The organism is Janthinobacterium sp. CG3 (assembly GCF_000344615.1).
Classification (GTDB): Bacteria; Pseudomonadota; Gammaproteobacteria; order Burkholderiales; family Burkholderiaceae_D; genus Janthinobacterium.
Genome location: NZ_KB467824.1, coordinates 3,254,204 through 3,311,582, shown reverse-complemented (window position 1 = coordinate 3,311,582; position 57,379 = coordinate 3,254,204). Strand labels below are relative to the sequence as shown.

Genomic DNA, 57,379 nt, shown 5'->3' with positions numbered 1-57,379 from the left:
AGCGCTTGGCCGGTGGTGCGCCAGTGCGAGCGTCAACGCCTGGATTGTGACGTTCGCGGTGTGCAGTTCGGCGTTCAGGCGGGCCTTTTTTTTCGCCTCCCTGAGCAGGCGGTCGGCCACCTCCGCAATCCACTTCGGCGGTGTCGGACGGGTGCTCAATCGGGCCAGGTCGTCGCTTAATTCGGTCCCTGATTTTTAACATTTCACCTATGAAGCAGCCAGTAATCACATCGCATTTTCCGATCGTTTCCAGGCTGATCATGCGCGCCATTTCACAGCACCCACGCGCGCGTGTCGGCCATGCGCGTATCCACGGCCTCGACGGCGCACCATACCTGTGTCGGGCTGGGGATCATGACAAGGCCCCAAGCAAGTGCCCCAACCATGCCGCCGACACCTCGCCGGTCATTGACAGCGACCAACCTTGGGGGCCGCGCAACACCAAGTCCGCGCGGGACGCAGACGCCGCCTCGACGCCGGAAGCATTGCGGGCAGCATGGAGCCACGCACGTTACCTGCATGTTACCTGAATGTTACTTACATCAATGGAATTAACTCTATATAACTACAAGCGAGTGCATGAGAACTCACCCTCCCTTTCTTTCATCTGAGGCATAACCGATCTTCGCTGAAAAAGGTATTGCACTTGCAGTGTTAAAACCTCTGGTTTTTCTTAAAACTTCACGTAATGAAAGTAAATCATGACTACAATTAATGTGCTGGTAGCGGTGAACGTCGGTATGGCAATTTCCACCGGAAACTTGAGTCAATACGTCTTTATGGTGGATACCACCGGATATTCAGGAAACGGTAACGAAGGTGGAAACGAGCTGCTAACCACCTGCACCAATGGTGATACCGTCATCTGGAATGTGGTGTCCATCGATCCGAGCGAAAACGTCGCCATCCTCGGTTTCTCTGGCGCCGCCATTCCAAACATGATCAACCCGGGTCAATATCCACAGTATGCAGGTACGGTGTGGGGTGGGCGTGTCAACAGTGCCGGCTCGGAAATTCAGTACAGCCTGGAGCTGCTGTTGGAGGGCAATGTGCAACAGTCGTTTGATCCATTCCTTACCGCCAATAATGCGCTGAATCTACGCTAAAGCGCTGCCTTGACCTTAGCTGCGATAAGGCGAAACCAGCCCCAACGTCTGGTAATGCCGTTCAGTTAAGGTAGTTTATTAATGACGCGGGTGTCATACCGCTTCGCTGTTGTTTTGACGGCCCGATCGTACTTGCGATTGGGCCGTTGGTCCGCGCGAGCGGTTTAGTCCATCGACCCATTCTGGCCATTGCAAATGGAACCAGGCACCCTCGCCGTACACTTGGCTAGTGCCCTTTACTTGCTGGTAATTAGTGTATTAACATGCTCGAAACGGACGATTGCATCATATCGATGATGCTATTCTTTTTCGCTAAACAACTCTCAACCAAATAAGGAAACGGTAATTATGCCTCATGCCAAACCCGCCACGGCCCTGCTATATGGCCAATCTGGCCTACTGACGGCCCAGGCCTTCAACGCACCCACACCGGTGTGACCGAACTGATCGTTGATATAGTCGACATCACGGCGCCTTATAGCCACTGAAATCGTCGACCATGAGGCGCCCTTGCCAGTCTTGCAGATAGTCGCGCGCGAACTGGCCGCCGCGCCCCGGCTGGTAGTCGAACGCGACAATGGGCGGCCCATCCTCCAGCTTGCCGCTGCGGTAGGCCCACAGGTAGGCTTTCTCGGTCTTTCCCTTGCCGGGATCGAGTTGCGCGACCGGCGCTTCATCGGCATACGGCACCCGCGCTGGCGCTGGAAGTGGCTTAGCCGATCGGCCAGCGCTCGGACTGGTTCGAGCGCGGCAGCGGCACATTGTCGCGCGCCGTTAACATTTCACCTATGAAGCGCCAGCAATCACATCGCATTTTCCGATCGTTTCCAGGCTGATCATGCGCGCCATTTCACAGCATCCAGGCGCGCGTGTCGGCCATGCGCGTATCCACGGCCTCGACGGCGCACACATACCTGTGTCGGGCTGGGGATCATGACAACGGCGTGCGGTCTTCGAGTTCGACAAGCTGGTGCGCAGCATCGACACGTTGCGCTACCTGCGCAATCCGCAATTGGAACGACACGCGCATCGCTCGCAGAACCGCATCGAGTCTTACCACCAGTTACGCTCGACCATCGCGCAGGTCGGAGGAAGGAATTGACTGGTCGCACCGACATCGAAATGGAGATCAGCAACCAGTGCGCCAGACTGATCGGCAGTGCGATCATTTATTACAACTCGGCCATTATGTCGAGATTGCTGGCGAAGTATGAAACGGACGGCAACGCCAAGGCCGTGGCGCTGACCACCCAGATACCGCCGGCAGCCCGGCGGCACATTCTGCTCAACGGACACTACACCTTCCAGAACGGCGGCAAGATGATCGACCTGGACACGCTCCTCGCCGAGCTGGAGTTGGGGTGGCGGAATTTTCTGGGGTTGCGGCTTAGAACCCCGCTTAGTCGCGCGGACGCAGGCGCAGCTGGGCGGCGGCGTCGCGCAGCATCGTCGCGGTGGTGTCCCAGTCGATGCAGCCGTCGGTGACCGAGCAGCCGTACTGGAGTTCGGACAGGTTCTGCGGGATCTTTTGGTTGCCGGCGACCAGGTTCGATTCGATCATCACGCCCACCAGCGACTGGTTGCCGTGGCGGATCTGGTTGATCACGTCGGCCATCACCAGCGGTTGCAGCTCCGGCTTCTTGTAGCTGTTGGCGTGCGAGCAGTCGACCACCAGGTTGGCCGGCAGCTTGGCCTTGGCCAGCGCCTGCTCGGCGATGGCGATCGAGACCGAGTCGTAGTTCGGGCGGCCGTCGCCGCCGCGCAGCACCACGTGGCCGTAGGCGTTGCCGCGGGTGCGCACGATGGCGACGTTGCCGGCGCTGTTGATGCCGAGGAAGGAGTGCGGGTGCGCCGACGACAGGATGGCGTTGATGGCGATGCTGATGTCGCCGTCGGTGCCGTTCTTGAAGCCGACCGGGGTCGACAGGCCGGACGACATTTCGCGGTGCGTCTGCGACTCGGTGGTGCGCGCGCCGATCGCGGTCCAGGCGATCAGGTCGCCCAGGTATTGCGGCGAGATCGGGTCGAGCGCCTCGGTGGCGGTCGGCAGGCCCAGCTCGCACACGTCGAGCAGGAACTGGCGCGCCTTTTCCATGCCAACGTCGACGCGGAAGGAATCGTCCATGTCGGGGTCGTTGATGTAGCCCTTCCAGCCGGTGGTGGTGCGCGGCTTCTCGAAATACACCCGCATCACCAGCAGCATGGTGTCGGCCACCTCGGCTTGCAGCGCCTTCAGGCGGCGCGCGTAGTCCAGGCCGGCGACCGGGTCGTGGATCGAGCACGGCCCGACGACGACGAACAGGCGCGGGTCGCGCCGGTCGATGATGGCGCGCAGCGCCTCGCGGCCTTCGCTGACGGTCTGCAGCGCGGCGGCCGACAGCGGCAGCTTGGCGTGCAGGGCTATGGGCGAGGGCATCGGCGCGAAGGAGGTGACGTTGATGTTTTCGATGTCTGGCGTGTTCATGTTTCTAGGCTCGGCTTTCGGTCAGGCGTTCTCGGGAACCATTAGTGTAGCGGAAAAGACGCCTGCGGCAGTGCCTGCGCCGGCGCCGGGCGTGGGGCGGACCCTTGGGGGCTGGGCCCGGGCTTGCGCGGCGGCGTGGAACCTCAGTGCGGCAAGCAGGCGTTGCCGGCGGGCGCCGGCGCCCGTTTAACCAGCTCGACGTTGCGCGCCAGCGCCGGATGGCGGTGCAGGTGCGCGTCGATGTCGCGTTCGAGCTGCCTGACCTGGCCGTCCAGGCAGGCGATGGCCGCGCGCACGTGTTCGGCCAGCGCCTCCTGCCCGGCCAGTTGGTAGTTCTGGCGGCGCCGCGACTCGCCCAGGCGGATCGTGCGCAGCGCGTGCAGCTGCGCCAGCCAGGCGCGCAGCGCGCGGAAGGCCACCGGCGGCGGCACCCACGGCGCCGGCCGGGTTTCGGCGCAAAAGCGCGCCAGCAGCACCGCGTCGATACCGCTCTGGCGCGCCGGCGCCGGGGCGCTGGAGGCGAAGGCCTGCACCCGCTCCGGGTCGACGTCGCTGACCACCATGCCCATCGCCGTCAACGCCAGCGCCGCCGCCTCGCTGTACGGACCGGTCGCTTCCATGCAGACCGGCAGGCCGGCCACGCTGACCTCGTGCCGGGTCAGCCAGTCGCGCAGCCAGCGGAAGCCGGCCAGGTCGTTTTCGACGACCTTGTTCTGGATTTCGCCGCGCGCCAGCAGCGCGACGTCCAGTTTCAATTTGCTGACATGGATGCCGACAGCCGGCTGTGTATTGGTCATGGTGGATGCGTTCTCGTAAGCCTGACCCGGATCTTATTGCAAAGTACCGCAAAGAGCGCGTTCGATTCGACCGGTTCGCTCAAAATGGCAACAGTTTCAATTCCAGCGCGCGTTCGGCCAGCCACAACGCCGCCAGCAGCGCGATCAACGCCGAGCCGGCGCCGAACAGCAGCCGGTACAGCCAGGTGCGGCGCAGCAGGTAGGCCAGCGGCAGGAAGACGGCGACGATGGCGAGTTGGCCGATTTCCACGCCCAGGTTGAAACCCAGCAGGCTGCTCAGCAACGACTCTTGCGGCAGGCCGAGGTCGGCCAGCACGCCGGCGAAGCCGAAGCCGTGGATCAGGCCGAAGCCGAAGGCGGCCAGCGCGCGGCGCCCGCGGAACAGCGGCAGCAGGTTGTTCAGCGCCGCCAGCAGCACCGAGGCGGCGATCGCCGATTCGACCCAGCGCGACGGCAGCGCCACCACGGCCAGGCTGGCCAGGGTCAGCGTCACCGAGTGCGCCGCGGTGAAGGCGGTGACGACCTTGAGCACGTCGAGCGCGCAAGCCTTGAAGCCGCCGGCCCGTCCCGCGCCGTCGAGTTTAGCGCCCGGCAACACCGCCGGCAGCAGCAGCGCCAGCAGGAACAGGATGTGGTCGAAGCCGATCCAGATGTGCCAGACGCCGTGGCGCACGTAGGCGCCGAACTGGCCGAGCCGGTCCGGCGCGGCCAGGGCGAGGTGCTGGCGCGCCTGCTGCGGGCTGAAGATGGCGGTGCTGGTGGCGCCGGCGTGGCTTAGTTTGAGCAGCCCCTTGTGCTGCGGGTCGAGGTCGGCGAACAGGCGGTAGTCGACGTCGAGCGCGGTGATCGGGGCGGCGCAGTCGGCGCGAAAGCGCAGCACGCTGTAGGCGCCGTCGGTGTGGCGCTCGATTCGCTGGTCCAGCACGCGCGCCGGGCAGACGCCGCGCGCGCCGGACAGGTCGAGCCGGCCCAGCGCGTAGGCGGCGATGGCGGGGTGGCGGCCGCGGACCTCGTCCCAGGTCAGTTGGCCGTCGCCGTCGCCGTCCAGGCCAATGGCGAAGTCGAGGTCGCGCAGCGCGATGTCCCACTGGCCGAGCACCGCGCCGCCCTCGACGGCCAGCGCCAGGTAGCTGTCGCTCGGCTTGTGCGCCTGCGCCGGCGCGGCCAGCCCGGCCAGCAAGGCCAGTAGCGCCAGCAAGGGCGCGATCAGCTTCACGCGCCCGCCCGCAGTTGCCGCGCCAGCCGCGCCAGGGCGACGTCCTCGACGCCGTTGGCGGCGATCCATTGCAGCACCGGCGCGGCGGCGGCGGCGTCGCGCGCCCGTAGCGCCGCCTCCAGGTAGACGCGCATGTCGGCCGGCTCCTTTTGCACCGCCCAGTTGCGCCGCGCCAGCGCCAGCGCGGCGGCGCCGTTGCCGCGCAGGTGCAGCTCGAAGCGGGCCTGCTCGCGCTGGTGCACGGTGTCGCCGCGCAGCGCGGCGGCGTCGAAGCGCGCGCCCAGCTCGGCGGCGGCGGCGGCCAGCGCCTGCGGCGTGCCGGCGCCTTGCTGCAGCGCCAGCGCGTGGCGCAGCAGCAGGGCGTCGACGCGGCCCTGGTCCTTGAGCAGCTTGACCACCTCGGCCGGGCGGCGCTGGTCGAGCAGGAAGTCGGCGTAGGCGCCCAGCAGATAGCTGTCGCGCGGGTCGAGCGCCAGCGCGGCGCGGTAGCGCGCCTCGGCGACGGCGGCGTCGCCGCGGCGGGTGGCCATTTCCGCCAGCAGCGTCAGCGCCCAGCTTTGCAACTCGGACGCGGCGCCGGCGCTGCGCTGCAAGGTCAGCGCGAGCAGTTTCTCGCTGTTGAGCAGACGCCCGCTGACGCCGGCGACGCCGGACAGGCAGGTCACGCCGACCAGCGCGTCGGCCAGGCCGGCCGCGCGGGCGCAGCTGGCGGTGGCCGCCGGATAGTCGCCCTGCACCGTCAGCACGGTGGCGCGCGTAAGCCAGGCCTGGGCGTTGGCCGGATCGGCGGCGATGACCGCGTCCAGGTCGGCCAGCGCGGCGCTGAATTGATGGGTACTTTGCAGCACGGTGGCGCGCAGCAGGCGCACCTCGGCCGGCGGCGCCGGCAACTGCCACCACGGCGCCAGCGCGGCCTGGGCGTAGCCCAAGTAGCGCGGATCGGTCTCGCTGCGGGCCGCGCCGATGTAGCGCCGCGCCAGTCCGGTGGCCAGGCCCAGGTCGCGCGGGTGCGCGGCCAGCGCGGCGCGCAGGCTGCGCAGCTCGCGCTGCAGCGGATCCGCGCGGCGCGGCAACACCTCGACCACCTCGGCGCCGCTGGCCGGGGTATAGGGAGCGGCAACGGCGGCCGCGCCCGGCAGCGCCGCCGCCGCGCACACGGCCAGCGCGCCGAAGCGTCGGGAAAAGGTGTTTGTCATGATGTGCAGTAATACATAGCGTTAATGTCCTCAGCGTCGCCGCCGCATAGTGCAAGCCTGCGGCAACGAACCGGGGTCGGACCCTCGGGCGACCGACCCCGGTTCCACGCCGCTGTTTTTACAAAGGCAACGGATCGGTATCGTCCGGCGTCGTCACGGCGACGGCGTCGATCTCGGCCGGATCGGCGTCGTCGGCGCTGCCGGCCACCAGGGCCATGACGCTGGCGACGAACGGGTTCGGCGCGGGCGCGGCGGCGCCGCCGTTGACGCCGTCGTCGACGGCGTCGCCGCCGCCGCTGCCGCAGGCGCTAAGAAGCAGCGCCAATACAATCGATAGTTTTTTCATCTGGCTCTCCTCAATGGTTGTTCGATGGCGCCGCTCATTGCTGCGGCGAGCCGGCGATCGGCGTCTTCAGGTAGGGGAAGCCGGCGCCGAAATAGCTTTCGTCGAGGAAGGCGCCGTCGGTGAAGCGGATCGCGCCGGCCGGCGCGTCGGCCGGCGCGCAGCCGATGTTCAAGGTGCACAGCTTGCCCATCACCACGCGCAGCGCCACGTCGACCACGTCGTCGCCGGGGCGGCGGCCGTTCGGAAAGCCGGCGCCGTCGCCGTCGATCACGCCCAGGCGTTTTTGCGCGCCGATCGGGGTCGGCGCGGTCGAGGTGTTCAGGCGCAGCATTTCGGCGGCCTTGACGTTGGCCGGCTGGTTCACGCCCTTGATGCCGGTCAGGAAGGTGGCGACCAGGTCATTGCGCGGGAAGTTGGTCGGGGCCTTGGCGCCGGCGCTGCCGAACAGCACTTCGACCAGGGCCGGCAGGGTCGGGTTGGTCACATAGTCGGCGAACTGGCCGTCGGCCGACGGCGCGCTGTGGTTGAAGCGGTCCTTGTCCTTCAGGCCGATCACCACCTCGTTGACCAGCGGCATGCCCAGGCGCGACACCTGGACCCAGGCGCCGCCCTCCTTGGAGGTGTCGGCGCCGCCCTTCGGAGACGGGTTGAGCAGGCGGCCCTGGCGCAGGCTGGCCGTGGTCCAGCCGCCGATCACCGGTTCGGCGCCGCCGCTGGCCGTCAGGCAGGCGGTGGCCACTTCCAGCTCGATCGAGGTGACGTTCTTGTCGGCCAGGTCGTCGCGGGCGCCCTTTTCGGCGTTGGCGCTGAACTCGACGGCGGGCGCCTTGATGTTGATCAGGTCGAAGGTTTCGCCCAGGTTGACGGCGAAGGAATCCTTGCGCTGGCCGACGAACAGGCGCGCCGGCGTGGCGCAGCCGGGGATGTTGACGCTGTAGACGTGCTTGGCGGCGTAGGCGGCGTAGTCGGGAATCGCCTTCTTGCCGATGTTGTCGATCGGCTTGTCGAAGACGGCGGCGCCGCCGCTGGCGTTGGTGACGGCGGCGCGGCTGCCGTGGCGGCGGTCGCCGCGCACCACGGTCACGCCGTAGGTTTCGCGCACGTTGATGCCGGCCGGGTTGACGCTGTCGATGGCGCCGCCGTTGATGACCAGGGGAATCGAGACCTTCTTGCCGCCGACGGTGAACTGGGCGTCCTTGATGGTGTTGGCGAAGCGGAACTGGAACGTCAGGTCTTCCTTGGCGTCGCCGTTGTTGTCGATGTGGATTTCGTAGAGCGCGTCCGGGTCCATCGCGAAATAGTTCGGGCCGCCGTAAGCGTCTTGCAGCGGCACGTAGTTGGCCACCAGCGTGACGAACTTGTCGCGGCCGGCCTCGTAGCTGCGGAACATATAGAAATCGGTGGCGTCCACTTTGGGTGTGCGCGTGATGAACGGCGCTTCGCGGTGGCTCGACGCGAACGCGGCCGGGGCGAAGGCGCAGGCGATTAGGTTGCTCAGTATCGCCGCTGCGATGGCGGTTTTTGGTGCTGTGACTGACATGGTGGTCTCCAATGAAGGTACGGAACAGGGACGGGGTGTCGCGCGCTACCGTGGATATACGCGGCCGCCAGACGGTTGGATTCAATTATCGGCGATTGTTTCTACATATATTTTTGCCGCTCCGGGCGGGCGCCTCAGCGCCTATGTGAAAAAAGCCACGGGCCGGCTTCAAGGCAAGGGCAAATCCTGTAAACTGGCGGCATGACTCCTATCGCCCCCCCAGTTTCGCTAGAACCCTTCCCGGCCGCGCGCTTCATCAAAGAGATCGGCCGCGGCAAGCACGGCGCGCGCGGTATGGCGCGCGCCGACGCAGAGGCGCTGTACGGCGCCATGCTGGCCGGCCGGGTCTCCGACTTGGAGCTGGGCGGCATCATGTTGTCGATGCGCATCAAAGGCGAATCGGTCGATGAAATCGCCGGCTTCCTGGCCGCCGCCGAGGCCTCGTTCGCGCCGCTGGCGGCGCCGGCCGGCCGCTACGCGCCGATCGTCATTCCCAGCTACAACGGCGCGCGCAAGATGGCCAACCTGACCGCGCTGCTGGCGCTGTTGCTGGCGCGCGAAGGCGTGCCGGTGCTGGTGCACGGCGTCGACAGCGACCCGGGCCGCGTGACCACGGCCGAAGTGTTCGCGGCGCTGGGCGTGGCGGCCGCCACCGGCCACGGCGAGGCCGAGGCCGCGCTGGCGGCCGGGCGGCCGGCCTTCATCGGCATCGACGCGCTGGCGCCGGCGCTGGCGCGGCTGCTGGCGATGCGGCGCGTTCTGGGCGTGCGCAATTCGACCCATACGCTGGTCAAAATCATGCAGCCGTTCGCCGGGCCGGCGCTGCGGCTGGTGTCCTACACCCACCCGGAATACCTGGAAATGCTGGGCGAATACTTCACCACGGCGGCGCCGCAGGAACGCGGCGACGCCTTCCTGATGCGCGGCACCGAGGGCGAAACCGTGGCCAACGCCAACAAGGCGCAGCAGATCGACTGGTTCCACGGCGGCGCCCGCACCGTGCTGGTGGAAAAGCAGGGCCTGGTGCAAACGCTGCCGGACCTGCCGGCCGAGCGCGACGCCGCCACCACCGCCGCCTGGATCTCGGCCGTGCTGGCCGGCGCGGTGCCGGTGCCGGCGTCGATCGCCGAGCAGGTGGCGCAATGCCTGCGGGTATCGGCCGCGCTGCGCGCCTCATCCCGCGGGCCGGCAACGCTGAAACCAATCTGAGGCAAAGAGCCGGGGTTCAGCCCTTGGTTTTAACTGTCGCAACGCCGAAGCGTCTGGGTTTACAATGGCGCTTTGAAATTAAGCGGGTCCGGAAATCTCTATGGCAAAACAATTTGATGTGGCAGTGATCGGCGCCGGCGCGGCCGGCATGATGTGCGCGGCCGTCGCCGCCCAGGGCGGCAAGCGGGTGGTGTTGATCGACCACGCCGACAAGCTGGCCGAGAAGATTCGCATCTCCGGCGGCGGTCGTTGCAATTTCACCAACATCAACGCCGGGCCGCAGAATTTCCTGTCGGACAATCCGCATTTCTGCAAGAGCGCCTTGTCGCGCTACACGCCGCAGGATTTCCTGGCGCTGGTGAAGAAGCACCGCATCGGCTACCACGAGAAGCACAAGGGCCAGTTGTTCTGCAACGAGTCGGCCGAGCAGATCATCCAGATGCTCAAGGACGAGTGCGCCGCCGCCGACGTGCACTGGCGCATGCCGTGCAAGGTGGAATCCATCGCCCGGGGCGACGACGGCGCCTTCGTGCTGCGCACCGACAGCGGCGACATCGAGGTGGCCAGCGTCGTCGTCGCCAGCGGCGGCTTGTCGATTCCGAAGATCGGCGCCAGCGACTTCGCCTACCGCCTGGCCGAGCAGTTCGCGCTGCGCATGGTCGAGCCGCGCCCGGCGCTGGTGCCGCTGACCTTTGACGACGCCGCCTGGGCGCCGTTCGCGCCGCTGTCGGGCATCGCGCTGGAAGTCGAGGTGACGACCGGCACGCTGAAGGGCAAGAATCCGAGCGGCGCGCGTTTCCGCGAAGACTTGCTGTTCACCCACCGCGGCTTGTCCGGCCCGGCGATCCTGCAAATTTCCAGCTTTTGGCAGCCGGGCACGCCGATTGTCGTCAATTTGCTGCCGGAGATGGATGTCGCGCAAACGCTGATCGAAGGCAAGGGCGGCATCAAGAAGCAACTCGACAACGTGCTGTCGCAATGGTTGCCGGTGCGCCTGGTCGAGGGGCTGCTGGCGGCCACCGGCCTGGCCGCCGACGCCCGCCTGGCCGACTTGACCGACGCGGCGCTGCGCAAGCTGGGCGCGGCCGTCAACCAGTGGTCTATCGTGCCGAGCGGCTCCGAGGGCTACCGCAAGGCCGAGGTGACGCGCGGCGGCATCGACACGCGCGAGCTGTCGCAGCAAACCATGATGGCGGCCAAGGTGCCGGGCCTGTACTTCATCGGCGAGGCGGTCGACGTGACGGGCTGGCTGGGCGGCTATAATTTCCAGTGGGCCTGGGCCTCCGGCGTGGCCGCCGGGCTGGCGCTGCGCTAGTTGACCAGGGGAGGGCGCGCGCTGTTGCGCAAGCGATACGGCGGGCGCCGCCGCGGCGGGTTTTTTAGCAACGGCGCGCGCCGGCGCGTGCATCGCCACTTCCCTTTTCGGACAATCGATGCTACTATCTACCTCTTCCTATAAATCAACGGTTTGAATTTTTACATGACCACTATTCGCCTTAAAGAAAACGAGCCGTTCGAAGTCGCAATGCGTCGCTTCAAGCGCACTATTGAAAAAACTGGTCTGCTGACCGAATTGCGCGCACGCGAATTCTACGAAAAGCCAACAGCTGAGCGCAAGCGCAAGCTGGCAGCTGCTGTTAAGCGCCACTACAAGCGCATTCGCAGCCAGCAATTGCCTAAAAAATTATTCTAAGACTGTTCATTCAAAACTAACCCGGGTTATAGGCGCTTTGGTCGCCAGGGGTTATGTTTTGTTTCATCTGGATGTTAGGTTCAGATGGGTCGCATACCCGCTCCGGTTCGCCGCAGCGGGTTTTCGCATTTATACACCACACGGAGCACAGCATGGGTTTGAGAGAGCAGATTACGGAAGACATGAAAGCCGCGATGCGCGCCAAGGAAACGGTCAAGCTGGGCACCATCCGCCTGCTGCTGGCCGAGATCAAGCGCAAGGAAGTCGACGAGCGCATCGAAGTCAACGACGAGCAGAGCGTGGCCATCGTCGAAAAGATGATCAAGCAGCGCAAGGATTCGATCACCCAGTTCGAGGCCGGCGGGCGCGCCGACCTGGCCGACATTGAAAAGGCGGAACTGGCCTTCCTGGTCGGCTACATGCCGGCCGGCCTGTCGGACCAGGAAATCGCCGCCGAAGTGGCCGCCGCCGTGGCCGCCTCCGGCGCCGCCGGTCCGCAGGACATGGGCAAGGTGATGGCAATCGTCAAGCCGAAGCTGGCCGGCCGCGCCGACATGACGGTGGTGTCGGCGCTGGTCAAGAAAGCCCTGGCGCCCGCCTAAGCGCGCCGCGTGTCGCAGCGCCGCGCGTTGACCTGGATCAATCCGGGCAGCGCGCGGTGGTATAGCCTGATCAATAACAAGACCCCCCGAGCCCCGTGATCCCACAATCCTTCATTTCCGATTTGCTCAACCGCGTCGACATCGTCGACGTGGTCGGCCGTTACGTGCAGCTGAAAAAGGGCGGCGCCAACTTCATGGGCCTGTGCCCGTTCCACAGTGAAAAGTCGCCCAGCTTCACCGTCAGCCCGACCAAGCAGTTCTACCACTGCTTCGGCTGCGGCGCGCACGGCACCTCGATCAACTTCCTGATCGAATACTCCGGCATGGGCTTCGTCGACGCCGTCAAGGACCTGGCGCAAAACGTCGGCATGGTGGTGCCCGAGGCCGACGACAAGATTCCGCCGGCCCAGCGCGCGCAGATGCAGGCCCAGAGCATGGCGCTGTCGGACGCGATGACGCACGCCTGCGACTTCTACCGCGGCCAGTTGCGCGGCGCCGGCGTGGCCATCGCCTACCTGAAGAACCGCGGCCTGACGGGCGAAATCGCGGCGCGCTTCGGCATGGGCTTCGCCCCCGGCGGCTGGGACAACCTGCGCTCGGTGTTCCCCGACTACGACGCCGTCGCGCTGGCCGAGGCCGGCCTGGTGATCGACAAGGTCGACGAGGACGGCGGCAACCGCAAGCGCTATGACCGCTTCCGCGAGCGCATCATGTTCCCGATCCGCAACACCAAGGGCCAGGTGATCGCCTTTGGCGGGCGGGTGCTCGACCATGGCGAGCCGAAATATCTGAATTCCCCCGAAACCCCGCTGTTTTCCAAGGGTTTCGAGCTGTACGGCCTGTTCGAGGCGCGCCAGGCGATCCGCGACGCCGGCTACGTCCTCGTTACCGAGGGCTATATGGACGTGGTGGCGCTGGCGCAGATGGGCTTTCCGCAAGCCGTCGCCACGCTCGGCACCGCCTGCACGCCGACCCACGTGCAAAAGCTGCTGCGCCAGACCGACAACGTCATCTTCAGCTTCGACGGCGACAAGGCCGGCCGCCGCGCCGCCCGCCGCGCGCTCGAGGCCAGCCTGCCGCACGTGTCCGACAACAAAACCATCAAATTCCTGTTCCTGCCGACCGAGCACGACCCGGACAGCTATATCCGCGCCCACGGCGCCGAGGCCTTCGAGCAACAGGTGCACGAGGCCATGCCGTTGTCGCAGTTCCTGCTCAAGGAAGCCTCGGGCGAGCACGACCTGTCCGAGCCGGAGGGGCGCGCGCGCGTCCAGTTCGACGCCAAGCCGATGTTGCAGGCGATGACGCCGTCGGCGCTGCGCCTGCAGATCGTGCGCGGGCTGGCGTCGATGACGCACACCACGCCGGCCGAGATCGAGGCGCTGTTCGAGCTGGCCAAGCCGGTGGCGGTGGCGCAGCGGGCGCCGCCGCGCTCCGGGCGCACCATGCCGGTGGGGCTGGAGTTGCAGATCATCCGCATCCTGGTCGCGCATCCGCCGCTGAGCCTGGAAATCGACGCCGCCGGCCTGGCCGCCTTCGGCTATTTCGGCGCCGGCAACGCCGAGCGCCTGGCGCAGCTGGTGGCGGCCGGGCAGGAGCTGGGCGCGGCTGGCAGCTTCGCCGCGCTGGCGCAGCATTTGAAGGCCCAGGGCGGCGACTACGACGCCATCATCGGCGAGATCGCCGCCAGCCCGGAGTCCGACGCCGACAGCGACCGGGTCTGGATGGTCGGGGCGATCCGCCAGCTCAAACTCGACGCCTTGAAGCTGGAATTGAGCCAATTGTTCGCCGCCGGTTTGTCTTCCGACGAAATTGGTGTACGCTACCGCGAAATTACATCGCAACAGGACCAATTGTTGCGCGAGGGCGAGGCGGAATTGGCCAACCGCTAGCGGGGAAATCCCGGCGCCGCCCCCGGGCGGCGCCGGGCTGGAAAAAGAATTTGGTCGTGCTATAATTAAATGCTAAGTATTCTATGCTTTGGCAGGGTAGTATTGTTTCGAAAATAGTGTTTGTTTTCATTAAGTTAGGCTCTTGATCGGCGCATACGGACGGCGTCGGCGGCCAGGGCCAGCTGGTGGTTTCGGCGGCGCAGCGTGGTCTGCGCCGATGGCAAGCATGCCGTCAGCCGCAGCCATTTTGGCCCTCGCCCCCACACGCAGCCGGATGCAGCCGCATTTCCGCCGAAGACGGCCGGGTATGGCCGTGGTGGAACTGTCTGCGGCATACGCGGATCGCGGCCGACGAGGTGTAAGTAACGTAGGGCAGTGTCGCAGCCGCGTCGTTGGCGGCTGCGAAGATGGTGGCCCCGGCGGGGCCGGCAGCAAACTTTATCCTAATCCACCGTAAAGCAAGTCGTTGTGTAATCGAAAGCGCCTGTGCCAATCAAGAAACCCGAACCCAATGTGGCTGAAAAGCCAAGCAAAGTTACCGCGAAAGCCGAAAAGGCGATCGACAGGCCGGAAGCGCGCGTCACCAGTGCGCCGGTGGTCAGCCAAACCACCGACGCGGCCGCGCTGGCCGCCATCGACACCTCCGGCTACGTGCTGCCGTCGGTCAAGGTGCCGGGCAGGCGCGGCCGCAAGCCGAAGGAATTCCAGCCCGAAAACGACGAGGTGGCCGCGCTGAACGCGGTCGAGCGCGCCGAGCTGAAGGCGGTCGACAAGGCCAAGGCCAAGGACCGCAAGGCCAAGGAGCGGGCGCTGCTGAAGGACGCCTTCTCGTCCGACACCGAGGCCAGCGAAGAGGAACTGGAACGGCGCCGGCAGAAGCTGAAAACGCTGATCAAGTTCGGCAAGGAGCGCGGCTTCCTGACCTACGCCGAGATCAACGACCATCTGCCCGAGAACATCGTCGATCCGGAAGCCATCGAAGGCATCATCGGCACCTTCAACGACATGGGCATCGCGGTCTACGAGCACGCGCCCGACGCCGAGACGCTGCTGCTGTCGGACAATGTCGCCACCGTCACCAGCGACGACGAGGCCGAGGCGGCCGCCGAGGCGGCGCTGTCGACGGTCGACTCCGACTTCGGCCGCACCACCGACCCGGTGCGCATGTACATGCGCGAAATGGGGTCGGTCGAGCTGCTCACCCGCGAGGGCGAGATTGAAATCGCCAAGCGCATCGAGGACGGCCTGAAGGACATGATCCAGGCCATCTCGGCCTGCCCGGTGACGATCGCCGAGATCATCGCCGCGGCCGACCGCATCGCCAACGACGAGAGCAAGATCGACGAAGTCGTCGACGGCCTGGTCGACCAGAACGAGGACGCCGCGCCGGTAGTGGTGGCGCCGGTCGAGGACGATGAGGAGGACGGCGAGGACGAGGAAGAGGCCGAGGGCGAGGAAGAGGAAAGCAACGCCTCCGGCGCGGCCGGCTTCTCCGCCGAACAGCTGGAAACCCTGAAGCGCAACGCGCTGGAAAAATTCGCCATCATCTCTCAGCAGTTCGACAAGATGCGCAAGGCGTTTGAAAAGGACGGCTACAACTCGAAATCCTACGTCAAGGCGCAGGAATCGATCTCGCACGAACTGCTGGGCATCCGCTTCACCGCCAAGGTCGTCGAGAAGCTGTGCGACACGCTGCGCGGCCAGGTCGACGAGGTGCGCCACATTGAAAAGCAGATCCTCGACGTGGCGGTGAACAAGTGCGGCATGCCGCGCGCCCACTTCATCAAGGTGTTCCCGGGCAATGAAACCAATTTGAACTGGGTCGACGGCGAAGTCAACGCCGGCCACGCCTACAGCACCATCCTGGGCCGCAACATTCCCACGGTTAAGGAGCTGCAACAGCGGCTGATCGACCTGCAGGCGCGCGTGGTGCTGCCGCTGCCGGACCTGCGCAACATCAACCGGCAGATGGCGGCCGGCGAAATGAAGGCGCGCAAGGCCAAGCGCGAAATGACCGAGGCCAACTTGCGCCTGGTCATTTCAATCGCCAAGAAATACACCAACCGCGGCCTGCAATTCCTCGACCTGATCCAGGAAGGCAACATCGGTTTGATGAAGGCCGTCGACAAGTTCGAATACCGCCGCGGCTACAAGTTCTCGACCTACGCGACGTGGTGGATACGCCAGGCGATCACCCGTTCGATCGCCGACCAGGCGCGCACCATCCGCATTCCGGTGCACATGATCGAGACGATCAACAAGATGAACCGGATCTCGCGCCAGATCCTGCAGGAAACCGGCGCCGAGCCCGATCCGGCGACCTTGGCGATCAAGATGGAAATGCCCGAGGACAAGATCCGCAAGATCATGAAAATCGCCAAGGAACCGATCTCGATGGAAACGCCGATCGGCGACGACGACGACTCCCACCTGGGCGACTTCATCGAGGACAACAACACGCTGGCGCCGGCCGACGCGGCGCTGCACGCGTCGATGCGCGGCGTCGTCAAGGACGTGCTCGATTCCTTGACGCCGCGCGAGGCGAAGGTGCTGCGCATGCGCTTCGGCATCGAGATGTCGACCGACCATACCTTGGAAGAGGTCGGCAAGCAGTTCGACGTCACGCGCGAGCGCATCCGCCAGATCGAGGCGAAGGCGCTGCGCAAGCTGCGCCACCCGTCGCGCTCCGACAAGCTGAAAAGCTTCTTGGAAGGCAACTAAGACTTGACTAGTGTTGGCGTAACCCCTATCCTCGCCACTTCGTTTCTACACGAAGTGCGCGCGGGCGGGTATCGCCGGCCCCAGCGCTTGTGCAGCAGACTGGGCCTCTAGCTCATGCTTGGTTAGAGCAGCGGACTCATAATCCGTTGGTGCCGTGTTCGACTCACGGGAGGCCCACCAGAATTAGGTAGAAAAAACAAGGGGTTACAGCTTTCGGCTTGTAACCCCTTTTTTCGTTCTGCTTCGGACGCCGCAGCTTGTAACCTACTTGTAAGCCAATTTCATCAACGACACACCGCCGGGCTCCATCAGGCCCACTCCGCGCATAGCGACTCGGCCTGCTCCAGAATCAGTTGCACAGCCGCGTCCTGCTTCACAGGTGGATACTTGTATTTGCGCAGAATCCGTTTGACCAGCAGCCGCAGCTTGGCCCGAACACTGTCGCGCACGGCCCAGTCGATGCTGACGTTTTGCCGCAGGCTCTCGGCCAGCTCATGGGCGATTTTCTTTAGCGTCTCGTCGCCCAGCTCCCGCGCCGACTCCTCGTTGTCAGCCAGCGCGTCGTAGAACGCCAGTTCGTCGGCATTCAGGCCAAGGTCACTGCCCCGGCCGGCCGCCTCCTTGAACTTCTTCGCCATCGCGATCAGCTCTTCCATGACCTGGGCGGTTTCGATGGAGCGATTCTGGTAGCGCTTGATTACGTTGGTCAGCATTTCGCTGAACTTGTTGTTCTGCACCATGTTGGTGGCGAAGCGGGCCTTGATCTCCCCCTCAAGCAGGCGCTCCAGCAATTCGACCGCTAGGTTGCGCTCGGGCAGGTTGCGCACTTCATTAAGAAAGTCGTCATCGAGGATGCCAATATTGGGCTTGTCCAGGCCGGCGGCGTTGAAGATATCGACAACCTCATTCGAAACCAGTGCCGAACCGATGATCTGCCGGACCGCCAAGTCGCGCTCTTCGTCCGTACGCTTTTTGCTGCTGATTTCCTTCTTGGTTAGCAGTACTTTGACGGCCTGGAAGAACGCCACCTCGTCGCGCACCGCCTTGGCTTCATCGAGCGTGCAGCACAGCGTGAACGCCTTCGACATGGCCAAAGCCGTATCGCAGAATCGCTTCTTGCCGTCCTTCAGCCCGAGTACGTGGTTGGCCGTCTTGGCCAGCATGCCGTGCCCGCCCGTCAGGAAGCCGCTGTAGTCGATTCCATGCAGCATGGCGCGCAGCACATCCATCTTCTCATCCAACACGGCATAGGCCTCGTGCGAGTCCACGGTGGGGCGTCCCCGGCCCTTGCTGGCGGTGTACTCCTTTAACGCCTGCTTCAGGTCGCTGGCAATGCCGATGTAGTCGACAACGAGGCCGCCCTGCTTGTCCTTGAATACGCGGTTGACGCGCGCGATTGCCTGCATGAGGTTGTGGCCCTTCATGGGCTTGTCTATGTACATGGTATGCACACAGGGGGCATCGAAACCGGTCAGCCACATGTCCCGGACGATCACCAGGCGCATCGGATCGTCCGGGTCCTTGAACCGCTTCTCCATGCGTTTCTTGATCTGTTTCGTATAAATGTGGGGCCGCAGAAGCGGCTTGTCGCTGGAAGAGCCGGTCATCACCACCTTGATGACGCCTTTTTCGGGATCGTCGTCGTGCCAGTCCGGCCGCAAGGTGATGATGGCCTTGTACAGGTGGGCGCAGATGTCACGACTCATGGCCACGACCATGGCCTTCCCGGATTGGGCCTTGTCTCGCTCCTCGAAATGCTGGACCAGATCGGCGGCGACCTGCTTGATGCGCGGCTCGGCGCCCACCACTTGCTCCAGCGCTGCCCAGCGGCTCTTGAGCAGCGCTTTCTGATCGTCTTCCTCGTCCTCCGCCAGCTCATCCACCTCGTCATCGATGTCGGCGAGCGACTCTTCCTTCAGCCCAAGCTTGGCCAGCCGCGACTCGTAATAGATCGCTACCGTGGCGCCATCGTCGCGCGCCTGCTGCATGTCGTAGATGTGGATGTAGTCACCGAACACGGCGCGTGTATCGCGGTCCTCGCTCGATACAGGGGTGCCGGTGAAGGCCACGAAGGTCGCATTCGGCAGAGCATCCCGGAGGTTTTGCGCGTAACCGACCTGATACCGCTCCAAATACCGCGCTGGCGCCTCCGCGGCGCCGAGTTCAGTCGCGGGCAGCGCTCCGGTCCCGAGCACTCTGGGTGACGCCTTGCGGGTCTTCAGCTTGGCCTCAAAACCGTACTGAGTGCGGTGTGCCTCGTCGGCGATGACCACGATGTTGTGGCGGTCCGACAGCAGCGGATACGTGTCCTCGTCCTCGCCTGGCATGAATTTCTGGATTGTGGCAAAGACAATCCCGCCCGATGGCCGGTTTGCCAGCTTGGCGCGTAAATCCTGCCGCGTTGTGCCCTGTACCGGCTGCTCGCGCAGCAGATCCTGCGACAGCGAGAAAACCCCGAACAACTGTCCGTCGAGATCGTTGCGGTCGGTGATTACGACGATGGTCGGGTTCTCCATTGCCGTCTCGCGCATCACGCGCGCCGCGAAACAGGTCATGGTGATGCTCTTGCCCGATCCTTGGGTGTGCCATACCACACCGCCCTTCTGGCTGCCGCCAGGACGAGATGCAGCGACCACCTGCGCAATCGCCGCACGCACGGCATGGAACTGGTGATAGCCGGCGATTTTCTTGATCAGCGTGCCGTCGTCCTCAAACAGCACGAAGAAGCGGAGGAAGTCCAGCAGGTAGACCGGAGCCAGCACGCCACGGACCAGCGTCTCCAGCTCATTGAACTGGCCCAGCGGGTCGAGCGCTACCCCGTCGATGGTACGCCAGGCCATGTAGCGCTCGGCATTGCTGGACAGGGAGCCCATACGCGCCTCGCTGCCATCGGCGATCACCAGCACCTCGTTGTACTGGAATACGTCGGGTATCTGCTCCTTGTACGTCTCGATCTGGTCGTATGCCTTCCAAATGTCGGCATTTTTGTCGGCCGGGTTCTTCAGTTCCAGCAACACCAGCGGCAAACCGTTGATGAAGAGAATGATGTCCGGGCGCCGCGTGTGCTTGGGACCCTTGATCGAAAACTGGTTAATCGCCAGCCACTCGTTGGCCGCCACGTCGGCGAAGTCGATCAGGCGGACGAAGTCGCCCCGAGTCTCCCCGTCGCGCTGGTACTCGACCGGCACGCCGTTGACCAGCAGGCGGTGGAACAGCCGATTCGCCGACAGTAACACCGGCGTATCGAGGTTCAAGACCTGCTGTAACGCGTCCTCGCGGGCCGCCAGCGGGACCGAAGGATTGAGCCTGGCAATTGCGCTACGAAGGCGCTCGACGAGTACTACCTGCGTGTAGTTGGCACGCTCGGGCGCGTTTCCGTCGACCGCAATGTCAGGCCCGTAGATGTGGCCATAGCCACTATCGACCAGCCAGGTCAGAGTTTCGTGTTCGAGTTGGTCTTCAGTCATCAAGCGGCCCGGATCTGTCGATCTGATCGACACGTTTATCGAATATGTTTAAAAAACTCGAAAAAATCGACATGTTCGTCAGACGTGTCGAGCGAATCAACCTGTTGCTATCGCGCCAACTCCGCGAGTAGTGCATCGTTGATGAAGTATTTCTCGCGTCCGATCTGTTGCGCGCGCAGCACCTCAAGCGCCGCCAGCGTTTGCAGGTAACCCGATGATGTCTGGCGCTTGGCAATATTCGCATCGACCAAAAATTGGATTTTGGTATACGGGTGCCGGAAGATCACCTCAATCAGGTCTTTGCTGTAGATCCCCGGCGCCTCGCGCTGCACCTTCTCGCGGACGTCCTCCATGAGCTTGAGAATCCGTTTCACTTGCTCAAAGGTCTGCTGCGCCGTGCTCTCCACGGCGCGCAGCATGAACAACACCCAGTTCTCCCAGTCCTGCTGCTCCGTCACCTTCTGCAAGCCCAGATAGTAGTCGCGTTTGTTGGCGATAATGTAACGGGATAAGAAAAGCACAGGGATGTCCATCAGCCCCGCCTGCACCAAGTAAAGCAAGTTCAGGATGCGGCCGGTCCGGCCATTGCCGTCTGGGAAAGGGTGAATCGCTTCGAACTGGTAGTGCATCACCGCCATCTTGACAAGCGGATCAACGCCGTCATCGGCATGAATAAAGAGTTCAAGATTGGACAGCTTGTCGCGGATCACCTTGTCGCCGACGGGCGGCGTGTACACGACATCGCCTGTCTCATTTTTCAGCGCCGTGCCAGGTATCGCACGGATTCCGATCTCGGACTGCTTGATCAATTGCGCGATCTCGACAAAGAGATTGGTCGTCAAGGGTCGCTCGTGGAGGGCAGAAAATCCATGCTGCAGCGCCTGCCGGTAGCGCAGCACTTCCTTGGTGTGCGGGTCGGTCTTGCCATCCGCATCGGCGTCAGCACGGTACAGCTCGTCGTTGGTCGTGACGATGTTCTCGATCTCGGACGACAGCCTCGCTTCCTGGAGGGTAATGCTGCTAATCAGCATGCTCTGATTCGGGATCTGGCCGGCCAAACCACGCAGGTTGGCCAGCGCCCGGTTGGCACCAATCGCCTGCTTTAGTACGGCCTTACTTTCCAGGTCGTGAGGCGGCGGCAACAGCGGCAGATCGTTGTAGGGTTGGTTCCGATCAAAGGCCATCAGGCGGCCTCCTGCAAGGCTTCAGCTGTATCTGGGAGGCGCAACCGGCCTGAAATTAGATGAGGTAACAGCGTGTCGCGCAGTTCTACTAGCGTGCGGATATTCGCGTGTCCATGGCTGATACGTTCATCGAGCTTGCGCACGATGTCGTCGAAGGCCTGTAGGACGAAGTCATCGGGGCGCATGATTGAGACTGCGCCCAGGATACCAGTATTCAGGTTTGGCATCGTTGCACCGACGGCATGCCGAAGTAACCACTCTTTGGCGTCGGCACGATCGAGCGCAAGGGACAAGTAAGTTGCGGAAGGCCATGATTGGCCTGGCCTCACTAGCAGGCATCCTGTTCCGCACAACCACCCTGATTCTCGGACGCCGACCAGCGCGTGGCGTCCAACATCGCCACGGCGGCTAAACACAATATCGCCAGTGCGTAGCCAGTGCCGGGACAAGCGACGGACATCATCGTCACCGATCCGCGCAATTTTCTCGACCCGGACACGACGCCCGGCCAAGTCTTGCGGCATCACTACCGGCACGCCGATATCCAGGTAATCAGAAGCGTGAAGCTGGCTGCCGAATGGCCCAGTCTGAATAGTCCCGCCGCTTTCCTTGCAAATTGTACCAAGCGTCGTTACCTGCCACCCCTTCGGTTGCACACCCATCTCCGACTCATCAAATGTATCAGGGAACAGCGCCGCCGTTGCCTCATCCATGCCCTCGGGCATGCGCCCATCCAGCTTGGCGTACACGGGATCGAAGTCCACGAACCACGACTTGAACAGGGCTTGGGCGATGGCTTCGAGGGTTGCGTTGGTCTCGCGCAGAAGGGAGATGCGTTCGTCTAGCCTGTCAAAAAAATGCGCCAGCTTTTCCTGCGCGTCAACTGGGGGTACAGGTACAGGGAAGCGGTCAATTGAATCGAAAGTGATCTGGGGGAAGGTTCCAGATCGCGATTCAGCTATGCGCTGAAATTCACCCAGTGCAGATTGACTAGTTAGGACATGATAGAGGAAACGTGGCGTAAGTCGGCCAAATGTTTCTATGACCATGAATTTTGTTGAGACGACGTATTTTTCCGCTGGAAAATCTACGAACGCATACCTACTATTGCCAGGGCGAATTTCTGTTATTAGTATGTCATTCTGCTTTAATGATTTTTTTGCTTGGCCCGGCAAATCCGCCCCTACGGAAACTTTGCAGTGCAGGAATTTCCCCATCAAGACATCGCCAGTATTGACAAAAATCACATCTGGGTGTGACTTGAACGAAAAAGGGCGGGATGCGTTGAACGCCTCCATCCCCAACTCACTGAGCGGCCAGCCTCTCTCATAGCTCATAGCCCAGCCCCCCGAGCTTCTGACGTATCAGTTGATCCAGCTCCGCCCCCTTGGCCATCTGCTCGCACAGGGTTTCGGTCAGCTTCTGCATCTTGTCGGCGAATGCCTCGTCGTCATCGTGGACTGCTTCCGCACCCACGTAGCGGCCCGGCGTGAGCACATGACCATGTTCGGCGATCTCGTCCAGTGCGACGCTTCGGCAGTACCCCAGCGCATCCTGATATTCGCCAGCATCCACTTCGCCACGCCATGAGGCCACGGTCCCGGCGATCCTGTCGATAACTTCCTCGGTGAACTCGCACTGCACGCGGCTGATCATGCTTCCTAGCTTGCGTGCGTCGATAAACAACACCTCGCCTTGTCGCGCGCGCTTTTCCTTGACCAGGAACCACAGGCAGGCGGGGATCTGTGTATTGAAAAACAACTGGCCGGGCAGCGCGATCATGACCTCGACCTTGTCAGCGTCGACCATCGCGCGGCGAATATCGCCTTCACTGTTCTGGCTCGACGACATGGAGCCGTTGGCCAGCACGATGCCGGCTCGGCCGGTCGACTTGAGGTGGTACAACATGTGCTGGAGCCACGCGTAGTTGGCGTTGCCTTGCGGCGGCGTGCCGTAGACCCAGCGCGGGTCGCCTTCCAGACTACCATGCCACCAGTCGGAAATATTGAATGGCGGGTTGGCCAGCACGAAGTCGGCGCGCAGGTCGACGTGCTGGTCGCGCACGAAGGTGTCGGCCGGCTCCTTGCCCAGATTGAAGTCGATGCCGCGAATGGCCAGGTTCATCGCTGCCAGTCGCCACGTTGTCGGGTTCGCTTCCTGGCCATAGATCGACACGTCACCGATCTTGCCGCCGTGCGCTTCGATGAAACGCTCCGACTGCACAAACATGCCGCCGGAGCCACAGCAGGGGTCATAGACCTTGCCATGGTGGGGCGCAAGGACGGCTACCAAGGTTTTGACGATCGATGCCGGCGTGTAGAACTGGCCGCCGCGCTTGCCTTCGGCGCTGGCGAATTGGCCTAGGAAGTACTCGTACACTTGTCCGAGCAGATCGCGCGCGTGGTTCTTGGCCGTGTCGCCGGACTCGCCAAAGCCGATGGTCGAGACCAGATCGACCAGTGCGCCCAGCTTTCCGTCGGGCAGTTGCACGCGCGCGTAGCGCTTGTCGAGGATGCCTTTGAGCTTGGGATTTTCCAGCTCGATCAGGGACAGTGCGTCGTCGATGCGTTTGCCGATGTCGGCTTGCTTGGCGAGCGCGCGCAGCGTTTCCCAGCGCGCCGCCTCAGGCACCCAGAATACATTGACTTCCTTGTAGTAGTCGCGGTCTTCCAGCTCGTCGGCCAGCATTTCGTCGTCTACGTCGTGCAGAAAATAGTCGTCGTCAGCGTCGGCAAAGCGGCGCGTCAGCTCGTCGCGGCGGGTCTGGAAGGTGTCGGAAATATACTTAACGAAGATGAGGCCAAGGACGATGTGCTTGTACTCGGCGGCGTCCATGTTAGCGCGCAGTTTGTCGGCCGTGGCCCAGAGTGTTTTTTTGATGTCTTCTATCATGTTGGGACGAGGCGGGCGAATCGTGGTGAGGCCGCCATCTTATCCTATGTCCAACGGCAACAAAATCGCAGTCAGTCGACCGAACGGAAAAAACGCGTTCCTCGACGCTCACGCGGGCAGGCACACCACTATTCGGCTATGTTGATGGCACTTTGATGCAGGGCTTCGCGTTTTGTTTCGGAGAGGTCCGAGTAGATGCGGATGATGTCGGCAAGGCGGTCATCGCTGCAATAAAAATAGGCAGCGGAGATGCCCAGTACCTTGGCGATTGCCTCGGCGAACTGGAGGGCGGGTTCATGAATTCCACTTTCGTACCTGCTCATGCGGGCGCTACTTGATGACTCCTCCAGCCCCGCCAAGACTCCGAGACGGTCTTGGGACAAGTCACGGCGTTGGCGTGCTTGCCGCAATCGACGGCTGAATACGGGGTTCTTCGGAAGTGAACGGCTTTGCATTCTCCGATAATCGTAGATTGCCTTGGATTTTTCCCTACGAAAAACGTAGAATATGGCGCGAAACCTTAACCCTCGAAGATTGGAAATTGATTTGAAAATGATGATTTTTGTCGGAGCCGTCTTGTTGACTGGGTGTGCCTCCACCACCGGCGTTGTATCCATCGGCAAGGACGCCTATATGATCGCCCGCGAAGACAACGGCCCGGCCGCGTCGCTTGGAGCGATCAAGGCGGCGACGTTCAAGGACGCGGCTGCATTTTGCGCAGGGCAAGGCAAGAGCATGCAGATGATTAAGGAGCACGATACGCCCCGGTCGTTTGGACAATTCCCACAAACGAACTTACAGTTCACCTGCGTTTAGGCGGTCCACAATCATGCGCTTGGCCGTAAAGGGTCGTCTGACCGAAAAGTATCTTGCCGAAATCATGAATTTGCTAAAAATGCAATCTCCTGGTTTTTCGTTTGAATTTGATGGATTTGTCACGTTTGGAGGCGACCACGCTGCGGCCGGGGAGCCACCGGAGGCCTGCTCTCCGCCTGAAGCGCAAAGTTCACCGAGCGAACACCTTGCGCCTTGCACGGGGCAACCGGTGGCGGCCGTGCCCACGGTATCAGCAACGGAAGAAGAACTGGAAAGCGAGGAAGAAGCCCGTCGTAACGAGAGGTTTGAAAGGATCAAACCACTGTTTTTTCGCGATTACGACACCCAAGAAGAATTTGATGCGGCGGCGCTGCGCGGTGAGTATCCTGACTTCCCAGCAGCCATTGCCGTTCGTAAGCGGACGGCAAGTGTGGTCGCATCTGCAGCGTTAAGGGCGGCGCAGGAAAGGCTTCAGCGGGTTTTTGCACGCATTCTGCAAGACAAGGGCGAGTCCTTCATTGCGGCGCTAAACGCAGCAATAGAGGACGTCTGGCGCGAGGTCAAGCCGGTCTATGCCCACAATGGGAATGGCGGGACTAAGGGCGCGCCGAGGCCGATGCCAAGCATCGAACGTCGAGGTAGCCAGTTACTGATTCATACGAACAACCCGAAGCAGACTTTCCATCGGATCAAGACGCCGTTTTCGCTCGGCAATGGTTACGAAAAGACGCTGCCCGTTTGGACATACACCGAGTGGGTGGACATCGTGCTGCCTCGGCTTGCGCAGATTGTCGATGAATTTGAACAGTCGATCGCGGCGTCTTCCGGTGCCGCTGCCTAAACGTCCTGGCCAAATGTGGGCGCATAAAAAGGCCAAATATGAAGTTGAAAATCAAGGGGAAAGTGACCTTGCCCGTTCTTGGCGAGGCATTTTCAGACATGCTCCAGCACATCGAATTCGACAAAGATCGATTTTTTATCAACGGGGCCACCGTGTACTTCAACTTGTATGACAACGAAACCGGAAAAATGCTTGAGGTAATCCGGGATGGGAAGATACTCGACTTAGTTGAGTGGGCCACCCCGGTTGTACAGGCTAAGGAACAGCTAGCGGCAAGAAGGAGAAAACCACGAACCCCTAAAAAAACTTAACGCCAGGCGTCTTGCCCACCTGCACTTGGCCGCCCTAGACTGCTCTGGTAACGCAGGCGCCGTATCGCTGAACACGCAGGGGCTGGCTGGCGTTGTCGCTCACAACCACGTTCTGAGCTAAATGACTCAGGCATGACTTGCCATGTCGTTTTTTCGGCAGCCTGGCTACCCACAGATCGCTACCGCAACCACAAAAACTCATGACAAGTTTCGCAAACCCAGCCGTTTACCAGTGCCCTGCCTGTCAAGGCCTCCTCCTTCGTGAGCGCCTCCGTTCGTTCAACACCTTTGGCGTCACCTCCTGGTCTGATGGCGATGCAACTTTTTCGCGCCTGCCATCGCGCTCGCCGTTAATTCGATGCCCCTGCTGTCCGGCAGTGTTCTGGCAGGACGACGTGCAGCCAATCGGCGAGTTACCAAAGAAACCGATGCGGCGGGAGTCGATGGGCTGGTTCATGCGGATGTTGGTTCGATTGGGCGGCGATGAAAATGGTGATATTCAAACTCAACGAGACTGGAATGCAGCGCCGACAGAGTGGCGTGCAGCCGAGTATGACGAGGAATTGGAGTATGGCGACTTATGCCTAGCCCTGAGCGGCCTGCGTTCGCCAGATCATCCGCGCGAGAAATTTATCCGGCGTAGGATTTGGTGGCTAACAAATGATTGCGGCCGGATATATCGCAACGGGAAGTGCGCCGCCGAGCACCCGTTGGTTCCTCCCACCGCCGCTCGGGAAAACATGCTGCGTTTGCTTGAACTGAACGAACAGGAAGGGGGGAGCTTGGTCGAGCGCGCTGAGTTGTTGCGGCAAATGGAGCGCTTCGATGACGCTGTCCAACTATCCCCCTGTGTCCCCCCTGTGCCAATATAACTTGAGACACCTACCCGATTAATTTAAAGTACACCGGTAGGTCCCAACATGCACAACCGAAAGCATCAAATTAGCAGCCCAGCAGATACCCAGAACGCACCCGGCCCGTCGTCTATTGAGGTCCTGCGGCCCGACCCCGAGGTTGTTCCCATCGCCAAGCGGCGAGCCTTTTCCAAGGCCGAGAAGTTACGCATTCTGGCCGCCGCCGACGCCTGCGTGGCTCTTGGCGATATTGGCGCCTTGTTGCGCCGGGAGGGCATCTATTCGTCCCATCTGGCGACCTGGCGCAAGCAGCGGCAACTAGTTGGCGAGACTGGCGCGCTGGAGCGCAAGCGGGGACCGAAGGCTGATCCCGCCGGCGCCCAGACACGCCGGGTGCAGGAACTGGAAAACGAAGTCGAGCGCCTGCGTGCCAAGCTGGTCAAGGCGGACTTGATCATCGACGTCCAAAAAAAACTTTCCATTCTGCTGGGGCTGAGCACCGCCGACACGCCGAGCGAGCCGAAGTGATCAGCGCCGCCAAGAGCCTCGTTGAACAGGTCGGCGTGGCCGCCGCCTGCCGCGCCCTGCGCCTGCCACGCAGCGCCCTGTATCGCGACCGAGCCGCTTGCCACGTCTGTCCATTGCCGGCCACCGCAGCACCGGCCCGGCGACCGCCGCTGGCGCTGTCGGAGCTGGAGCGCCGCGTGGTGCTCGACGTGCTCAACAGCCCACGCTTCGCCAATTGCGCTCCGGCGGCCATCCACGCCCAGTTACTCGACGAGGGACGTTACGTGGCTTCGGTGCGCACCATGTACCGCCTGTTGCAAGGCTGTGCCGCAGTGCGCGAGCGCCGCGACCAACTACGCCATCCCGAGTACGCCAAACCGGAACTGCTGGCCGTGGTGCCCAATCAAGTCTGGAGTTGGGACATCACGAAGTTGAAGGGTCCGGTCAGGGGCACCTGCTTCCACCTGTATGTCATTCTCGACATCTTCAGCCGCTACGTCGTCGGCTGGATGGTGGCCGAGCAGGAAACCGCCGAGCTGGCCGAGCAGCTCATTGCCGACAGCGCCGCCAAAGAATGCATCGTACCGGGAACGCTAACCTTGCATGCCGACCGGGGCAGCAGCATGCGCTCCAAGGCGGTGGCCACGCTGCTGTGCGACCTGGGCATCGCCAAGTCGCACAGCAGGCCCTACGTCTCCGACGACAACCCGTACTCGGAGGCGCAATTCAAAACCATGAAGTACCAGCCCGGCTTTCCGCCACGCTTTGGCTCGCTGGCCGACGCGCGCGCGCACTGTGTCCAGTTCTTCTCTTGGTACAACCGACAGCACCGCCATTCCGGCATCGGCATGATGACGCCTGAGAGCGTTCACACCGGCCGCGCCGCCGAAGTGCGCAAGCAACGACAAGCCACTCTGGCAATCGCTTTCCAGCGCACGCCGAACCGCTTCAAACACCGCATGCCACAGCCGCAAAAATTGCCGACGGCGGCTTGGATCAACCCGCCACCAATGGAGAAAAAAGCTGCCTGAAATCCGAGATTTAGACTCTCGCCGATTCAACCAGGTGTTTCAAAGTCATTGACACGCTCCGGTCAGACTACTTGTCGGGTGTGTTTTTGAACAAATTATGTCCTGATCTTGATCGTTGTAGTGGGGTTTAGGGTTCGTTTTTGTGCTTTATTTTTAACATCGTTTCCGGGCGTAGGGGACGGGTGTTACGGGTGGAGCGCAGCGGAACCCGTTCCCTCAAGACGTCAGGTTTGTGATTTTTGTTCAAGCAGGGCGGATGCCGATGTTGGGCTCGCGGCCCGGCAATGGAACTAGTTATCGCCTCTAATTTTTCAATTTAATAGAGGTACCAATGACATCAAAGTATCCCGAAGCATTTATCGAGCAAGCCTTGGTCAAAGCGTATTCACGTGGCCACCGGTCGATCAAGTCGGTCGCGGAAGACCTGAAGGTGAATCACCACACGTTAAAATATTGGATGAAGAATAAAGTTGTGACCGACAAGGACGCGCCGGCGGCGCGCGAGAAGCGCCCCCAGGACTGGACTGCCGCAGAGCAGTTTGCCGCGTTGCGGGCAACCAGTGGATTATCCGATGAGGCTTTGCAGGCATGGTGCCGCGGGCACGGCATATTCCCCCATCACCTGACCAGCTGGGAGACGGCCTTCTGCGCCGAAGTAAAAGAGCCGGCAACGGGCGTGCGCGAAATGCGCACATTGAAGGACAAGGTTGCCAAACTTGAGCGCGAGATTGTGCGCAAGAATGGCGCGTTGGCGGAGGCGGCCGCGTTGCTGATCCTGCAAAAAAAGTTCCGCGCGCTGTGGGAGGACGAGGAGTGATGACCGACCTCCCGCAGCGCGACCAGGTGATGGCCTTGGTAGCCGAGGCGGTCGGTGCCGGAGCGAGCCAGTGGCGTGCGTGCGAGGTAATTGCGCTGAGCGAGCGGACCTTGCAGCGCTGGCAGAACGATAAGGCCGAGGGCGCTTGTGATCGACGGCCGACTCGGGTGCAGACGCCCAAGAACCGACTGAGCGAGCTGGAACGTCAGCGCGTGCTGGCGATCGCCAACTCGCCTCAATTCGGCCACCTGCCGCCGAGCCAGATCGTGCCACGGCTGGTCGATCAGGGTGAGTACGTCGCCTCGGAATCGACCTTCTATCGCGTGCTGAAGGCGGCCAATCAGCTCAAGCACCGTGGCGCCGAAAAGCCAGCGAAACCGCGCCACAAGCCGCGTGCGCTGGTGGCAACGGCACCGGGCCAGCTGTTTAGCTGGGACATCACCTATTTGCCAACGCCGGTCAGGGGGATCTACTTCTATCTGTATCTCTTCATGGATATCTTCAGCCGCAAGATCGTCGGCTGGCAGGTCTACGAAACGGAAAGCAGCGAGCTGGCCAGCGAGGTAATGCGCGATATTTGTGTGCGCGAAAACATCGCGCCAAAACAAGTGGTGCTGCACTCTGATAACGGCAGTCCGATGAAAGGTGCCACCATGCTTGCAACGCTGCAAAAGCTCGGCGTCGTCCCGTCGTTCAGTCGGCCTGCGTGCAGCAATGACAACCCCTTCAGCGAAAGCCTCTTCAAAACGCTCAAGTACCGCCCAGCCTATCCGCAGGGCGCATTTGAAAGCCTCATGGTCGCAAGACAGTGGATTGGCACGTTCGTGCGTTGGTACAACGAGGAGCACCGGCACAGCGCCATTCAATTCGTTACGCCAGCACAGCGCCACGCAGGCCTCGACGGTGCGCTGCTAGTCAAACGCGCCGAGGTCTATGAAGCGGCAAAGGCCAAGCGACCGGAGCGCTGGAGTGGCGCTACGCGAAGCTGGGCGCCAGTTACGACCGTACACCTAAATCCGGAAAAAAGTGCCGCGGAACACGTCAACAAAAAGGAGAAAAAAACAGAACTCAAAAAAGCGGCGTAAAAATCGTATTTAGGCGACAACTAGCTTGCAAATTTCCGCTATTGACCGGTGCAGCACCGGGTCAATTCGGCGAGCGAGGAGAGAAAATTCGTGAGTGGGCACAGGCACAGGATGCCGAAGTGAAAATGCTTGGCCAGAATGGATTTTGAATAGTCGGATCGATTGCGGGTGGCACGGCTGGACGTTTACCCAAGCCTAGCCAAGATGACGTCCACTTTTGATTCGATCCGGGCAAGTGCCAGCCACAGTGGCTGAAATATTTCAACGATTTTTGCATCCTGCTTGGCCGCCGCGTCCTGCGCGGCTTGACTTGGTGAGTGGCATGTGGCGTTTGCCTGTTCTTTCTCTTCTTGGACTGGAGGGGCTGGATGGAAAGGTTGCAATGCGCTTCCGAGCAGTACAATCTTGGCGATCAAGACTAAAAAAATGGGGGCGATGATGTATTCCATGTGCCGATCAACGTTGATGAGGTAGTCGATATCGTCCCATGTCCGAAGTAATTCGAACCGTTAAACCTGCCGAAAAAAATTCAAAATTTATTGGCGGAATTTTTTTGAGGGGCCGACCGATAGCTGGCCTAACTGGACGGGGTGCCTTTTCCCTCCCCCCCCCCCCCGGGGGGGGGGCTGTCGTCAGGCTGCGCAGTCTGCTTGCCACGGCGTAGAATAGTAAATTCCATAAATTGGACTGAGCGCGCCATGGGAATTGAACAGGAAATTGACGCCGTCCGGGCCGGTATTCATGCAGGCCGCTTTTTAAACGAGGCTTCTGTTTCCCAAGGCGTCGTACTCAGGCTGCTGGCGGCCCTGTCCTGGCCGACATACGATACCCAAGTCGTGTGCCCGGAATATTCGCTTTCGGGTCGACGAGTCGATTTTGCCCTATGCCACCCGCCTGGCAAGCCAATTGCATTTATCGAAGTGAAGCAAGTTGGTCAGAGCGATGGCGCCGAACGTCAGCTATTTGAGTACGCGTTCCACGATGGCATCCCACTGGCGATTCTGACCGACGGTCGCGAGTGGAATTTTTTCTTGCCTGGGGAGCAGGGGGCATACGGGGAGCGGCGAGTCTACAAACTGGATATCGTCGAGCGCGACGTTGGTGAATGTGCTGCCAGGCTCCAGCGCTACTTAAATCATTCCGCCATAGCCTCCGGCGAAGCGATGCAGGCAGCCAGGGACGACTATCGCAACGTCGCCAGAGAGCGCCAGATGAAAGTCTCTTTGCCTATTGCACTGGCTAAGCTCATCGAGGACGAGGATGGGGCGCTGCTGGAAATCGTGGCTGATCGGACGGAGACACTGTGCGGCTTTAAACCGGATCAAGACATGGTGGCGCAGTTTCTGAAGAAACTATTTCCGGCTGCTCCAGCTCCAGCCTCGGCCCCGCCACGGTTGAAACCACGTCAAGCCTTCGTCGATACGCCAGAGCCACTGCTTGCCGCGCCACAAGCTTCTATCACTCACTCTGCCATCGGCCAGAATGTGTCGAAACCGCTACTTGATCGATTTGGTTATGAACTGGAAGGGCAGTTTTTTCCCGCCCGCAATGCCATCGATGTACTCACGAAGATTTTCGAAAACCTCTCTGCGCGGGATGCCACCTTTGCCGAGCGCTTTGCGGCGATGCCCCATGGCCGTACCCGGCGCTACCTTGCCAACGGCCGGGACGAACTGTATCCGGGTCGCGCAGACTTGTGTCGCGAACATGCAACGCAGCTTTCGTCTGGGTGGTGGTTGGGCACGAACCACAGCCGGCAGACAATAGAGGGGATTGTTAAAATGGCATGTGAAATTTCAAACTTGCGATACGGTATTGATTTGATTGTGCATCTGGGCGTATCCCAAGGGCGGGTATACGTGCCGGAAACGTGAAGTCGTCATGATGGCTGATCATGTCCATTGAGCGCTGCGTAGAGCCTCGCCAAGGCGCTGGCGCCTGTGGTTGCTGCATGCCAGTCGGGAGAGCCGTCGAGCGGCCCTAGCATCGATGTAGACGGCCGCAGGCTGCATTTATCGTCGATGTGTACAAAGACAGATTAGTCGCTGGGCGACCGCGTCGCTGCATGGACTACGGCCAGCGTTCCAAGAAGAGACTTTTTGCAATCGATTCCTATGTTAGGTATCAGCAAACCGAGGATTCATGCAGGTTTGAAGGTGGATGGGGTGATTTTTGGGGTGAATCAGGAGCAAAACACTCCGCTCGGGGAGGGGAGGCACGTTTTGGTGCCGCAACGTGCGCTACCGCCAAGCCGGCTAAATCCCTCTTGATAAGGTCGCTAGTCGATTTTTAGCACCGCCATAAAAGGGGCCGCCAGGGAGTGCCAGAAGATTATCATGCATGGTTCCATCGGCGCAGGTTCTTATATATGACGGACCCCGGAGGCCTTGATGCACAGCCGCAACATATGCCTTGTCCCCGCAACGGTCTTGGACAAAGAATTTTTGCCCCGCCGCCAACAATTTTATGACGTTTTCGACCGTCCACGAGCGATGCCCGCTCATCACCACCTCTATGTGTTCGGAGCGTGGATAAAGGGTCGCGATGCCCGAGATCGACATTCGTACCGCATCCAACTCAATTTCGTTGTTCATATGACATTTTCTATTTTGACGGGTGAAGTATTTTTCATCGGCATGTGCGGGCCGTGGTGGCCCGCACATGGAACCCTAGCGTTTGGTTGGCTTACTCGGGGGCTTGCTTGGTGTCGTCCGAATAGTTTCAACTACCGCCCCCTTTTTGTTCTGCTGTGCTTCCTTGACGGGAATAAATTGCCCATTGCCGGCATCTCTGCCAATTTTTCTTGTTGTCATAAAAATACCTTATTAAGTTGAATTTAGGAAACTTTATTGCACATACCTGAAATTTTTATTGACATGGGTTGGCTGAATGGGGGTGGTTTTGTCTTCTCTGAAACTATCCATTCAGACCCCTTATTGAAGGTTGGCTCAGGTAGGTTACCAAGTTCCATTCTTTTTAAGGGGGGGGCTACATTTAGTTAAATTCATCAAGCTGGCACTAATTGTAGTGCTAATCGTGCGAATTTTCTACAAATCCACACTTTTTCACTCAGTTATTTTTTCAAGTCTTTTTGCCTTTTATGCATTGATTTTTTGAAAATCTAGGCAGGTATATAGAGGAATATGTCCTGAAAACAACGAAAGTTGTATTTTGGCATTGATATTTTTGGTTCTGTGTTGTTTTTTTTGTGATTTCTATTCTGGTTTTTTATACAGTAGTAATCGTGTGCGATCTCATCCATTACAGTTGTTCCGACAGTAGGGGGGCATTGGCCGAGTGCACTACTTGCCGGGACGGGCAACTACCTTCGCTTTTATGCTCGGCCAAGGCAAGCACTGAGCGTTTTGGACCCGAAATGGCGGAGGTTGTTGGGCCTTCCCATGTGGACGAAAACTGTGCATTTAGCAGATTCCGTGGCTGGGCTCTGGCGGCTTGAAATCGCAGGCATGATGGTGCAGTTTTATTAATCAGTAGCCCACGCCGACTATTGGGGCAGCCCCATTGTGCTGCGGGTCTATGGGGCAGCTGCAGTGCAAGTGAGCGCCATTTGTTGACGGGGCGAATAGCGGACGTTGCGCAGGCTCGCCAAACGACCTGCCATGCGCTTGTGGCGGTAACGCCAAGGAATTGGAGCGCCGTTTAGTTATTGGGCCGACTAGCTGACCTCTCACAGCGTTTAGGCTCTTGAGTCGGTTCAAGCGTGTCCGGGTCGTGACGGTTGGTGCCAAGCTGGACGTACCGTACGTAGTCCATGGCAATGCCGACAGGCCACTTCGGTGCCCTATTAGTACAGCATAAAAAATTTCCTCGTGCGCGCGTAAGGGCATGATGGGGCCATACATCGTTGTTCCACATCGCGAAATTTTATGGAGTTGATGTTGGTTTTTTTGATGGCAAACCTATACATTGCACCCGCCTTGTGGCAAGACGAAACACGCCAGTGTGCTGTCCTGTCTCTATAGGTGAATATATATAATTTATTATATATATAACTACAAAAATGACTCATCTTGTCATCTTGCCTGGCACCCCTCGTCGCCAGGCATTAGCAAGTCACCAGGTATCTTTTTCGGGTCATTCTCCGAGGTGGTGAAAGGGACCGGTGTTCACGGCCAAGCCAAAAAAATTTAAACAGTATGGGCGTAGTGCCGAAAGGCAGATGTTCGCCTTCCATTGGGCTGATACTGAGCATCCATGGGGGTTCCCGGTGAATTTCAACATCTTTTTTTTGCAGGATGTTCGCCGGATGTTCGCAGATGTTCAGGTCGGCCTTGGAAAGGCGAGGTGTTGTTTTGTACAGTTGACGGAGCTTTTCCGTGCCGGCTATAGTGGCGCCGCTTGGCAAGCGAGTGGCGGCGACGGCTCAATTTTCATCTCTTGCGCGCGTCTTCAGCGACGTCAAGTGAGACCGCCGGCCGTGTCCTCAAGAACCCTACCCGGATTATATCTGCCCACTATTGGAAGGCGAAATGGAGCTCCCCGTCATATTGAAAATTGAAGAGGCCCTTGATCTGCTGCTCCGGGAAACCGGCGAACCATGGTCGTGGCCCCAGCTTCTCGGCGCGGTGATCGAACACAGGCTGCCTCTGCGGGCTGTGGTGCCTGGCGCTGCCCGGATCGTCATGAAAGGATGGGGCGAGCAAGCCGGGTTGGCCTGGCCGCTTGTCGGACGTCGTCTTGCATTGCTGTTGGCTCCACACGTGGAGGATTTGCGAAATCACAGGGAGACTTATACCCGCGCGGTAGCATTGGAACCCGGCGATTCCGGATACTTGACGTTCGAAGAAATTAAGGCCCGCAGGGCTATCCTTTCCAAGGTGGGGCACACGCGCGAGACTTGGTTTGAGGCGTGGCCCGACAGCGATTGGGATGACGGTGAGTTTATGGGTGAGTGTGACATTGCCGAGTTCTTGGAGGCGGTGCACGTCACGGAGGATAATTGCCGAGTGCCGCGTGAGACGATGGATGGATTGCTGTTTATTTTGCAACAATCTGCTGCTGCCAAAGTTGCCCGGGCCATTGAGACCAAGTGTCAGCCAATACGGGGTATTACCAAGAACCAAGCTCGGACCGCTTTCGCGGGACTTGTTGAAATCAATCTGGAAAAGCGCCTCGGCGACGCTTGCGGGCTCTACGGCGACGAAGGCGCCCGGGTTCAGGCCGGATCGCGCGGTGGGCGCCATCCCTCCCTGTGGAATCCCGTCTTGTTGGCTTTGGGCTTGAATGAGCAAAATGGTGTGGCGTTGCACAAACTGAACAACGCGTTTCGGGATCACCGCTTCCTCGCTGTTTGGCAGGACGAGTGGCGAGAAGCGTCTGAAAAATTTGCTTAGCGCGGTTTTCCATCGGCCCTAAATGCGGGTGCCTAATGCGGCTCAAATACCGCTCAAGTGCCCTCGCAGAGTGTCGAAAAATTAAGCAAGCCCGCAAGAAACCTACTGGAGCCCTGCGCGAAACCACCGGCGCAAATGCGGCAGGGTCTGGCCGCCCAGGTGCCGCAATTGATTCTCAAATCCTTTCAATACGCAGCGATGCGATAAAGGATTGTGGGATGAACACCACCTTAATTTCTGTACACACTCAACGGGGCGCGACAGCAGGCCCGATTTTCCCCGCGCTCGATGCGGAAACGCGCAGCCATGTCGATACCGCTTGCGCAGCATACTGGATGAACCGCAGGCCACAAACGCTGCGTGCTTGGGCTTGCCTGGAAAATGGCCCGATCCGCCCAATCCGTATGCACGGGCGCCTTGCCTGGTGCGTCTCGGATATCCGCCAAGTCATGGGTGACAGGAGCGGGAAATGAGCGCCGGCATGATGACTGAATCAAGCCAGGTTGCCTTCGTCAACCCTGCACGCGCCGCCGCCATCACATGTGCTGGCCTCGGCATCCCGGTATTCCCAGTTCACGGTGTGCGCGACGGGGTTTGCACCTGCGGATTCGAGCACCTGAATAATTCGATCGGCAAGCATCCCTGCGGCGGACTCACCTTCCGGGACGCGACTACCGATGTGAAGGCTATTTCCGTATGGTTCGATCGCTGGCCGGATATGAACTATGGCATCGCGACCGGCGTCGAAATCAAAGGAGGGAACAAAATGCTGGTTGTCGTCGACGTTGATTCGTACAAGGGAGGTGCAGATGCTGCGATGGACGCCTTTGACGCCGCCCATGGCAAGATGCCCGAAACCGCCGAGGTGCAAACCGGTGGAGGTGGCCGGCACTTGTATTTCCTGACCGACTGTGGCAAAAAATTCCGTAGCACGCTCGGCAATGCCGGGATCGATTTCAAGGGCATCGGCGGGTATGTGATCGGACCCGGCTCCCTCCACCGCAGCGGCCGGCGGTACGAATGGGAGGCATCCAGCGACCCGTCCGACGGCCAGGCTATCGCTGACTTGCCGGCGTGGGTAATAGAACAATTTGGTGTGAAGGAGGCCGTGCCCACATCCGCCGCCTCGTCGATTTCCGGCGATGTGAGCGAGGCCGAAATTGCCGAGTACCAGGCGCACTTGGATGTGATCGCAGCTGATGATTATGCCATCTGGTGCCAAGTACTGATGGCCTTGAAAAATCGCAGCGCGTCGGAGCAGATGTTCGCCTTGGCTGACCGTTGGAGCCAAAAATGCCCGGAAAAATATAACGCCACTGCATTGCGTCATAAATGGGATAAGCACATCAAGGCCGAGGGGGGAATCACGATCAAGACGCTGGAGAGGCTGGCTGACCCGACAGGCATGAAAGGCGTGAATATCGCTGGCATCATGAACCGCAGCGCGGAGAAGGATGCCGGCGCGCGCTTAGATGTGGCTCGCTCGGGAATGGATGGCTCCCAGCATCAGCTCAAGGGGCCAGCCCCTACGGCAGCCGATTCAGCGCATGCTGAGCTGATTGTCGTCCAGCAGGCGGAGGTTTTGAGGAGGGCGACTGAAGTTGTCGAAGGCAACCAGCATGCTGTGCCAACCTATAGCGACTGCGACGACCTGGGCGCGCGCTTGCCGCCAGTGATGGCGGAACTTGCGAGCTGGAGCCGTATAACCGGCCGGACGGTGCAACCTGCGTTCATGCTGTGCGCCGCGCTGGCGGCATGCAGCAGCGTCTTGTCGCGGGACTTCATCGGGGCTGGTGGCGCGCACACGAATTTGTACTGTGTGGCGGTAGGCCCGACGGCCTGCGGCAAGGAAAACGCGATCGACTCCGTCGTCAAAATTGTTACCGCTTACGATCCGATGCGGCTGGCGGGGGTGCCGGCCAGCGACGCCGGCGTTCTGGCGGCAATGAAACGGAATGCGGCTGGGGTATTTGTCATTGACGAGATCGGAGAGGTGCTGAAAAGCATCTTTGACGAAAAGGCTGCCGGCTACAAGGCGCTGATCGGCACGGTGTTTATGGAGCTCTATACCAAAGGAGGCAAGGCTTACCGCGGCAAGGAATATGGCAACCAAACGCCGGTCGGCGGCAAGCCGCGCGAAGACATTTTCAGCCCATGCCCCTCGATTTTTGGTGCTACAACCGCCACGACGCTCTTCGATGCCATCAACAGCACGGCAGTCGGCAGCGGGTTTTTGCCTCGCCTGATGGTGTTCCGCGCACCGGATATGATCCCCATGCCGAACCTCGACTGGGTCAGTGCGCCAATTCCAAACGGAGTTGTGGCATGGCTCGACGCCATCCGCACCCGCGTCGCTCAGCACGCTGCCGCTATCGCGGAAAAGGGGGATCTGATTGGCGTATCAAGCAACAACTACCAGCCGATCGATGTCCCTTACTCCGACAGCGCCGTTGCCTTGTTCCGGGCCGAGCAGATCAAAATTGTCAATCGCCGGAATGCCACCGCCGATATACTGGAAAGCAACATGTTGTCCCGCGTCGTCGAAAATGCCGGAAGGGTCGCGTTGACGCTCGCTTTGGCCGAGAACCCATGGGTCGAGGAGGTCAGCGCAAAGTGTTTCAGCGACGCGATGGATATCGTTAATGAGTCGACGCAAAGGTTCATTGCGGATATCCGGGAGAATCTGTTTGACAGCGGACATGCCAAACTGGAGGCCAAGGTGCTCCAGAAAATCACGGAGTTCTTTGTGAAAAATGAGGGCAAGGCAATTTCCGACGGAATTCTGGTCGACAAGTGCGGGGCGTATAACTCTGCCAAGCCGCAGGACCGGAAAGGGGTCATTGATGCGCTGATCCGTCAGGGAAAGATCATCGAGCGCCCGGGGCGCAACAAGAACACGCGGCGCTATTTCCCCAACTACGACCAAGACTGAACACCTGTGTTTACGCTACAGCATGCAATTTCGGTGCGGTTGGCGTGAACGTAACCCCGGCCTGCTCCAACATGTCGGCCTCGATCTTGACGTGCCATTTCCGCAGAAAATCCAAAGGGCGGACGATATAGCTCTTTTCACGCGCGCTCTGCGGTTTGTGCCCTTGAATTTGGGCTGCGACGCCGCCGGGCGCTTCGGTTTGTTCTGCCAGGCTGGCAAACGATCGGCGCAGCCCATGCAGAGTCAGCCCCTGCAGTCCGGCGGCTTCACAGGCCAGTTTATGGGCCAGGTGAGGCTTGCCAATCATCTTCACTCCCGCCTGCGCGCTGGAAAAGACATACTCGTTGCCTGGGCGCCTTGGCAGCGCATCCAGCAGGTGCCTCACGAACGGCGTCAACGGTATCGTGCGGGTGCCTTCAATTTTGTCTCGAATAACAATCGACTCCCACTTCCAGTTGATGTCACTCCATTGCATCCCCAGGACTTCACCGGGGCGTGCGCCGGACAACAGCAGGGTCTGCAGGTAGGCGCCGACAGTCGGGTTGCCTAGTTTTCGCACCGCATCGAACCATCCGGGCAGTTGGGCGGATTGAATGTTGTCTTGTTTGGCTTTTGCCTTGCCCAGCGATTCACGGCTTTTTTTGGTCTTGCCCGGATTGAGTTGCGGAAGCAGCCCGGCGTACGCCTTGTTCTCATAACACCACTGGAAAAAAACCTTCAACATCCGCCACGCAAGCCTGGCTGATGTCGGCCGGGTCATGCTTTCCAGCTTCGCCCATTTTTCTACGACTTCGGAGTCAATGCTGCTAATCGGCATGTCGACAAAGTAGTGCAGGGGGCCGGCAATCGTAACTCCGCGACCGCGTGTTCCCCGGATGGCCGGAATGCCGCCGGCGCCAATTTTTTTCACATGATCCTGATAGTGGCGTTCGCCCCAGTGCGCCTTGCGGTCAACCAAGTACGCAGCCCACACTTGCCCGAAGGTGGTTGACTCGCGTAAGGCTGCGGCGGTGGCGGCCGCCTCTGTCGCGGCGATTGCCGCCTGTCTGGCGGCGCGGGCGTCTTGTGCCTGCGCCAGCTCGTCGGCCTTGATTTGTCGAGGGTCCTGGCCGTTGTCGATAATGCTTTGCAGGCGGCGGGCCTCGGCTTGGGCCGCATCAATTGTCCACGTGTCCGGTGAGCCGATCGTGATCCGCATTGACCGCCCGTTTAGCTTCGACTGGAAAAAGTAGGACTTATCGCCGCGGGGCGTCGCGCGAAGCCCAAGTCCTGTCGCTGCAGCACTCCACATGAATGCTTGGCTTTTCCCAATTTCGCAAGTGAAGTCGGCGACACGCCCAGCCGTAAATTTGACCTTTGCCATATTGCTACCTTTAATGATTGCTCAGAACTTGTAAGCTACTTGTAACCATTTTCGGAGTATAGCAATCAACATGCATCAACGCAATGGCAGAGGTGTTTGCGATTAAGTACTTGATTTTAATGGATTTACAATGATTTCTCAACACGGATCAACACTGCTGAATTGCATATTTGTCGGACTCATAATCCGTTGGTGCCGTGTTCGACTCACGGGAGGCCCACCAAATTTATCCGGTATATTCAAGAGGTTACGCGATTTTCCGCGTAACCTCTTTTTGCTGTGCCCCCACTTTCATTTTTGCCCAGCAGGGCAGCCGCGCGGCGCCATCCAGCGCCAGCGAAATGAAGAAAGCCCGGCACGCAGACCGGGGTTGTGTGCGGTAGCCAGACGCGGAAGGTGCAGTTGCTCTCCTACTCAAGGGACGTATAGAGTGGACCCACGATGTGAAACAGCAGTTTAAGCTATGGTCCCCACTGGAGGATTGTCCGGCAAACTACTTGGGCTAGCCCCCTCGCAAGCCATCGAACTCACGCTTTATTGGCACCATTGGCAGACCGAGCAGCCGCCGTCCGCCGACGCCACCGCCTTGGTCATGAGTGAGTTGATCCCGGGTCGGCGCCCGCCTTGACGGTGCCAAGCGCGACCGGGACCGCCATACTGCGGTAGCGAGGCGTGTCGAGAAAAAAAGCACGCGAAAACGATGCGTGCTTTTTCTTGATGCCTGGCGAACACGCCAGCCCTTCAACCCGGCACGATCAAGGGCAGTGGCGCGCCAGCAATTCGCAGGCCCGCGGCACGCCGTTCTGGCATTTTGTTTCCAAGGCGTCGCACTGGGCTTGGGTGTAGAGGCCGGCGGTCGCGTTGGCGATGGAACCTGACAGGCCGAGTGCCATGCAGAATACAAACAGTGCTTTTTTAATTGAAATCATTGCGTCCCCACTTTTCAAAGTTAAGAGTGAAATTTAAAAGCCGATTTGAAACAAGGCGCGTCGGGCGCAGTCGAATGGAACGCTTAAGCGGCGTCCGGCGCGTGCTGGAAATATAGCATTAAGCAACGCCTGGAAGTGTAAAATATTCAACATTGAAATATAACCAAATATCACGCTGGGAGCTTAGTATCCAGCCGGAATACCATCTTTCTCCTCGATGCCCCAAACAATTTCCGTCGCCGCCCACAGTGAACTTTTCATCAAAAAAAGCCGTTTCCTCGGCTGCGTCCAGCCTGTCGCAGATCGCGCCGCGGCGCGACAGGCCGTCGCCCAATTGCGCCTGCAGCACCCGGCCGCCGCGCATGTCTGCTGGGCCTTGCTGGCCGGCGGAGAGTCGGCGGCGGTCGACGATGGCGAGCCGGGCGGAACGGCGGGCCGCCCGATGTTCGAAGTGTTGCGCCATCAGGACTTGGACGGCGTGCTGGCGACGGTGGTGCGTTATTACGGCGGCGTGAAACTGGGCGCTGGCGGCTTGGTGCGGGCCTATACGGACAGCGTCGCGCAAGCGCTTTTGCTTGCGCAAAAAATCACCATAGTAAAGTTGCGCACGCTGCGCTGCGGCTTCCCGTATGCGCTGGAAGGGTTGATGCGGCGCGAGCTTGAGATTGCCGGGGCGACTTTGCTGGACGTTGCGCATGGCGAGCAGGTCCGCTTCGATTTCAGTCTCTCCGACGCGGCCGCCGCGGCGCTGCTGGCCCGCCTGGACGAGGCCGGTCATGGCCGCATTGCTTGGCTGGGTGTCGAGGAGGGGTGATTTTTATGCGCAAGTACAAGCGCTGCCGGCGCGCTAACTTGCGCGGACGTGCTAGAAGCGGTAGCTGGCGCCGAAGCGGATTACCGGGTACAGCTTGAAGTCGCTGGCCTCGTCCGTCAGTTTGGCGTTTTCGGCGACGATGTCGGCCGCCAGTTGGGTGCAAACCTGGGTGGGGGCGACGCAGTGGTTGTTCTTCAGGGAAGTCGACGGCGAGCCTTGGAACATCACGCCGAAGTCGCTGGAGAAGCCCCAGCCCTTGCCCGGCGCGGCGGCGTTGCCCCAGCCGATGCCGAGATAGGGCGCGCTTTTGCGGAAGTCGACGTTGCCGTCGAGCGTGCCGACGCTCGTCGCCAGGTAGGTGTGGCCGTTGATCGTGTAGGTGCCGGTGCCGGCGGGTTTGCCGTGCGCGTCGATTTTGTTGCCGTTGTAGACCAATCCGGCGCTGACGCGGAAGCCGTTGTTCATCGGGAAAAAGTCGAGCAGGGCGTCGACGGTGCGCAGTTTCATCTTGAAGTCGTAGTCGACGTCGGAGGTATTGGCGTTGTACGAGTAGTTCAGGTAATTCGCGCCGACGCGCACGTTCAGGTTTGCCTGCAGCGGCACGCTCAGGTGCGCGCCTACGCCAGTGCTGCCCAGCTCGGCCGTGACGCCCGTTTCCGCTTGTACCAGGCCGGCGCTGAATACGCCCGCCAGCAGGACCGAGAGAGTTGTTTTGATGTTCATTTCACTATTCCATGAGAAGGGTTCCGCGCCAAGCGGAAGGGGCGCCGTCGATGTCGCCGGGCACGCTGCTGCATGGGATGGTAGGAGTTCTCTGGGTATTGCGCAAGAGCAATAAGGCCGCTTGATGCGGAAGCGCAACAGCGGCGCGCCGGCGGCGCTAACGTAGCGGCGTTCGCTCAGAGCGGACCGATGTGTTTGCGCATGCGCGCCAGCGGTACGCTGACGTCGCCGGGCAGGCTCAGCTCGAAGCGTTCAACCACGTCGAAGCCGGCCGCCAGGTAGAGCGGTACGCCCGGCATGGTCGCGGCCAGTTCCAGCGCGTCGAAGCCCGCCGCCAGAGCTTGTTCGCTGCAGTGGCGCAGCAGTTGCCGGCCCAGGCCGCGCCGCGCCATGTCCGGCGCCACGAAGAAGGCGCGGATGCGCGCCGCCTCCAGCGCCGGGTCGAGCAGCGGATCGGCACCGGATTTGGCGCGGTCGCCGCCGAACAGCGTGCGCCGTTTGCTCCAGCCGCCGCAGGCGAGCAGGGCGCCGTCTTGTTCGATCAGGAAATAAGTCTGGTCGGCGATCAGTTGCGAGTCGACGCCGAAGACGTGCCGGGTGACGGCGGCTGCCTGGCGTTCGCTGTAGAAACCCGCGCTCAGTTCGATGCCGGAACGGGCGATCAGCGCCTCCATGCGCGCCACGTCGTCCGCCAGCGCCAAGCGCAACGCCGGTGCGCCGCTCACCGCGTGCCGGCCGGTGTCTGGGCGCCGAGCATGAACCAGGCCCTGGCGATGCGCTCGTCGCGCACCTCGTAGATGGCGACCAGGTCGACGCTGACGGGACCGTCGGCCGAGCTGCTATGTACGGTTTCGTGGTCGATCACGGTGTCGCCACAGACGATGCGGTGCCGCAGCACCGCGCGCGGCTTGCCGCTGGCGAAGCGGGCCGTAAAGCGGGCCCGGATCGCCTCGCTGCCGCTGGCGAGCAGCGTGTCTGGATGATCGAAATGTTGCACGTCGTCTGCGTAGACGGCAAGCAGGGCCTCGACGTCGTGGGCGTTGTAGGCGTCGAGCTGGGCTTGCACGACCGTCGCCGGGTCGGGTGCCTGCTGTTGCTGGGGCATCGGGGATCCATTTTGGGTAAGGGAAAAAATTAACTTATATCAAATAAGCGCCCGCGTCCAGCGGCCGCCCGCGTCGGCGCCGTACGGCATGCAAGGCGGCGCATATATTTTCTGCCGGGCCGGAATGCGGTGCTAGAATATTTTCATTGAGAATCACCGTTCGCCCCACGCCACTTCCACCCACGCCCACCGAGGAAACACGATGAAATGGTTTTACGACTTAAAAATTGCCACCAAGCTGGTCTGGTCGTTCGGCGCGGTGTTGCTATTGACGGTGGCGCTGGGCGTCTCCGGCATCGTGTCGATGGCGCGCATCAATGCGGCCTCGGCCGAGTTATCCGATAAATGGATGCCGAGCGTGCAGGCGGTGCTGACGGTCAAGTCCGGCCTGGGCGAGTTGCGCCGTTGGGAACTGTCGCATCTGCTCTATCCGGACGCGGCCGGCATGGCGCTGCCGGAAAAGCGCATGGCCGAGATCCTGGCGCAGTTAAAGCTCGACGGCGACAAGTACGCCAAACTGATCAGTAGCCAGCAGGAGCGCGCGCTGTACGGCGAGTTCGTCAAGCTGAGCGACAGCTATTTGCCCGAGCACAACAAGATGATCGACTTGTCGCGCCAGTTGAAAAAGGACGAGGCCCGCGCGCTGCTGAGCGGCCCCACCTCGACCATGCTGGCGCAGATGTCGACGCTAATCAATCAACTGGTAGCCTTGAATATCGACGGCGGCGCCGCCGCCAGCGAGGCCGCCGACCGCACCTACGGCAATGCGCGCCTGAGCGCCATTGTCATGCTGGCGGGTAGCGTGCTGATCGGCATGCTGCTGGCGTTGTGGGTCGCGCGCATCGTCTCGCGGCCCTTGAACGCCGCCGTCGGCTTGGCGCGGCGGGTGGCCGGCGGCGACCTGACGGCCGATATCCAGGTGGCGTCGAGCGACGAGACCGGCCAGCTGATGCAGGCGCTCAAGGACATGAACGCCAGCCTGCTGCGCCTGGTCGGCCAGGTGCGCAGCGGCACCGACACGATAGCCACCGCGTCGAGCGAAATCGCCGCCGGCAACCAGGACTTGTCGTCGCGCACCGAGCAACAGGCCAGCTCGCTGGAGGAGACCGCCTCGTCGATGGAGCAACTGACCGCGACGGTGCGGCAGAACGCCGACAACGCGCGCCAGGCCAACACGCTGGCGGCGTCGGCTTCCGGCATCGCGCTGCGCGGCGGCACGGTGGTCGGCGAGGTGGTCGGCACGATGGCCTCGATCAACGAATCGTCGAAGAAAATCGTCGACATCATCGCCGTCATCGACGGCATAGCCTTCCAGACCAATATCCTGGCGTTGAACGCGGCGGTCGAGGCCGCCCGCGCCGGCGAGCAGGGCCGCGGCTTCGCCGTGGTCGCCTCGGAGGTGCGCAACCTGGCGCAGCGCTCGGCGGCGGCGGCCAAGGACATCAAGACGCTGATCGGCGACTCGGTCGAGAAGGTCGGCGCCGGCTCGCGCCTGGTCAACCAGGCCGGCAGTACGATGGATGAGATCGTCGCCAGCATCACCCGCGTCACCGACATCATGAGCGAGATCACCGCCGCCAGCCAGGAGCAGAGCGCCGGCATCGAGCAGGTCAACCAGGCGATCGCCCAGATGGACCAGGTGACCCAGCAAAACGCCGCGCTGGTCGAGCAGGCGGCCGCGGCGGCCGAATCGATGCAGGACCAGGCCAGGACGCTGGCCGAGGTGGTCGGCGTGTTCAAGCTGGACCAGACGCTGGTGGCGCCGCCGCGCGCGGCGCGCAAGCTGGCCGCGCGGGCGCGCCCGGCGGTCGCCGCGCCGGCCGCGCCGCGCCGGGTCGCGGCCACGCCCGCCGCCGGCAAGGACGAATGGGAGGCGTTTTAAGCGGCGTCCGCGGCGGCGCCCCGGCGCAGCTGCCACACCGCCAGCGCGCGCCGGTATTGCGCCAGCTCGTCCTGGTACATATCCAGCACGCAGTAGTTGCAGCCGCTGTTGCAGCATGAGTTCGGGTCTGGCTCGGGCGGCGGCGTCGGCTCGGGCGGGGGCGTGGCGGTGTGCATGGTGGTCATTGTCGTGGTAATCGTCGTTATCGGGTGCCGGCGGCGGCGCGTTCGCTCGGCTCTATTATTGCCCAATTGCAACATATTTTCCATGGAAAACGCGGTTTCCGTGTACAGTTGCGCTAATTTAGGGTATCGTTTAGGGCACTGATATTGTATCCTCGTCTGCGCGCGCTATGCCAGGCTTGATCTTCATGGCGGCTGGTCCGCGTTGTCGCCGCCCCGCACCCGTCCACCGCTCCCAGCACGCGCAACGCAGATGGCCTCGGAGCAAAGAGGCGCGGTACGAGGTATGATCTTTGGCGAGCGAACGAAGCCATGCGAAACGCCGCCTGCGCCCAGAAAATGTAGTTTATTGAAGAAAGCACGGCCTCCCGCAGTTCGGGGGCACACCAGATACCTATGTCCGAAACCGAGTTCACCACCTTGCCCAGTATCCCGACCGGCGCCGCCGCCGAGGCCGCCGCACCGGCAGCCGTGCCCGCCGTCGAGGCCGCCGCACCGGCTGCTGCACCCTCCGTCGACGCCGCCGCGCCTGCCGCCCCCGCATCCGTCCCCGCCGCCGAAGCGGCCGTGCGCTTTGCCGACTTCGGCCTGTCGCCGGACATCCTACGCGCGCTGAACGACCAGGGTTACGTCCATCCGACGCCGATCCAGGCGCAGGCGATCCCGATCGTGCTGCAAGGGCGCGACGTGATGGGCGCCGCGCAAACCGGCACCGGCAAGACGGCCGGCTTTTCGCTGCCGATCATCCAGTTGTTGCTGGCGCACGCCAGTTCCAGCATGTCGCCGGCGCGCCACCCGGTGCGCGCGCTGGTGTTGACGCCGACCCGCGAGCTGGCGGTGCAAGTGGCCGAAAACGTCAAGGCCTACGCCCGCCACACGCCGCTGCGTTCGACCGTCGTGTTCGGCGGCATGGACATGGCGCCGCAGACGGCGGCGCTGCGCGCCGGCGTTGAAATCGTCATCGCCACGCCCGGCCGCCTGCTCGACCACGTGCAGCAAAAGACGCTGAACCTGTCGCAGGTGCAAATCCTCGTCATGGACGAGGCCGACCGCATGCTCGACATGGGCTTCCTGCCCGACTTGCAGCGCATCATCAACATGCTGCCGAAGCAGCGCCAGAACCTGATGTTCTCGGCGACGTTTTCGGGCGAGATCAAGAAGCTGGCCGGCAGTTTCCTCAACAATCCGCTGTTGATCGAGGTGGCGCGCAGCAACCAGACCGCCGACAAGGTCACCCAGGTGGTCTACAAGGTCGCCGACGAGCACAAGCGCGACGTCGTCGCCCATCTGATCCGCGGCCGCGACCTCAAGCAAATCCTGATCTTCTCGAACACCAAGATCGGCGCCTCGCGCCTGGCGCGCAGCCTCGAACAAGAGGGCGTCAAATGCACCGCGATCCACGGCGACAAGACCCAACAGGAACGCATGGCGGCGCTGGAGGCGTTTAAAAAAGGCGAGATCGACGTGCTGGTGGCCACCGACGTCGCCGCGCGCGGCCTCGACATCACCGACCTGCCGTGCGTGATCAATTTCGACCTGCCCTACAACGCCGAAGACTATGTGCACCGGATCGGCCGCACCGGCCGCGCCGGCGCCTCCGGCGACGCCATTTCGATCTTCTCGGACAAGGACGAGCGCTTGTTGCTCGACATTGAAAAGCTGATCAAGCAAACCATCACGCGCGGCGAACTGGCCGGCTTTACGCCGACGGCCATCCGCGCCGGCGCCGAACGGGGCGAGCGCGGCGAACGTACCGAACGTGGCGAGGGCCGCCGCCCGCGTCCGCCCTTCGACGCCACCGAGGCGCGTCCGCCGCGTCCGGCCTTCGACGCCGAGGCGCGCGCGCCGCGCCAAGCCGCCTCCAGCGGCGACGAGATCCGTTCGTCGATGCGTCCGCCCGAGCGCGAACGCGGCCGATCCAGCAACGGTCCGCTACCGCGGCGCGAGAAGGCCGATCCGTGGTTTTCCAAGCCGTACGAGCCGGCCGCGGCGGCCGCGCCGATGGTCAGCAGCGCCTTGCCGGTCGCTAAGCCGAAGCAAAAGGTGGCGGCCTTGCTGGGCGGTTTGCGCAAGCATTAACGCACCGGGCCTGTGTAAATGTTGTAACGGCGACCGTGCCACCCGGCCGCCGCCCCCGCGCGCTGATGTAAAATGCCAAGTTGCAATTCAAGCCAGCCCATAAGCGACGCCGCTGGCTTCATCGTCTTTCCATGTTTTTAACATCCTGCGATGCCGATGAGGCCGCGCCTGTGGCGGCGTGGCCAAGTATGGGAGGTGCCCGCTAGACAGCGCGGCCGGCGGGCGCGGCGACAACCTATTTCGGCGGCGAGTTCAACCGCCGCGCAGACAACTTTGGATGGATACGATGACAGCACTGACATGTTTTAAAGCCTACGATATCCGCGGCCGCCTGGGCGATGAACTCAACGAGGACATCGCCTACCGCATCGGCCGCGCCTACGCGCAGCACCTGGGCGCCAAGCGGGTTGCCGTCGGCGGAGATGTGCGCCTGAGCAGCGCGGCGCTGAAGGCCGCGTTGGCCGATGGGCTGATGGACGGCGGGGTCGACGTCGTCGACCTCGGCATGACCGGCACCGAGGAAGTGTATTTCGCCGCCTTCCACCTCGACGTCGACGGCGGCATCGAAGTCACCGCCAGCCACAATCCGATGGATTACAACGGCATGAAGCTGGTGCGCCGCGGCGCGCGCCCGATCAGCGGCGACACCGGCTTGAAGGCGATCGAAGAGTTGGCGCGGGCCAACCAGTTCGGCCCGGCGGCGGCGCCGCGTGGCACGCTGAGCAGCGAGTCCATCCTGGCGCCTTTCGTTGCGCATTTGCAAACCTATATCGACGCGCCCAAGCTGCGGCCCTTGAAATTGATCGTCAACGCCGGCAACGGCAGCGCCGGCCACGTCGTCGACGCGCTTGAGCGCGCGCTGCAGGCCAGCGGCGCGCCGCTGACCTTTATCAAGGTGCACCACGAACCGGACGGCAGCTTCCCGAACGGCATCCCCAACCCGCTGCTGCCCGAGAACCGCGCCGCCACCGCCGACGCGGTCAAGGCGCACGGCGCCGACATGGGCATCGCCTGGGACGGCGATTTCGACCGTTGCTTCCTGTTCGACGAACACGGCGACTTCATCGAGGGTTACTACATCGTCGGCCTGCTGGCGCAGGCGTTCCTGGCGAAACACCCCGGCGCCAGCGTCATCCACGACCCGCGCCTGACCTGGAATACCGTCGACATCGTCCGGCGCGCCGGCGGCGTGCCGATCCAGAGCAAGACCGGGCACGCCTTCATCAAAGAGCGCATGCGCGCCGAGAACGCGATTTACGGCGGCGAGATGAGCGCGCACCACTATTTCCGCGATTTCGCCTATTGCGACAGCGGCATGATCCCGTGGCTGCTGGTGGCGGAGCTGATCAGCGCGGGCGGCTTGCCGCTGTCGCGCCTGGTGGGCGAGCGCATCGAGTCCTATCCGTGCAGCGGCGAAATCAACTACACCGTCGCCGACGCCGCCGCCGCGCTGCTGGCGGTGCGCCAGCGCTACGAGGGCGAGGCGCTGCTGGTCGATACCACCGACGGCCTGAGCATGGAATTCGCCGCGTGGCGCCTGAACGTGCGCAGCTCCAACACCGAGCCGCTGCTGCGCCTGAACGTCGAGACCCGGGCCGATCTGGCGCTGCTGCGCGCCAAGGTGGCCGAGCTCGAGGCCTTGATAGGCGGCGCGGCGCACTAAACGTCGTTGCCGGGCGGCCCGCGCGTCGCACCGCCCGGCAGTTTGCGCTTGGCATACTGATTCAGAGAAAAACACATGACAATAGTTGCATTGGGCGCCGGCCGGACCGGCGTCGTCGACACCGCCGCCCCGGCGGCGTGGCAGATCTCCATGCCGGCGCGCGATGCGGCTTGAGCGGCTGCGGGGGATGGCTGCCCACGCCGGTTTCCGGCGTTATTTGAACAATACCTCGTGGATGTTCTGCGAGCAGATCCTGCGTATCGTCGCCGGCCTGCTGGTCGGCATCTGGGTGGCGCGTTACCTGGGGCCGGCGCAGTTCGGCATCTTCACCTACGCCGTCACCTTCACGGCGATCTTCGCCGGTGTCGCCAAGCTGGGCCTGGACGGCATTGTCGTGCGCGACCTGGTGGACGCGCCCGAAAAGCGCGACATCTATCTGGGCACCGCCTTTTGGTTGAAGCTGGCCGGGGCCTTCCTCACGCTTGCCGTGGTCGGCGTCGCCCAGCTAATAATGGGCAACAGCCGCACCATCAATCTGTATATCTTCATTATCAGCAGCGGCGCCGTGTTCCAGGCGTTCGAAGTGGTCGATTTTTATTTCCAGTCCAAAACCCTGTCGAAATTCGTCTCGCTGTGCAAAATCACCCAGCTATTGTTTTCCTCGCTGCTGAAGCTGTATTTTGTTTTCAGCGGCAGCGAGCTGTTTTGGTTCGTGCTGGTCGCGCTGGTCGACCAGGCCATGCTCGGCCTGACGCTATACCTGGCCTACCGGTCGCGGGGGCTGGGCAGTTTTTACCGCTGCTTCGACGCGGCGGTGGCGCGCTCGCTGTTGCGCGACAGCTGGCCTTTGATATTCAGCAGCTTCGTCACCATGGTGTATATGCGCATCGACCAGATCATGATAAAAAGCCTGCTCGGCGAGCGTGAGCTGGGCTTGTATACCGCCGCCGTCCGGCTGAGTGAAGTGTGGTATTCTTTTCCCGCCATTATTGCCAGCTCCCTATTTCCGGCGATTGTCAGCGCGAAAAAAATCAGCGAGGCATTGTATTTGACGCGCCTGCAAAGGCTGTATACCGGTTTGGTATGGATGGCCATCGTGGTCACCGTGCCGGTGATGTTCCTGTGCGAATGGGTCGTGGTGTTTTTATATGGCGAGGTGTTCCGCGAGGCCGGCCGGGTATTGCAAATCCACATATGGTCGGGCGTGTTTGTTTGCCTGAACGTCGCCAGCGTCAATTGGTTTACCACCGAGAATCTGCAGCGCCTGTTATTCTATCGGACCTTTCTCGGCGCGCTGATCAACGTAGCCTTGAACCTGGTGTTAATCCCACATTTCGGACTGGTCGGCGCCGCGCTCGCCAACGTTGTCACGCATGCCGTTGTCGCGGTGTTTTTCGACGCCCTGTCGACGCGTACCAGGCCCGGATTTTTTATGAAAATGAAGACGCTCAATTTTATGAGCCTAGTGAGAATGCGTTGAAATGAGTATATCGATTGACCACCCGCGCGCCCGTCCCGCAGTACCGCCATTGCCATGTTGACGCCGTCGATCCTGCTGTTGCTGGCCGTGCTGGCGGCGGGTAGAACCATCAAAACGCCGCTGGCGATTTATTGCCTGGCGTGGCTCGCCTGTATGATTCCCAGTGCAATTGGACTGATTAACTATCATTTTATAGGCGACGAAAACGACTTCGCCCGGTATGTGCTGTTCGGCTATAATGTATTGTTTGTCGCCGGTTACCAATTGGCCGAATATTATTACGCGGGCGCCGGCGCGCGCCGCGCCGCGCCGCCCGCCGGCAATGCGGCGTTGCATGCCGCCATCTCCGGGCGCGTCGCGCTGGTGGCGATGGTTGGCGTGGGGATGGCGATTATCGATTTTAAATTATTCCAGGGTATCGTCCTGGAGGATTTTTCCCAGATGCGCGATTCGTTCCACGCGCGCCAGGTCAACGCCTTGACGCAAATCGGCTCGCTGCTAAGCTGGGGCGCGCTGTATGCGCTCCCGTATTTAATCGTCAATTGGTCCGGTCTCAGCCTCGCCAGGCGGGTGTATTATGCGATTCCGGCCGTCGGCCTGTTTTATTTTGGTATACTGTCGGCCGGCCGCCAGGCCGCGTTTCAAATATTGATTATTTCATCCCTGTCTTTTTTGTACAGGGGAATCGTCACTGGCAGCCGCGTCAAGTTGTCGCTGGCATTCAAAGCGGCGCTGGCGGCGCTGCCGGTGCTGATGATCCTTTACATGGGCATCGTCGCGCACCAGCGCAACGACGGCTTGATTTCGGAGAGCAAGACGGCGGTGCTGGAACTGCTGTTCGATTTTTCCCTCGATCCGCTGGCCAATTCCGTGGCCGACAGCGTCGGCCCGGCCTTCAAGGACGGCATCGTCGAAGGGGTGGTGTATTTTAATAGTCCGGTTAACCTGTTTTCGGTCTTCCTGGCCCAGCCGCACCCGCCGGCTTACCATGGTTTGATGACGTTTCCGCTAGTGGCCAGGCGCTTCGATTCCTTCGGCGACACCACGGTGGTCCAGGCGATGGAGGCGACCTCGAAAATGATGGCCAACGCCGGCGTGATTAACGTCGGCTGGGCCACTTCGTACGGCAGCCTGATCCTCGATTTCGGCCTGGCCGGTTGCGCCGTGTTGATGCTGTTATTGGGATTGCTGTCGAGTTGCGCCTGGAGGATATTTCTGCGGGAAAGAAGTTTTGCCTCGTTTATGCTGGTGCTGTGCGCCTGCATCCATATTATTTACATCCCGTTATTGCCGGCCATTTCAGACACCAACGTGTTTTTGCTGACGATTTTCTCGGTGCTGATCTGGAAGTACAGCAAGACCGCCCGCTGACGGCGGGCGGCGCGTCCGCCCGCCACCGGCTTATTTGGATTGATTCATGATACGTCACCTAGTGAATATATTATTGGCGCTGCTGCCGCCGTCCCGCATGTTCGGGCTGCGCCGCTTCCTGCTGCGTGTCGCGCGGGTGCAACTGGCGCAGGGCGTCAGCTTTTGCGGCCGGGCCTGGATTTACGGCCGCGGCACGCTGTCGATCGGCGCCGACACCTGGCTCAGCCCCGGCGTGCAGGTCCACACCCACCTCGACGCCGCCGTCGTGCTCGGGGCGCGTTGCGACATCGGCCCGCAGGTGACGTTTATCACCGGCGGCCACGTCGTCGGGGACGGCGCGCGCCGCGCCGGCGCCGGCACGGCCGCGCCGATAACGGTCGGCGACGGCTGCTGGATCGGCGCCGGCAGCCTGATACTGGGCGGCGTCACCATTGGCGCCGGCGCGGTGGTCGCGGCCGGCTCGGTAGTGACGCGCGACGTGCCGGCCAATGTGCTGGCCGCCGGCGTGCCGGCGCGCGTCAAGAAAAGCCTGGCGTAACCGATGCGCAGCCTCTTTTTCGTGTGTAACGCGCTGGACGACCAGACCCGTATCGAACGCGGCATTACCACCGACAGTCCGGCCGCCTCGCGCAAGGTATTGCTGATGCTGAAGGCGGCGCGCCGGGCCGGCGTCAGGGCGTATGCCGTCAGCCTAGGGCGCGGCAGGCAAGACGGCTCCGGCCGCTATTTCGGCGCCAAGGTGGCCAGGGTCGACGGCGTCGCCGTCATCTACCTGCCGTTTCTGCACACCCGGCTGCTGTCCGAACTGCTGTCGCTGCTGGCCGGCGTGCCGCTGCTGTGGCGCCTGCGCCGCCGCCCGGGCCGCAAGACGGCGCTGTGCTACAACCGCCTGCCGGCCTATCTGCCGACGCTGCTGGGGGCGCGTTTGCTGGGCTTTAACACCGCGCTCGACCTAGAGGACGGCGAAACCGACCTGCGCCAATGGTCCTTGTCCGGGTGCAAGTCGCGGGTGTTGCGCTGGGCCATAGATTCGCTGTGCCCGGGCGGCGCGCTGCTGGCCTGCGAAGCCCTGGCCGATAGCACCAGGTTGCGCCCCACCCGTTGCTGCTATGGCACCACGGAGATCGCGCCCGACGCGGAAAAATGGACGTTGCCCGCGCTCACCGCGCTGTTCGGCGGCACCGTGGCCGACGACACCGGCGCGCAGTTGCTGATCGACGCCGTCGAACGCCTGCGCCGGGAGGCGCCGGCGTGGGCCGCCGCGTTGCGCATCGAGGTCACCGGCAAGGGCGACCGTCTGGAGCAATTGCGCGCCCTCGGCCAAGACCCGCGCCACCCGGCCGTGCTGGTGCATGGCCGCACCAGCGACGCCGAGTACCGCGCGGTGCTGGCGCGCACCCAGGTCGGCCTGGCGCTCAAGCCGAACGGCGGCAAACTGGCGCACACCACCTTTCCGTCGAAGGTCATCGAATTCGCCAGCCACGGCATGCTGGTGCTGACGACCGATATCAGCGACGTCAAAAAAGTGCTGGGCGACGGCGCCGTCTACCTCGAGAGCGACGACGCCGGCCTGCTGATCGAGAAATTGCGCTGGATCGTCGCCAACCGCGGCGCCGCGGGCGCGCTGGCGCAACGCGGCGCCGAGGCGGTCTCGGCGGTGTGTGCGCCGGCCAAGGTCGGTGCCATGCTCGACGCCTTCCTGTTTCCCGCCGGTCCGGGGGGCAAGCGATGAAAGTGGTTTGCTGGCACCCGGTGCTGACCGACCACCAGTCGTATACGCTGGAGGCGCTGCGCGACGCCGGCCAATGCGAGCTGGCGGTGTTCGTGGCCAAGCAGGAACACGCCGAACGGCAGGCACAGGGCTGGGTCAACCGGCACGCGTCGGCGCTGGCGCCGACCTTGATCCCGCAACGCGGCTGGCTGCGCTACATCGTGCGGCAACTGCGCGCGCGGGGCGAGGCCGTGCACCTGTTTGGCAGCCCGTTCGAGCAGCCGCGCCTGATCTTGGCGCTGTTTCTGGCGCTGGCGATGGGCTTGCGGGTGTTCCTCATCTCCGAGCCGTATTCGACCACCGCCGCCGGCTACCAAGACGACCGGCGCCGCGGCCTGAACTGGCTCAAGGCGCAACTGCGCCCTGCCCTGTACCGGCTGTACGGCATGTTGATGGCGCGCCGCCTCGGCGGTCTGTTCGCCATCTCCACGCTGGCCGTCGAGCAATACCGCCGCATCGGCATACCCAACGAGAAGATTTTCCGCTTCGGCTACTTCGTCCCCGCCACCGGGCTGCCGGCGCCGGCCGCGGCGCGCCCGCCCGGCCTGCGGCTGGTGTTCGTTGGCACCTTGATTGAAAGAAAAGGCCTCGACGTCTTGATCGCGGCCGTCAAGCAGTTGCGCGACGAAGGCGTCGGCGTGACGCTCGACGCCTACGGCCCGGGCCAGCCGGAGCCGTTCGGCTTCGACCAGGCGGCGCTGGCCTACCGCGGCCAGATTCCGTTCGGCTGCGCCCAGGCCGTCATCGGCGGCTACGACGCGCTGGTGCTGCCGAGCCGCTACGACGGCTGGGGCGTGGTCGTCAACGAAGCCCTGCTGGCCGGCGTGCCGGTCATTTGCAGCGACCGCGTCGGCGCCGCCGCCGTGCTGCGGCGCTGGCCTTGCGGCGCGGTCTTCGCCAGCGAGTCGGTGGCGCAACTGGCCGACTGTTTGCGCGCCTGCGCCGATTCGCCCGAGCGGCTGGCCGCGATGCGCACGGCCGCCGCCGCCGCCGGCGCCGCGCTCGAGCCGCGCGTGGCCGGGCGCTATATGTACCAGGTGCTTAGCCTGGCGCCGGGCGCCGCCGCCCCGACCAAACCCTCTTCCCCCTGGTATGAACACGACAACTAAGGCCGCGCCGCCGCGCGCGACGCCCCCCAAGCCGGTGCGCCTGCACCTGACCAACATTATCGGACTGGGCGCGACGCAATTGCTGCGCTCGCTGCTGCCGAGCCTGGAAAGCCTGCCCGGCTACCGGCTCGAAACGCTGTACCTGCCCGCCAGCGGCCCGCTGGCCGCGCACATCGCCGCCGATCCGCGCACGCGGCTGGCGCTGTACCGCCGCTATTTGCCGAACGCCTTGTCGCGTGTGCTGGAATGCACGCTGTTCGGCGCCGGCTTCGACGGCGCAACGCCGCTTCTGGTGCTGGGCGACATTCCGCTGCGCTGCCGCGCCCGGCAAACGGTGTTCGTCCAGAACTCCTTGCTGACCAAGGGCGCCGACACCGGGCACAGCTTGGGTGCGCTCAAATACTATATCGCCAAGTGCTTGTTCAAGCGCAATATGCAATACGTCGCCGCCTTCATCGTCCAGACCGAGGCGATGAAGGCGGCGCTGCTCGACAGCTATCCGCAGATCCTCGGCCGGGTCCACGTGATCGCCCAGCCGGCGCCGGACTGGCTGCTGGCCTCGCAGTTGCGCCGCGGCGCGCCGCGCGACGGCGGCGGGGCCGGCCTGCGCCTGTTTTATCCGGCCGCCGGGTATCCGCACAAAAACCACGGCCTGTTCGGCGAGCTCGGCGCCGCCGAAGGGCAGTCGTGGCCGGTGGCCGAAGTGGTGCTGACGATACCGCAGAGCCTTCACCCGAACCCGGCCTTGTCCTGGCTGCGCTGCGTCGACCGGCTCGAGCCGGACCAGGTCATCGCCGCCTACGGCGCCTGCGACGCGCTGCTTTTCATGTCCTTGACGGAAAGCTTCGGTTTTCCGCTGGTCGAGGCGATGTGGATAGGCTTGCCGGTGGTCTGCCCCGACTTGCCGTACGCGCGCGCGCAGTGCGGCGACCAGGCCCTGTATTTCGACGTCGCCGACGCCGCCTCGCTGGGGCGAGCGCTGGCCGAGTTGCACAGCCGCCTGGCCGACGGTTGGTGGCCCGACTGGAGCGAGCGCCTGCGCACCATCCCGCGCGACTGGGCGGAGGTCGGCGAGGCCATGCTGAGCCTGGCCGCCGGTGCCGACGCGGCGCCGGCGGCATGAACGAGGTCGCGCGCCCGGCTGGCGCGGCCGCCTGTCAAACAAGAAAAAGAAATGGTGGAAATGTGATTGCTTGCCCGGTGAAGCCGCTATGAAGGTATCTATTATTACCGTATGTTACAACAGTGAAAAAACTATCCGTGATACGATTGAATCGGTGTTGTCGCAGGATTATCAGGATATTGAATACATTATTATCGACGGCGCCTCGTCCGACGGTACGATGGCGATCGTCAATGAATACCGCGAGCGCGTCGCGACGATTATCAGCGAGCCGGATAAAGGTATTTACGACGCCATGAACAAGGGCGTGCGGGCGGCCACCGGCGAGGTGGTCGGCATTTTGAATTCGGACGATTTTTACGAAAGCGGCCAGGCGGTATCGGCGGTGGCGCGGGCGTTTCATGGCCGGCCCGCGCTCGACATCGTCTTCGGCGACGTGGTGTTTGTCCACGCCGGCGATTTGAACCTAGTGCGGCGGCATTATGGCGCCGCCAGGTTCAAGGCTTGGAAGCTGCGCTTCGGCTGGATGCCGCCGCACCCGGGCACGTTCGTGCGGCGCGCGCTTTATTGGAAAACAGGCTGGTACCGGACCGATTTTAAAATCGCCGCCGATTACGAAATGTTCGTGCGCTGGCTGCTGGTCGGCCGCGCCAGTTACCGATGGATCGACCAGGTGCTAGTGCGCATGCGCATGGGCGGGGTCAGCACCGGCGGCTTGAAAAGCAGCCTGCTCTTGAATCGGGAAATAGTGCGCGCCTGTAAAGCGAATCATATTTACACGAACTTGTTCTTGGTGATGAGCAAGCTCCCCTTTAAATTGCTGGAATTGTGCAGGCGGCCCTCGTGACGCACCTGGCGGTGACGGGCGCGAGCGGCTTTGTCGGCGCGCGCCTGCTGGAACGGCTGCGCGCC

At 62.0% G+C, this 57,379-nt stretch carries 47 protein-coding genes, 1 tRNA gene and 5 pseudogenes (2 of these 53 cut by a window edge); 31 read left to right on the top strand and 22 right to left on the bottom strand.

Annotated elements, in window-relative coordinates; all coding sequences use genetic code 11:
• Nucleotides 1-202 (bottom strand): annotated as a pseudogene (locus JANGC3_RS34345) (transposase domain-containing protein) (its annotated part extends 98 nt beyond the left edge of the window); the annotation flags it as partial.
• A gap of 499 nt (nt 203-701) precedes the next feature.
• Between JANGC3_RS34345 and JANGC3_RS0114445 the strand changes: the two are divergent.
• Nucleotides 702-1,106: a hypothetical protein gene (locus JANGC3_RS0114445; RefSeq protein WP_026132989.1), complete on the top strand. Its 405-nt coding sequence runs from the start codon at nt 702-704 to the stop codon at nt 1,104-1,106.
• A 471-nt stretch (nt 1,107-1,577) separates the two neighbouring features.
• Here JANGC3_RS0114445 and JANGC3_RS0114440 read toward each other — a convergent pair.
• Nucleotides 1,578-1,890 (bottom strand): annotated as a pseudogene (locus JANGC3_RS0114440) (IS66 family transposase); the annotation flags it as partial.
• A 156-nt stretch (nt 1,891-2,046) separates the two neighbouring features.
• Here JANGC3_RS0114440 and JANGC3_RS31640 point away from each other — a divergent pair.
• Nucleotides 2,047-2,468, top strand: a pseudogene (locus tag JANGC3_RS31640) (Tn3 family transposase); the annotation flags it as partial.
• Nucleotides 2,469-2,505: 37 nt separating this feature from the next.
• Here JANGC3_RS31640 and JANGC3_RS0114430 read toward each other — a convergent pair.
• The 6 genes from JANGC3_RS0114430 to JANGC3_RS0114405 form a co-directional block, all read right to left on the bottom strand.
• On the bottom strand, nt 2,506-3,570 hold the full coding sequence (locus JANGC3_RS0114430) for a 3-deoxy-7-phosphoheptulonate synthase (RefSeq protein ID WP_017877196.1): 1,065 nt from the start codon (nt 3,568-3,570) through the stop codon (nt 2,506-2,508).
• A 143-nt stretch (nt 3,571-3,713) separates the two neighbouring features.
• Entirely contained in the window at nt 3,714-4,367 is a 654-nt protein-coding gene (locus JANGC3_RS29375) for a transposase (protein WP_017877195.1), read from the bottom strand.
• Nucleotides 4,368-4,446: 79 nt separating this feature from the next.
• Complete coding sequence (locus JANGC3_RS0114420; protein ID WP_017877194.1) at nt 4,447-5,583, bottom strand: HupE/UreJ family protein; 1,137 nt, start codon at nt 5,581-5,583, stop codon at nt 4,447-4,449.
• Nucleotides 5,580-6,779 (bottom strand): hypothetical protein, encoded by a 1,200-nt coding sequence (locus tag JANGC3_RS0114415; protein ID WP_017877193.1) that lies wholly within the window; start codon nt 6,777-6,779, stop codon nt 5,580-5,582. The genes JANGC3_RS0114420 and JANGC3_RS0114415 overlap by 4 nt, the downstream gene beginning before the upstream one ends.
• A gap of 118 nt (nt 6,780-6,897) precedes the next feature.
• Nucleotides 6,898-7,125 carry a hypothetical protein gene (locus tag JANGC3_RS0114410; protein ID WP_017877192.1) on the bottom strand — a complete coding sequence of 76 codons (228 nt, stop codon included), beginning with the start codon at nt 7,123-7,125 and terminating at the stop codon, nt 6,898-6,900.
• A 34-nt stretch (nt 7,126-7,159) separates the two neighbouring features.
• On the bottom strand, nt 7,160-8,665 hold the full coding sequence (locus tag JANGC3_RS0114405; RefSeq protein ID WP_017877191.1) for a DUF4331 domain-containing protein: 1,506 nt from the start codon (nt 8,663-8,665) through the stop codon (nt 7,160-7,162).
• Between the two features lie 201 nt (nt 8,666-8,866).
• Between JANGC3_RS0114405 and ybiB the strand changes: the two genes are divergently transcribed.
• From ybiB to JANGC3_RS0114370, 7 genes are all read left to right on the top strand, one after another.
• Entirely contained in the window at nt 8,867-9,874 is a 1,008-nt protein-coding gene (ybiB, locus tag JANGC3_RS0114400) for a DNA-binding protein YbiB (RefSeq protein WP_017877190.1), read from the top strand.
• Between the two features lie 100 nt (nt 9,875-9,974).
• Nucleotides 9,975-11,189 (top strand): NAD(P)/FAD-dependent oxidoreductase, encoded by a 1,215-nt coding sequence (locus JANGC3_RS0114395; protein ID WP_017877189.1) that lies wholly within the window; start codon nt 9,975-9,977, stop codon nt 11,187-11,189.
• Between the two features lie 165 nt (nt 11,190-11,354).
• A complete protein-coding gene (gene rpsU, locus JANGC3_RS0114390) occupies nt 11,355-11,567 on the top strand; it encodes a 30S ribosomal protein S21 (protein ID WP_008451879.1) in 213 nt (70 codons plus the stop codon).
• Nucleotides 11,568-11,719: 152 nt separating this feature from the next.
• Nucleotides 11,720-12,169: a GatB/YqeY domain-containing protein gene (locus JANGC3_RS0114385; RefSeq protein ID WP_026132986.1), complete on the top strand. Its 450-nt coding sequence runs from the start codon at nt 11,720-11,722 to the stop codon at nt 12,167-12,169.
• A gap of 95 nt (nt 12,170-12,264) precedes the next feature.
• On the top strand, nt 12,265-14,061 hold the full coding sequence (gene dnaG / locus JANGC3_RS0114380) for a DNA primase (protein ID WP_026132985.1): 1,797 nt from the start codon (nt 12,265-12,267) through the stop codon (nt 14,059-14,061).
• A 513-nt stretch (nt 14,062-14,574) separates the two neighbouring features.
• A complete protein-coding gene (gene rpoD / locus JANGC3_RS0114375; RefSeq protein ID WP_017877186.1) occupies nt 14,575-16,782 on the top strand; it encodes an RNA polymerase sigma factor RpoD in 2,208 nt (735 codons plus the stop codon).
• 101 nt (nt 16,783-16,883) lie between these two features.
• Nucleotides 16,884-16,962: transfer RNA gene (locus JANGC3_RS0114370), tRNA-Ile, on the top strand.
• A 128-nt stretch (nt 16,963-17,090) separates the two neighbouring features.
• Here the strand turns inward: JANGC3_RS0114370 and JANGC3_RS34340 are convergent.
• From JANGC3_RS34340 to JANGC3_RS0114345, 6 genes and pseudogenes are all read right to left on the bottom strand, one after another.
• Nucleotides 17,091-18,062, bottom strand: a pseudogene (locus JANGC3_RS34340) (DUF3387 domain-containing protein); the annotation flags it as partial.
• 66 nt (nt 18,063-18,128) lie between these two features.
• A pseudogene (locus JANGC3_RS0114365) lies at nt 18,129-20,249 on the bottom strand (type I restriction endonuclease subunit R); the annotation flags it as partial.
• A 107-nt stretch (nt 20,250-20,356) separates the two neighbouring features.
• Nucleotides 20,357-21,433 (bottom strand): Fic family protein, encoded by a 1,077-nt coding sequence (locus JANGC3_RS0114360; protein ID WP_017877184.1) that lies wholly within the window; start codon nt 21,431-21,433, stop codon nt 20,357-20,359.
• Entirely contained in the window at nt 21,433-22,770 is a 1,338-nt protein-coding gene (locus JANGC3_RS30855; protein WP_081611871.1) for a restriction endonuclease subunit S, read from the bottom strand. The genes JANGC3_RS0114360 and JANGC3_RS30855 overlap by 1 nt, the downstream gene beginning before the upstream one ends.
• A complete protein-coding gene (locus JANGC3_RS0114350; RefSeq protein WP_017877182.1) occupies nt 22,760-24,325 on the bottom strand; it encodes a class I SAM-dependent DNA methyltransferase in 1,566 nt (521 codons plus the stop codon). The genes JANGC3_RS30855 and JANGC3_RS0114350 overlap by 11 nt, the downstream gene beginning before the upstream one ends.
• Before the next feature lie 128 nt (nt 24,326-24,453).
• The gene (locus JANGC3_RS0114345; protein ID WP_026132983.1) at nt 24,454-24,780 is read right to left on the bottom strand and encodes a helix-turn-helix domain-containing protein; all 327 of its coding nucleotides are present in this window, start codon (nt 24,778-24,780) and stop codon (nt 24,454-24,456) included.
• Nucleotides 24,781-24,871: 91 nt separating this feature from the next.
• On the opposite strand from JANGC3_RS0114345, the gene JANGC3_RS0114340 reads away from it, so the two are divergent.
• The 6 genes from JANGC3_RS0114340 to JANGC3_RS0114305 all read left to right on the top strand — a co-directional run bounded on the left by JANGC3_RS0114340 (nt 24,872) and on the right by JANGC3_RS0114305 (nt 30,587).
• Nucleotides 24,872-25,141 carry a hypothetical protein gene (locus tag JANGC3_RS0114340; RefSeq protein ID WP_198292101.1) on the top strand — a complete coding sequence of 90 codons (270 nt, stop codon included), beginning with the start codon at nt 24,872-24,874 and terminating at the stop codon, nt 25,139-25,141.
• A gap of 13 nt (nt 25,142-25,154) precedes the next feature.
• On the top strand, nt 25,155-25,982 hold the full coding sequence (locus tag JANGC3_RS32750; protein WP_157406651.1) for a hypothetical protein: 828 nt from the start codon (nt 25,155-25,157) through the stop codon (nt 25,980-25,982).
• Between the two features lie 38 nt (nt 25,983-26,020).
• A complete protein-coding gene (locus tag JANGC3_RS0114330) occupies nt 26,021-26,293 on the top strand; it encodes a hypothetical protein (RefSeq protein ID WP_017877178.1) in 273 nt (90 codons plus the stop codon).
• A 200-nt stretch (nt 26,294-26,493) separates the two neighbouring features.
• The gene (locus JANGC3_RS0114325) at nt 26,494-27,165 is read left to right on the top strand and encodes a hypothetical protein (protein WP_157406649.1); all 672 of its coding nucleotides are present in this window, start codon (nt 26,494-26,496) and stop codon (nt 27,163-27,165) included.
• A 114-nt stretch (nt 27,166-27,279) separates the two neighbouring features.
• Nucleotides 27,280-28,685 (top strand): IS3 family transposase gene (locus JANGC3_RS31635; RefSeq protein ID WP_085945324.1). Its coding sequence is split into 2 segments (ribosomal slippage): nt 27,280-27,639 and nt 27,642-28,685, totalling 1,404 coding nucleotides; the frame shifts between segments, so codons are not numbered across the junction.
• Nucleotides 28,686-29,016: 331 nt separating this feature from the next.
• A protein-coding gene (locus JANGC3_RS0114305; protein ID WP_085945296.1) for an IS3 family transposase occupies nt 29,017-30,587 on the top strand; the annotation gives its coding sequence in 2 pieces (ribosomal slippage) (nt 29,017-29,473 and nt 29,473-30,587; 1,572 coding nt in all).
• Nucleotides 30,588-30,772: 185 nt separating this feature from the next.
• Here JANGC3_RS0114305 and JANGC3_RS0114300 read toward each other — a convergent pair.
• Nucleotides 30,773-31,036: a hypothetical protein gene (locus tag JANGC3_RS0114300; RefSeq protein ID WP_017877172.1), complete on the bottom strand. Its 264-nt coding sequence runs from the start codon at nt 31,034-31,036 to the stop codon at nt 30,773-30,775.
• Nucleotides 31,037-31,285: 249 nt separating this feature from the next.
• Between JANGC3_RS0114300 and JANGC3_RS0114295 the strand changes: the two genes are divergently transcribed.
• A complete protein-coding gene (locus JANGC3_RS0114295; RefSeq protein WP_081611870.1) occupies nt 31,286-32,461 on the top strand; it encodes a type I restriction endonuclease in 1,176 nt (391 codons plus the stop codon).
• 381 nt (nt 32,462-32,842) lie between these two features.
• Here the strand turns inward: JANGC3_RS0114295 and JANGC3_RS31630 are convergent, their stop codons facing one another.
• Nucleotides 32,843-33,181 carry a DUF3892 domain-containing protein gene (locus JANGC3_RS31630; RefSeq protein WP_157406647.1) on the bottom strand — a complete coding sequence of 113 codons (339 nt, stop codon included), beginning with the start codon at nt 33,179-33,181 and terminating at the stop codon, nt 32,843-32,845.
• A gap of 1,896 nt (nt 33,182-35,077) precedes the next feature.
• Between JANGC3_RS31630 and JANGC3_RS30850 the strand changes: the two genes are divergently transcribed.
• The 3 genes from JANGC3_RS30850 to JANGC3_RS30845 all read left to right on the top strand — a co-directional run bounded on the left by JANGC3_RS30850 (nt 35,078) and on the right by JANGC3_RS30845 (nt 38,873).
• Nucleotides 35,078-35,941: a hypothetical protein gene (locus JANGC3_RS30850; protein WP_017877170.1), complete on the top strand. Its 864-nt coding sequence runs from the start codon at nt 35,078-35,080 to the stop codon at nt 35,939-35,941.
• A 218-nt stretch (nt 35,942-36,159) separates the two neighbouring features.
• Nucleotides 36,160-36,414, top strand: a complete 255-nt coding sequence (locus JANGC3_RS31625) for a hypothetical protein (RefSeq protein WP_081611868.1) — start codon at nt 36,160-36,162, stop codon at nt 36,412-36,414.
• Nucleotides 36,411-38,873 carry a bifunctional DNA primase/polymerase gene (locus tag JANGC3_RS30845; RefSeq protein WP_081611867.1) on the top strand — a complete coding sequence of 821 codons (2,463 nt, stop codon included), beginning with the start codon at nt 36,411-36,413 and terminating at the stop codon, nt 38,871-38,873. Before JANGC3_RS31625 ends, JANGC3_RS30845 begins: the two co-directional genes overlap by 4 nt.
• A gap of 10 nt (nt 38,874-38,883) precedes the next feature.
• On the opposite strand, the gene JANGC3_RS0114280 is transcribed toward JANGC3_RS30845, so the two are convergent.
• Both JANGC3_RS0114280 and JANGC3_RS32745 read right to left on the bottom strand, forming a co-directional pair.
• Nucleotides 38,884-40,236, bottom strand: a complete 1,353-nt coding sequence (locus tag JANGC3_RS0114280) for a tyrosine-type recombinase/integrase (protein WP_017877168.1) — start codon at nt 40,234-40,236, stop codon at nt 38,884-38,886.
• Nucleotides 40,237-40,991: 755 nt separating this feature from the next.
• A complete protein-coding gene (locus tag JANGC3_RS32745; RefSeq protein ID WP_157406645.1) occupies nt 40,992-41,165 on the bottom strand; it encodes a hypothetical protein in 174 nt (57 codons plus the stop codon).
• Between the two features lie 217 nt (nt 41,166-41,382).
• On the opposite strand from JANGC3_RS32745, the gene JANGC3_RS0114270 reads away from it, so the two are divergent.
• Nucleotides 41,383-41,979, top strand: a complete 597-nt coding sequence (locus JANGC3_RS0114270) for an IMPACT family protein (protein ID WP_017877166.1) — start codon at nt 41,383-41,385, stop codon at nt 41,977-41,979.
• 51 nt (nt 41,980-42,030) lie between these two features.
• On the opposite strand, the gene JANGC3_RS0114265 is transcribed toward JANGC3_RS0114270, so the two are convergent.
• From JANGC3_RS0114265 to JANGC3_RS0114255, 3 genes are all read right to left on the bottom strand, one after another.
• A complete protein-coding gene (locus tag JANGC3_RS0114265; RefSeq protein ID WP_017877165.1) occupies nt 42,031-42,702 on the bottom strand; it encodes a hypothetical protein in 672 nt (223 codons plus the stop codon).
• 176 nt (nt 42,703-42,878) lie between these two features.
• Nucleotides 42,879-43,427, bottom strand: coding sequence for a GNAT family N-acetyltransferase (locus tag JANGC3_RS0114260; RefSeq protein WP_017877164.1), 549 nt, complete (start codon nt 43,425-43,427; stop codon nt 42,879-42,881).
• Nucleotides 43,424-43,768 (bottom strand): nuclear transport factor 2 family protein, encoded by a 345-nt coding sequence (locus JANGC3_RS0114255; RefSeq protein WP_198292027.1) that lies wholly within the window; start codon nt 43,766-43,768, stop codon nt 43,424-43,426. The genes JANGC3_RS0114260 and JANGC3_RS0114255 overlap by 4 nt, the downstream gene beginning before the upstream one ends.
• Nucleotides 43,769-44,009: 241 nt before the next feature.
• Between JANGC3_RS0114255 and JANGC3_RS0114250 the strand changes: the two genes are divergently transcribed.
• A complete protein-coding gene (locus JANGC3_RS0114250; RefSeq protein ID WP_017877162.1) occupies nt 44,010-45,689 on the top strand; it encodes a methyl-accepting chemotaxis protein in 1,680 nt (559 codons plus the stop codon).
• Here JANGC3_RS0114250 and JANGC3_RS0114245 read toward each other — a convergent pair.
• Nucleotides 45,686-45,874, bottom strand: a complete 189-nt coding sequence (locus JANGC3_RS0114245; protein WP_017877161.1) for an oxidoreductase-like domain-containing protein — start codon at nt 45,872-45,874, stop codon at nt 45,686-45,688. The two genes, JANGC3_RS0114250 and JANGC3_RS0114245, sit on opposite strands and share 4 nt — an antisense overlap.
• Before the next feature lie 393 nt (nt 45,875-46,267).
• Between JANGC3_RS0114245 and JANGC3_RS0114240 the strand changes: the two genes are divergently transcribed.
• The 10 genes from JANGC3_RS0114240 to JANGC3_RS0114190 form a co-directional block, all read left to right on the top strand.
• Entirely contained in the window at nt 46,268-47,950 is a 1,683-nt protein-coding gene (locus JANGC3_RS0114240; RefSeq protein WP_017877160.1) for a DEAD/DEAH box helicase, read from the top strand.
• A gap of 286 nt (nt 47,951-48,236) precedes the next feature.
• Entirely contained in the window at nt 48,237-49,613 is a 1,377-nt protein-coding gene (locus JANGC3_RS0114235) for a phosphomannomutase/phosphoglucomutase (protein ID WP_017877159.1), read from the top strand.
• 217 nt (nt 49,614-49,830) lie between these two features.
• Complete coding sequence (locus JANGC3_RS0114225) at nt 49,831-51,093, top strand: flippase (protein ID WP_198292026.1); 1,263 nt, start codon at nt 49,831-49,833, stop codon at nt 51,091-51,093.
• A 54-nt stretch (nt 51,094-51,147) separates the two neighbouring features.
• A complete protein-coding gene (locus tag JANGC3_RS0114220; protein ID WP_017877157.1) occupies nt 51,148-52,464 on the top strand; it encodes a hypothetical protein in 1,317 nt (438 codons plus the stop codon).
• Nucleotides 52,465-52,510: 46 nt separating this feature from the next.
• The gene (locus JANGC3_RS34125) at nt 52,511-53,002 is read left to right on the top strand and encodes an acyltransferase (protein ID WP_026132981.1); all 492 of its coding nucleotides are present in this window, start codon (nt 52,511-52,513) and stop codon (nt 53,000-53,002) included.
• A gap of 3 nt (nt 53,003-53,005) precedes the next feature.
• On the top strand, nt 53,006-54,196 hold the full coding sequence (locus JANGC3_RS0114210) for a glycosyltransferase (protein WP_017877155.1): 1,191 nt from the start codon (nt 53,006-53,008) through the stop codon (nt 54,194-54,196).
• On the top strand, nt 54,193-55,344 hold the full coding sequence (locus JANGC3_RS0114205) for a glycosyltransferase family 4 protein (RefSeq protein ID WP_026132980.1): 1,152 nt from the start codon (nt 54,193-54,195) through the stop codon (nt 55,342-55,344). The genes JANGC3_RS0114210 and JANGC3_RS0114205 overlap by 4 nt, the downstream gene beginning before the upstream one ends.
• Nucleotides 55,328-56,467 carry a glycosyltransferase gene (locus JANGC3_RS0114200; protein WP_017877154.1) on the top strand — a complete coding sequence of 380 codons (1,140 nt, stop codon included), beginning with the start codon at nt 55,328-55,330 and terminating at the stop codon, nt 56,465-56,467. Before JANGC3_RS0114205 ends, JANGC3_RS0114200 begins: the two co-directional genes overlap by 17 nt.
• Nucleotides 56,468-56,555: 88 nt before the next feature.
• On the top strand, nt 56,556-57,314 hold the full coding sequence (locus JANGC3_RS0114195) for a glycosyltransferase family 2 protein (protein ID WP_026132979.1): 759 nt from the start codon (nt 56,556-56,558) through the stop codon (nt 57,312-57,314).
• On the top strand, nt 57,311-57,379 hold the start of the coding sequence (locus tag JANGC3_RS0114190) for an NAD-dependent epimerase/dehydratase family protein (RefSeq protein WP_157406643.1). 840 nt of this gene lie beyond the right edge of the window; the window shows 69 of its 909 coding nt (coding positions 1-69); its start codon is at nt 57,311-57,313; its stop codon lies off the right edge, out of view. Before JANGC3_RS0114195 ends, JANGC3_RS0114190 begins: the two co-directional genes overlap by 4 nt.

Coding starts and splice junctions, on each gene's coding strand:
- JANGC3_RS0114445 (WP_026132989.1), top strand. CDS start 702: ATGACTACAATTAATGTGCTGGTAGCGGTGAACGTCGGTATGGCAATT.
- JANGC3_RS0114430 (WP_017877196.1), bottom strand. CDS start 3,570: ATGAACACGCCAGACATCGAAAACATCAACGTCACCTCCTTCGCGCCG.
- JANGC3_RS29375 (WP_017877195.1), bottom strand. CDS start 4,367: ATGACCAATACACAGCCGGCTGTCGGCATCCATGTCAGCAAATTGAAA.
- JANGC3_RS0114415 (WP_017877193.1), bottom strand. CDS start 6,779: ATGACAAACACCTTTTCCCGACGCTTCGGCGCGCTGGCCGTGTGCGCG.
- JANGC3_RS0114410 (WP_017877192.1), bottom strand. CDS start 7,125: ATGAAAAAACTATCGATTGTATTGGCGCTGCTTCTTAGCGCCTGCGGC.
- JANGC3_RS0114405 (WP_017877191.1), bottom strand. CDS start 8,665: ATGTCAGTCACAGCACCAAAAACCGCCATCGCAGCGGCGATACTGAGC.
- ybiB (WP_017877190.1), top strand. CDS start 8,867: ATGACTCCTATCGCCCCCCCAGTTTCGCTAGAACCCTTCCCGGCCGCG.
- JANGC3_RS0114395 (WP_017877189.1), top strand. CDS start 9,975: ATGGCAAAACAATTTGATGTGGCAGTGATCGGCGCCGGCGCGGCCGGC.
- rpsU (WP_008451879.1), top strand. CDS start 11,355: ATGACCACTATTCGCCTTAAAGAAAACGAGCCGTTCGAAGTCGCAATG.
- JANGC3_RS0114385 (WP_026132986.1), top strand. CDS start 11,720: ATGGGTTTGAGAGAGCAGATTACGGAAGACATGAAAGCCGCGATGCGC.
- JANGC3_RS0114360 (WP_017877184.1), bottom strand. CDS start 21,433: ATGGCCTTTGATCGGAACCAACCCTACAACGATCTGCCGCTGTTGCCG.
- JANGC3_RS30855 (WP_081611871.1), bottom strand. CDS start 22,770: ATGAGCTATGAGAGAGGCTGGCCGCTCAGTGAGTTGGGGATGGAGGCG.
- JANGC3_RS0114350 (WP_017877182.1), bottom strand. CDS start 24,325: ATGATAGAAGACATCAAAAAAACACTCTGGGCCACGGCCGACAAACTG.
- JANGC3_RS0114345 (WP_026132983.1), bottom strand. CDS start 24,780: ATGCAAAGCCGTTCACTTCCGAAGAACCCCGTATTCAGCCGTCGATTG.
- JANGC3_RS32750 (WP_157406651.1), top strand. CDS start 25,155: ATGCGCTTGGCCGTAAAGGGTCGTCTGACCGAAAAGTATCTTGCCGAA.
- JANGC3_RS0114330 (WP_017877178.1), top strand. CDS start 26,021: ATGAAGTTGAAAATCAAGGGGAAAGTGACCTTGCCCGTTCTTGGCGAG.
- JANGC3_RS0114325 (WP_157406649.1), top strand. CDS start 26,494: ATGACAAGTTTCGCAAACCCAGCCGTTTACCAGTGCCCTGCCTGTCAA.
- JANGC3_RS0114300 (WP_017877172.1), bottom strand. CDS start 31,036: ATGGAATACATCATCGCCCCCATTTTTTTAGTCTTGATCGCCAAGATT.
- JANGC3_RS0114295 (WP_081611870.1), top strand. CDS start 31,286: ATGGGAATTGAACAGGAAATTGACGCCGTCCGGGCCGGTATTCATGCA.
- JANGC3_RS31630 (WP_157406647.1), bottom strand. CDS start 33,181: ATGAACAACGAAATTGAGTTGGATGCGGTACGAATGTCGATCTCGGGC.
- JANGC3_RS30850 (WP_017877170.1), top strand. CDS start 35,078: ATGGAGCTCCCCGTCATATTGAAAATTGAAGAGGCCCTTGATCTGCTG.
- JANGC3_RS31625 (WP_081611868.1), top strand. CDS start 36,160: ATGAACACCACCTTAATTTCTGTACACACTCAACGGGGCGCGACAGCA.
- JANGC3_RS30845 (WP_081611867.1), top strand. CDS start 36,411: ATGAGCGCCGGCATGATGACTGAATCAAGCCAGGTTGCCTTCGTCAAC.
- JANGC3_RS0114280 (WP_017877168.1), bottom strand. CDS start 40,236: ATGGCAAAGGTCAAATTTACGGCTGGGCGTGTCGCCGACTTCACTTGC.
- JANGC3_RS32745 (WP_157406645.1), bottom strand. CDS start 41,165: ATGATTTCAATTAAAAAAGCACTGTTTGTATTCTGCATGGCACTCGGC.
- JANGC3_RS0114270 (WP_017877166.1), top strand. CDS start 41,383: ATGCCCCAAACAATTTCCGTCGCCGCCCACAGTGAACTTTTCATCAAA.
- JANGC3_RS0114265 (WP_017877165.1), bottom strand. CDS start 42,702: ATGAACATCAAAACAACTCTCTCGGTCCTGCTGGCGGGCGTATTCAGC.
- JANGC3_RS0114250 (WP_017877162.1), top strand. CDS start 44,010: ATGAAATGGTTTTACGACTTAAAAATTGCCACCAAGCTGGTCTGGTCG.
- JANGC3_RS0114245 (WP_017877161.1), bottom strand. CDS start 45,874: ATGACCACCATGCACACCGCCACGCCCCCGCCCGAGCCGACGCCGCCG.
- JANGC3_RS0114240 (WP_017877160.1), top strand. CDS start 46,268: ATGTCCGAAACCGAGTTCACCACCTTGCCCAGTATCCCGACCGGCGCC.
- JANGC3_RS0114235 (WP_017877159.1), top strand. CDS start 48,237: ATGACAGCACTGACATGTTTTAAAGCCTACGATATCCGCGGCCGCCTG.
- JANGC3_RS0114220 (WP_017877157.1), top strand. CDS start 51,148: ATGTTGACGCCGTCGATCCTGCTGTTGCTGGCCGTGCTGGCGGCGGGT.
- JANGC3_RS34125 (WP_026132981.1), top strand. CDS start 52,511: ATGATACGTCACCTAGTGAATATATTATTGGCGCTGCTGCCGCCGTCC.
- JANGC3_RS0114210 (WP_017877155.1), top strand. CDS start 53,006: ATGCGCAGCCTCTTTTTCGTGTGTAACGCGCTGGACGACCAGACCCGT.
- JANGC3_RS0114205 (WP_026132980.1), top strand. CDS start 54,193: ATGAAAGTGGTTTGCTGGCACCCGGTGCTGACCGACCACCAGTCGTAT.
- JANGC3_RS0114200 (WP_017877154.1), top strand. CDS start 55,328: ATGAACACGACAACTAAGGCCGCGCCGCCGCGCGCGACGCCCCCCAAG.
- JANGC3_RS0114195 (WP_026132979.1), top strand. CDS start 56,556: ATGAAGGTATCTATTATTACCGTATGTTACAACAGTGAAAAAACTATC.